General features: G+C 50.2%; 56 protein-coding genes, 2 pseudogenes and 1 other annotated feature (1 of these 59 only partly in view). Of the genes and pseudogenes, 47 read left to right on the top strand and 11 right to left on the bottom strand.

Going from position 1 to position 57,384, the window contains the following annotated elements:
• The 13 genes and pseudogenes from ABGT54_RS10300 to ABGT54_RS10240 form a co-directional block, all read left to right on the top strand.
• Positions 1-194 carry the final stretch of a putative toxin-antitoxin system toxin component, PIN family gene (locus tag ABGT54_RS10300; protein ID WP_346664025.1) on the top strand. Its footprint begins 223 nt before the window's first position, so 194 of the gene's 417 nt are visible here — the last part of the coding sequence; its start codon lies off the left edge, out of view; the stop codon is at positions 192-194.
• 154 nt (positions 195-348) lie between these two features.
• Positions 349-993, top strand: coding sequence for a PepSY domain-containing protein (locus ABGT54_RS10295; RefSeq protein WP_346664024.1), 645 nt, complete (start codon positions 349-351; stop codon positions 991-993).
• Between the two features lie 27 nt (positions 994-1,020).
• Positions 1,021-2,124 (top strand): DUF362 domain-containing protein, encoded by a 1,104-nt coding sequence (locus ABGT54_RS10290; protein ID WP_346664023.1) that lies wholly within the window; start codon positions 1,021-1,023, stop codon positions 2,122-2,124.
• Between the two features lie 23 nt (positions 2,125-2,147).
• Positions 2,148-2,696, top strand: coding sequence for a prolyl-tRNA synthetase associated domain-containing protein (locus tag ABGT54_RS10285; RefSeq protein ID WP_346664022.1), 549 nt, complete (start codon positions 2,148-2,150; stop codon positions 2,694-2,696).
• Between the two features lie 24 nt (positions 2,697-2,720).
• Entirely contained in the window at positions 2,721-3,362 is a 642-nt protein-coding gene (gene nth / locus ABGT54_RS10280; RefSeq protein WP_346664021.1) for an endonuclease III, read from the top strand.
• A 167-nt stretch (positions 3,363-3,529) separates the two neighbouring features.
• The gene (locus ABGT54_RS10275) at positions 3,530-4,063 is read left to right on the top strand and encodes an XRE family transcriptional regulator (protein ID WP_346664020.1); all 534 of its coding nucleotides are present in this window, start codon (positions 3,530-3,532) and stop codon (positions 4,061-4,063) included.
• A gap of 41 nt (positions 4,064-4,104) precedes the next feature.
• Positions 4,105-5,184: pseudogene (locus ABGT54_RS10270) on the top strand (ABC transporter ATP-binding protein); the annotation flags it as partial.
• Between the two features lie 501 nt (positions 5,185-5,685).
• Positions 5,686-6,522: an ABC transporter permease subunit gene (locus tag ABGT54_RS10265; protein ID WP_204909129.1), complete on the top strand. Its 837-nt coding sequence runs from the start codon at positions 5,686-5,688 to the stop codon at positions 6,520-6,522.
• A gap of 4 nt (positions 6,523-6,526) precedes the next feature.
• Entirely contained in the window at positions 6,527-8,422 is a 1,896-nt protein-coding gene (locus tag ABGT54_RS10260) for an extracellular solute-binding protein (protein WP_346664019.1), read from the top strand.
• A 229-nt stretch (positions 8,423-8,651) separates the two neighbouring features.
• Positions 8,652-8,792, top strand: a complete 141-nt coding sequence (locus ABGT54_RS10255) for a hypothetical protein (protein WP_346664018.1) — start codon at positions 8,652-8,654, stop codon at positions 8,790-8,792.
• A 185-nt stretch (positions 8,793-8,977) separates the two neighbouring features.
• The gene (gene metG, locus ABGT54_RS10250; RefSeq protein WP_346664047.1) at positions 8,978-10,981 is read left to right on the top strand and encodes a methionine--tRNA ligase; all 2,004 of its coding nucleotides are present in this window, start codon (positions 8,978-8,980) and stop codon (positions 10,979-10,981) included.
• A gap of 84 nt (positions 10,982-11,065) precedes the next feature.
• Entirely contained in the window at positions 11,066-12,052 is a 987-nt protein-coding gene (locus ABGT54_RS10245; RefSeq protein WP_346664017.1) for a diaminopimelate dehydrogenase, read from the top strand.
• Positions 12,049-12,810, top strand: a complete 762-nt coding sequence (locus ABGT54_RS10240) for a TatD family hydrolase (RefSeq protein WP_346664016.1) — start codon at positions 12,049-12,051, stop codon at positions 12,808-12,810. Before ABGT54_RS10245 ends, ABGT54_RS10240 begins: the two co-directional genes overlap by 4 nt.
• A 20-nt stretch (positions 12,811-12,830) precedes the next feature.
• Here ABGT54_RS10240 and ABGT54_RS10235 read toward each other — a convergent pair whose 3' ends face one another.
• Positions 12,831-13,175 (bottom strand): hypothetical protein, encoded by a 345-nt coding sequence (locus ABGT54_RS10235; protein ID WP_346664015.1) that lies wholly within the window; start codon positions 13,173-13,175, stop codon positions 12,831-12,833.
• Between the two features lie 125 nt (positions 13,176-13,300).
• Between ABGT54_RS10235 and ABGT54_RS10230 the strand changes: the two genes are divergently transcribed.
• From ABGT54_RS10230 to ABGT54_RS10215, 4 genes are all read left to right on the top strand, one after another.
• Positions 13,301-13,522: a helix-turn-helix transcriptional regulator gene (locus ABGT54_RS10230; RefSeq protein WP_346664014.1), complete on the top strand. Its 222-nt coding sequence runs from the start codon at positions 13,301-13,303 to the stop codon at positions 13,520-13,522.
• Positions 13,523-13,632: 110 nt separating this feature from the next.
• On the top strand, positions 13,633-14,529 hold the full coding sequence (gene rsmA, locus ABGT54_RS10225) for a 16S rRNA (adenine(1518)-N(6)/adenine(1519)-N(6))-dimethyltransferase RsmA (protein WP_346664013.1): 897 nt from the start codon (positions 13,633-13,635) through the stop codon (positions 14,527-14,529).
• A 28-nt stretch (positions 14,530-14,557) separates the two neighbouring features.
• On the top strand, positions 14,558-15,925 hold the full coding sequence (locus ABGT54_RS10220) for a citrate/2-methylcitrate synthase (RefSeq protein ID WP_346664012.1): 1,368 nt from the start codon (positions 14,558-14,560) through the stop codon (positions 15,923-15,925).
• On the top strand, positions 15,926-16,852 hold the full coding sequence (locus ABGT54_RS10215; RefSeq protein ID WP_346664011.1) for a lysophospholipase: 927 nt from the start codon (positions 15,926-15,928) through the stop codon (positions 16,850-16,852).
• 326 nt (positions 16,853-17,178) lie between these two features.
• Here the strand turns inward: ABGT54_RS10215 and ABGT54_RS10210 are convergent, their stop codons facing one another.
• The 3 genes from ABGT54_RS10210 to ABGT54_RS10200 form a co-directional block, all read right to left on the bottom strand.
• On the bottom strand, positions 17,179-17,505 hold the full coding sequence (locus ABGT54_RS10210) for a sporulation initiation factor Spo0A C-terminal domain-containing protein (protein ID WP_346664010.1): 327 nt from the start codon (positions 17,503-17,505) through the stop codon (positions 17,179-17,181).
• Positions 17,506-17,828: 323 nt separating this feature from the next.
• The gene (locus ABGT54_RS10205; protein ID WP_346664009.1) at positions 17,829-18,992 is read right to left on the bottom strand and encodes a tyrosine-type recombinase/integrase; all 1,164 of its coding nucleotides are present in this window, start codon (positions 18,990-18,992) and stop codon (positions 17,829-17,831) included.
• A 75-nt stretch (positions 18,993-19,067) separates the two neighbouring features.
• Positions 19,068-19,472: a helix-turn-helix transcriptional regulator gene (locus ABGT54_RS10200; RefSeq protein ID WP_346664008.1), complete on the bottom strand. Its 405-nt coding sequence runs from the start codon at positions 19,470-19,472 to the stop codon at positions 19,068-19,070.
• A gap of 144 nt (positions 19,473-19,616) precedes the next feature.
• On the opposite strand from ABGT54_RS10200, the gene ABGT54_RS10195 reads away from it, so the two are divergent.
• From ABGT54_RS10195 to ABGT54_RS10120, 16 genes and pseudogenes are all read left to right on the top strand, one after another.
• The gene (locus ABGT54_RS10195; RefSeq protein ID WP_346664007.1) at positions 19,617-19,811 is read left to right on the top strand and encodes a hypothetical protein; all 195 of its coding nucleotides are present in this window, start codon (positions 19,617-19,619) and stop codon (positions 19,809-19,811) included.
• A gap of 65 nt (positions 19,812-19,876) precedes the next feature.
• The gene (locus ABGT54_RS10190) at positions 19,877-20,107 is read left to right on the top strand and encodes a helix-turn-helix transcriptional regulator (RefSeq protein WP_346664006.1); all 231 of its coding nucleotides are present in this window, start codon (positions 19,877-19,879) and stop codon (positions 20,105-20,107) included.
• Positions 20,104-20,601 carry a hypothetical protein gene (locus ABGT54_RS10185; RefSeq protein WP_346664005.1) on the top strand — a complete coding sequence of 166 codons (498 nt, stop codon included), beginning with the start codon at positions 20,104-20,106 and terminating at the stop codon, positions 20,599-20,601. Before ABGT54_RS10190 ends, ABGT54_RS10185 begins: the two co-directional genes overlap by 4 nt.
• Positions 20,602-20,675: 74 nt before the next feature.
• Complete coding sequence (locus tag ABGT54_RS10180) at positions 20,676-21,734, top strand: AAA family ATPase (protein ID WP_346664046.1); 1,059 nt, start codon at positions 20,676-20,678, stop codon at positions 21,732-21,734.
• Between the two features lie 190 nt (positions 21,735-21,924).
• A complete protein-coding gene (locus ABGT54_RS10175; RefSeq protein ID WP_346664004.1) occupies positions 21,925-22,251 on the top strand; it encodes a hypothetical protein in 327 nt (108 codons plus the stop codon).
• A 120-nt stretch (positions 22,252-22,371) separates the two neighbouring features.
• Positions 22,372-22,578 carry a hypothetical protein gene (locus ABGT54_RS10170; protein WP_346664003.1) on the top strand — a complete coding sequence of 69 codons (207 nt, stop codon included), beginning with the start codon at positions 22,372-22,374 and terminating at the stop codon, positions 22,576-22,578.
• Positions 22,578-22,784: a hypothetical protein gene (locus ABGT54_RS10165; RefSeq protein WP_346664002.1), complete on the top strand. Its 207-nt coding sequence runs from the start codon at positions 22,578-22,580 to the stop codon at positions 22,782-22,784. The genes ABGT54_RS10170 and ABGT54_RS10165 overlap by 1 nt, the downstream gene beginning before the upstream one ends.
• On the top strand, positions 22,777-22,968 hold the full coding sequence (locus ABGT54_RS10160) for a hypothetical protein (protein ID WP_346664001.1): 192 nt from the start codon (positions 22,777-22,779) through the stop codon (positions 22,966-22,968). Before ABGT54_RS10165 ends, ABGT54_RS10160 begins: the two co-directional genes overlap by 8 nt.
• Before the next feature lie 69 nt (positions 22,969-23,037).
• On the top strand, positions 23,038-23,226 hold the full coding sequence (locus ABGT54_RS10155) for a hypothetical protein (protein WP_346664000.1): 189 nt from the start codon (positions 23,038-23,040) through the stop codon (positions 23,224-23,226).
• A 401-nt stretch (positions 23,227-23,627) separates the two neighbouring features.
• Positions 23,628-24,119, top strand: coding sequence for a DUF4355 domain-containing protein (locus ABGT54_RS10150; RefSeq protein WP_346663999.1), 492 nt, complete (start codon positions 23,628-23,630; stop codon positions 24,117-24,119).
• A gap of 9 nt (positions 24,120-24,128) precedes the next feature.
• The gene (locus ABGT54_RS10145; protein ID WP_346663998.1) at positions 24,129-25,019 is read left to right on the top strand and encodes a hypothetical protein; all 891 of its coding nucleotides are present in this window, start codon (positions 24,129-24,131) and stop codon (positions 25,017-25,019) included.
• Between the two features lie 83 nt (positions 25,020-25,102).
• Positions 25,103-25,972, top strand: a complete 870-nt coding sequence (locus ABGT54_RS10140; protein ID WP_346663997.1) for a sigma-70 family RNA polymerase sigma factor — start codon at positions 25,103-25,105, stop codon at positions 25,970-25,972.
• A gap of 295 nt (positions 25,973-26,267) precedes the next feature.
• On the top strand, positions 26,268-26,963 hold the full coding sequence (locus tag ABGT54_RS10135; RefSeq protein ID WP_346663996.1) for a response regulator transcription factor: 696 nt from the start codon (positions 26,268-26,270) through the stop codon (positions 26,961-26,963).
• 12 nt (positions 26,964-26,975) lie between these two features.
• Positions 26,976-29,540, top strand: a complete 2,565-nt coding sequence (locus ABGT54_RS10130) for a HAMP domain-containing sensor histidine kinase (RefSeq protein ID WP_346663995.1) — start codon at positions 26,976-26,978, stop codon at positions 29,538-29,540.
• Positions 29,541-29,662: 122 nt separating this feature from the next.
• Positions 29,663-30,822 (top strand): annotated as a pseudogene (locus ABGT54_RS10125) (SAM-dependent methyltransferase).
• Between the two features lie 3 nt (positions 30,823-30,825).
• On the top strand, positions 30,826-33,264 hold the full coding sequence (locus ABGT54_RS10120; RefSeq protein ID WP_346663994.1) for a hypothetical protein: 2,439 nt from the start codon (positions 30,826-30,828) through the stop codon (positions 33,262-33,264).
• A 124-nt stretch (positions 33,265-33,388) separates the two neighbouring features.
• On the opposite strand, the gene ABGT54_RS10115 is transcribed toward ABGT54_RS10120, so the two are convergent.
• Positions 33,389-33,886 (bottom strand): QueT transporter family protein, encoded by a 498-nt coding sequence (locus tag ABGT54_RS10115; RefSeq protein ID WP_346663993.1) that lies wholly within the window; start codon positions 33,884-33,886, stop codon positions 33,389-33,391.
• A 495-nt stretch (positions 33,887-34,381) separates the two neighbouring features.
• Here ABGT54_RS10115 and asnS point away from each other — a divergent pair, with 495 nt between their 5' ends.
• From asnS to ABGT54_RS10090, 5 genes are all read left to right on the top strand, one after another.
• On the top strand, positions 34,382-35,773 hold the full coding sequence (asnS, locus tag ABGT54_RS10110; protein ID WP_346663992.1) for an asparagine--tRNA ligase: 1,392 nt from the start codon (positions 34,382-34,384) through the stop codon (positions 35,771-35,773).
• A gap of 132 nt (positions 35,774-35,905) precedes the next feature.
• A complete protein-coding gene (vanR, locus tag ABGT54_RS10105; RefSeq protein WP_346664045.1) occupies positions 35,906-36,595 on the top strand; it encodes a VanR-ABDEGLN family response regulator transcription factor in 690 nt (229 codons plus the stop codon).
• Positions 36,585-37,808: a HAMP domain-containing sensor histidine kinase gene (locus ABGT54_RS10100; protein WP_346663991.1), complete on the top strand. Its 1,224-nt coding sequence runs from the start codon at positions 36,585-36,587 to the stop codon at positions 37,806-37,808. The genes vanR and ABGT54_RS10100 overlap by 11 nt, the downstream gene beginning before the upstream one ends.
• Positions 37,729-38,781 (top strand): DNA repair exonuclease, encoded by a 1,053-nt coding sequence (locus ABGT54_RS10095; RefSeq protein ID WP_346663990.1) that lies wholly within the window; start codon positions 37,729-37,731, stop codon positions 38,779-38,781. Before ABGT54_RS10100 ends, ABGT54_RS10095 begins: the two co-directional genes overlap by 80 nt.
• Before the next feature lie 24 nt (positions 38,782-38,805).
• The gene (locus tag ABGT54_RS10090) at positions 38,806-40,350 is read left to right on the top strand and encodes an AAA family ATPase (protein WP_346663989.1); all 1,545 of its coding nucleotides are present in this window, start codon (positions 38,806-38,808) and stop codon (positions 40,348-40,350) included.
• A gap of 86 nt (positions 40,351-40,436) precedes the next feature.
• Here the strand turns inward: ABGT54_RS10090 and ABGT54_RS10085 are convergent, their stop codons facing one another.
• The 4 genes from ABGT54_RS10085 to murC form a co-directional block, all read right to left on the bottom strand.
• Positions 40,437-41,621 carry a ribose-phosphate pyrophosphokinase gene (locus ABGT54_RS10085; protein ID WP_346663988.1) on the bottom strand — a complete coding sequence of 395 codons (1,185 nt, stop codon included), beginning with the start codon at positions 41,619-41,621 and terminating at the stop codon, positions 40,437-40,439.
• Positions 41,605-42,621, bottom strand: coding sequence for an ATP-binding protein (locus ABGT54_RS10080; RefSeq protein WP_346663987.1), 1,017 nt, complete (start codon positions 42,619-42,621; stop codon positions 41,605-41,607). Before ABGT54_RS10080 ends, ABGT54_RS10085 begins: the two co-directional genes overlap by 17 nt.
• Before the next feature lie 26 nt (positions 42,622-42,647).
• Positions 42,648-43,640 (bottom strand): DnaD domain protein, encoded by a 993-nt coding sequence (locus ABGT54_RS10075; RefSeq protein WP_346663986.1) that lies wholly within the window; start codon positions 43,638-43,640, stop codon positions 42,648-42,650.
• A gap of 128 nt (positions 43,641-43,768) precedes the next feature.
• Positions 43,769-45,148, bottom strand: coding sequence for a UDP-N-acetylmuramate--L-alanine ligase (gene murC / locus ABGT54_RS10070; protein ID WP_346663985.1), 1,380 nt, complete (start codon positions 45,146-45,148; stop codon positions 43,769-43,771).
• Between the two features lie 210 nt (positions 45,149-45,358).
• Between murC and ABGT54_RS10065 the strand changes: the two genes are divergently transcribed.
• The 7 genes from ABGT54_RS10065 to ABGT54_RS10035 all read left to right on the top strand — a co-directional run bounded on the left by ABGT54_RS10065 (position 45,359) and on the right by ABGT54_RS10035 (position 53,686).
• Positions 45,359-46,633 (top strand): glucose-1-phosphate adenylyltransferase, encoded by a 1,275-nt coding sequence (locus ABGT54_RS10065; protein WP_346663984.1) that lies wholly within the window; start codon positions 45,359-45,361, stop codon positions 46,631-46,633.
• On the top strand, positions 46,630-47,748 hold the full coding sequence (gene glgD, locus ABGT54_RS10060; protein WP_346663983.1) for a glucose-1-phosphate adenylyltransferase subunit GlgD: 1,119 nt from the start codon (positions 46,630-46,632) through the stop codon (positions 47,746-47,748). The genes ABGT54_RS10065 and glgD overlap by 4 nt, the downstream gene beginning before the upstream one ends.
• Positions 47,749-47,787: 39 nt before the next feature.
• Positions 47,788-48,063, top strand: coding sequence for a septation regulator SpoVG (spoVG, locus tag ABGT54_RS10055; protein ID WP_346663982.1), 276 nt, complete (start codon positions 47,788-47,790; stop codon positions 48,061-48,063).
• Positions 48,064-48,233: 170 nt separating this feature from the next.
• A complete protein-coding gene (locus ABGT54_RS10050; protein ID WP_346663981.1) occupies positions 48,234-50,906 on the top strand; it encodes a hypothetical protein in 2,673 nt (890 codons plus the stop codon).
• 53 nt (positions 50,907-50,959) lie between these two features.
• On the top strand, positions 50,960-51,751 hold the full coding sequence (locus ABGT54_RS10045; RefSeq protein WP_346664044.1) for an ABC transporter ATP-binding protein: 792 nt from the start codon (positions 50,960-50,962) through the stop codon (positions 51,749-51,751).
• A gap of 123 nt (positions 51,752-51,874) precedes the next feature.
• Complete coding sequence (locus tag ABGT54_RS10040; RefSeq protein WP_346663980.1) at positions 51,875-52,279, top strand: hypothetical protein; 405 nt, start codon at positions 51,875-51,877, stop codon at positions 52,277-52,279.
• A 171-nt stretch (positions 52,280-52,450) separates the two neighbouring features.
• Positions 52,451-53,686, top strand: coding sequence for a threonine/serine exporter family protein (locus ABGT54_RS10035; RefSeq protein WP_346663979.1), 1,236 nt, complete (start codon positions 52,451-52,453; stop codon positions 53,684-53,686).
• Between the two features lie 35 nt (positions 53,687-53,721).
• Here ABGT54_RS10035 and ABGT54_RS10030 read toward each other — a convergent pair whose 3' ends face one another.
• Positions 53,722-54,093, bottom strand: a complete 372-nt coding sequence (locus ABGT54_RS10030; protein WP_346663978.1) for a hypothetical protein — start codon at positions 54,091-54,093, stop codon at positions 53,722-53,724.
• A gap of 4 nt (positions 54,094-54,097) precedes the next feature.
• The gene (locus ABGT54_RS10025; RefSeq protein ID WP_346663977.1) at positions 54,098-54,541 is read right to left on the bottom strand and encodes a pseudouridine synthase; all 444 of its coding nucleotides are present in this window, start codon (positions 54,539-54,541) and stop codon (positions 54,098-54,100) included.
• A gap of 291 nt (positions 54,542-54,832) precedes the next feature.
• Positions 54,833-55,040, top strand: a binding site (T-box leader).
• 105 nt (positions 55,041-55,145) lie between these two features.
• Between ABGT54_RS10025 and proS the strand changes: the two genes are divergently transcribed.
• Both proS and ABGT54_RS10015 read left to right on the top strand, forming a co-directional pair.
• Complete coding sequence (proS, locus tag ABGT54_RS10020) at positions 55,146-56,585, top strand: proline--tRNA ligase (protein ID WP_346663976.1); 1,440 nt, start codon at positions 55,146-55,148, stop codon at positions 56,583-56,585.
• 95 nt (positions 56,586-56,680) lie between these two features.
• The gene (locus ABGT54_RS10015; RefSeq protein WP_346663975.1) at positions 56,681-57,256 is read left to right on the top strand and encodes a transposase; all 576 of its coding nucleotides are present in this window, start codon (positions 56,681-56,683) and stop codon (positions 57,254-57,256) included.
• Positions 57,257-57,384 lie beyond the last annotated feature (128 nt).

The raw sequence follows: 57,384 nt of genomic DNA, 5'->3' as shown, positions 1-57,384 counted from the left end.
AGTTAATCCCTGCGGTAGACCATGCGGAAAAGCTGATACGTGATGCAAAAGATCAGCCGATCTTAAATGCGGCCATTGTGTCGGATGTGGACATTATCCTCACTGGTGATAAAGATTTTTTGAGTATGGATATGGAACATCCAAAAAGCATGACTGTTACACAGTTCTTTGAAAGTGAAGGCGTGGAAGATTGACCGCTGTGCCTTAGCCTTATCTCCTGGCCTGTCGTATGATCAAAAAAGAAAAAATTAATTTTATTTTTAATCTTCCTTTAATCTTTGCAGGTTATAGTAACCTCAACAAGAACAAAATAACAGAAAAATAAAAGACAGAAAGGGAGAATAAACTATGAAAAAATTATTAGCAATCACTGTATTAACACTGGCGGCAGCAGGCATCGTGACAGGGTGCTCCGGCAAGGATATCGGAAGAGACGCGGCTCTGGAGGCAGCGTTCAACGATGCAGGAGTCAGCGAATCCGACACCACCAGGCTGAAGGTTTCGGAGGACCGGGACGACGGAAGAAAAGTCTATGAGATCCAGTTTGATGTGGATAATACCGAATATGATTACGAGATTCAGGCATCGGACGGATCGATCTTAAGCTCCGAGACAGAGAACCGGGGGGGATCCGGGGTGCAGAGCAACGGTCAGAGTGGAGCCGATGATACAACCAGTCAGAATGGACAGAACGCTCAGAACAATGTGCAGGATGACGGCCAGAACACTCAGAACAACGGACAAAACAGTAATCAGGGACAGACAAATCCCCAGACGGGAAATGCGAATGTAGCAGTCAGCCGGGAACAGGCAATCGAGACCGCGCTTTCCAGAGTATCCGGAGCCACCGAGCAGGATATCCGCATGGAGCTTGACCTGGACGACGGCGTATACAAATACGAAGGCGACATTATTTACAACGGTATGGAATATGACTTTGAGATCGACGCCAATTCCGGAACCATCCTGGAGTGGAGTGAAGAAAGATTCTAAAAATAGTTTCAGAAAGAAGGAATGAAAATGGAAAAATCAAAGGTATACTTTACGAACATGAGGGCTTCCTTTCAGGAAAATCTTCCTCAGAAAATGCGGCGGCTGATGAAAACAGCAGGAATTGCTGACATTGATTTTGAAAACAAGTATACTGCGATCAAGATGCATTTTGGAGAGCCGGGGAATCTTGCATTCCTCCGGCCCAACTATGCGGCGGTAATGGCAGACCTGGTAAAAGAGCTGGGCGGGAAACCGTTTCTTACCGACTGCAATACCCTGTATGTAGGCGGAAGAAAGAATGCCCTGGATCACCTGGACTCCGCGTATAAAAACGGGTTTTCCCCGTTTTCCACAGGCTGTCATGTGCTCATCGCGGACGGGCTGAAGGGAACGGATGAAGAACTGGTGCCTATTGACGGAGAATATATAAAGGAAGCAAAGATCGGACGCGCCGTTATGGACGCGGACGTATTTTTGACGTTGAACCATTTTAAAGGACATGAAGCCACGGGATTTGGCGGAGCGCTGAAAAATATCGGTATGGGCTGCGGATCCCGGGCAGGAAAGATGGAGATGCACAGCGCCGGCAAGCCGTATGTAAAGCAGGAAAACTGCATCGGCTGCGGCAACTGTATCAGGGTCTGTGCCCACGACGCGCCGTCCATTACGGACCGCAAAGCTTCCATTGACCATGATAAATGCGTAGGCTGCGGCCGCTGTATTGGCGTCTGTCCCAAAGACGCGGTGCGGCCGGCAAGCGACGAGTCCAATGATATCCTGAACTGCAAGATTGCGGAATACAGCCTGGCAGTTTTAAAAGACCGGCCGCATTTCCATGTCAGCCTGGTCATTGACGTATCCCCCAACTGCGACTGCCATGCAGAAAACGATATCCCCATCGTTCCGGATGTGGGAATGTTTGCTTCCTTTGATCCGGTGGCGCTGGACCGCGCCTGCGCGGATGCGGTAAACCGCCAGCCGGTGATTGCGGACAGTCAGCTGGATCGGATGCCCCATGTACATCATGATCATTTTACAGATTCTGCGCCGGAGACCAACTGGAAAAGCTGCCTGGAGCATGCAGAGAAGATCGGCATCGGCACCCAGGAATATGAGTTGATCGAAATCTAAGACATCAGGAGGCCGGACAGCGTATGAAAGTGTATCAGGGAAGGCCTGAGAGCCTGGAAGGTAGAGAGGAAAAAGAGCGGGGAGTCTATGATCTGTTAGACTCTCTTAAGATTGCGTACGACAGAGTGGATCATGAGCCGGTGATGACCATTGAAGCCTGTCAGGAAGTGGACGAATCGCTGGGGATCGAGATCTGCAAAAACCTCTTTTTGTGCAACCGGCAGAAGACCCGTTTCTATCTGCTGGTACTGCCGGGAGAGAAAGCGCTTAAGACCGGGGAGCTGTCGAAGCAGATCCCCTCGTCCCGTCTGTCCTTTGCTTCCGGTGAGGATATGGAACGGCTGTTAAACGTAACACCGGGATCGGCCACGATCATGGGGCTGATCTTTGATCCGGAGAATCAGGTGCAGCTTCTGGTGGACGAAGAGCTTCTTGGGAGGCCATGGTACGCTTGCCACCCCTGCGTCAACACCTCCAGCATCCGGCTGAAAACAGAAGACGTATTCGGAAAATATCTGGAAGCGGTGCATCATGATTACATCAAGGTGACGCTAAGCGACGGGAACAAATAAAGGGAGACAAAAGAGGAGAATCTTATGACACAAAAGGCAAAGAAGGCGCTGGCACTGGAGATCATCCAGCGTCTGAAAGAAGAATATCCGGACGCCGGATGCACCCTGGATTATGACCAGGCCTGGAAGCTTCTGGTCAGCGTCCGGCTGGCAGCCCAGTGCACGGACGCCAGAGTCAATGTAGTTGTGGAAGGACTTTATGAAAAATATCCGGACGTGGCCTCTCTGGCAGCGGCGGACGTTGGCGATATTGAAGAGATCGTAAGGCCCTGTGGTCTCGGAAGAAGCAAGGCCAGGGATATCAGCGCCTGCATGAAGATCCTCCATGAGGAATACGACGATCATGTGCCGGATGATTTCGACGCGCTGTTGAAGCTGCCCGGGGTGGGCAGGAAGAGCGCCAATCTGATCATGGGCGATGTGTTCGGGAAACCGGCGATCGTTACGGACACCCACTGCATCCGTCTGGTCAACCGGATGGGGCTGGTGGACGGCATCAAAGATCCGAAGAAGGTAGAGATGGAACTGTGGAAGATCATTCCCCCGGAAGAGGGAAGCGATTTCTGCCACCGGCTGGTGTATCACGGGCGGGACGTCTGTACGGCCCGGACAAAACCGCGTTGCGACCAGTGCTGTCTTGCCGATATCTGTAAAAAGAAGATATAAAAAGAAAAACCGGCGGCGGGAATGTAAAATCCCTGCCGCCGGTTTTTTGTGCTAAATAAAAGAAAAATTACGGAAACATCTTGCAATATTTTTCCGCCTGTGTATAATGTGATTAGTTCGCTAATTTTTAACTAAAAGTATAGTATTAGAAAACCGGAGGTGAAAGTGTGGATATCGGAAAAAAATTAAAAGAGCTGCGTCTGCAGAATGATCTGACACTGGGGGATCTTGCATCCAGGAGCGAACTTACCAAAGGCTTCCTTTCGCAGGTGGAGCGTAACCTGACTACGCCGAGTATTGCCACACTTCAGGATATCCTGGAGGCGCTGGGAAGCAACCTGTCAGAGTTCTTCCGGGAGGAGGAAGAATCACAGATCGTATTTCAGACACAGGACTTTTTTGTGGATGAGCAGGAGGACTACACCATCGAGTGGGTGGTGCCAAACGCACAGAAAAATGAGATGGAGCCCATTTTATTTACGCTGCATCCCCACAAAAAGAGCCAGATCATATCCGCCTACCAGGGGGAAGAATTTGGCTATGTCCTGAAAGGAGCGGTGACCATCGTGCAGGGCGGCAAAAAGTACAGGGTAAAGGCAAAGGAGACCTTTTACATAGATGGATCCAGAAGCCACTACCTGTACAATCACGGCAGTACGGAGGCAAAGATCCTCTGGATCACCACGCCGCCCATGTTCTGATCGTGAGGATAGAAACGAATGAGAGTGAGAGGAGATGTGAGATGGAAGAGAAGAAGCTGATCGAGTTTCGCAATATCGTAAAAAGCTTTGATGGCCAGATTGTCTTAAAAGGCGTGAATCTGGATATTTATGAAAATGAATTTGTAACCCTCTTAGGGCCCAGCGGGTGCGGTAAGACGACCCTTCTGCGGATCCTGGGGGGATTCCTGGACGCAGATGAGGGAAGCGTGATCTTTGACGGAGAAGAGATCAGTAAAAAGCCCCCTTATGAGCGGGAGTTAAACACGGTATTCCAGAAATATGCCCTGTTTCCCCATCTGAGTGTCTATGAAAATATTGCGTTCGGGCTGAAGATCAAGAAGATGAGTAAGGACATCATTGATCAGAAGGTCATGAAGATGCTGCGTCTCATCGGACTGGAAGGATTTGAAGATAAGAATACCACCCTTTTATCCGGCGGACAGCAGCAGCGGGTGGCGATTGCCAGAGCCCTGGTCAACGAGCCGAAGGTGCTGCTGCTGGACGAGCCGCTGGCTGCGCTGGACCTGAAGCTTCGAAAGGAAATGCAGTACGAGCTGAAGCGGATCCAGCAGGAGGTAGGCATTACCTTTATCTTTGTAACCCACGATCAGGAAGAGGCGCTTACCATGTCTGACAAGATCGTGGTAATGAATCACGGCGAGATCCAGCAGGTGGGCACTCCGGAGGACATTTACAATGAACCTTCCAACCGGTTTGTGGCAAACTTTATCGGCGAGAGCAACATCCTGAAGGGACTCATGCTGGAGGATTACAAGGTACAGTTTGACGACATTACCTTTGACTGTGTGGACTTTGGATTCAAAGAGAAAGAGCCGGTGGACGTGGTGATCCGTCCGGAGGATATTGATATTGTGGACGTCAAAGACGGCAAGATGACCGGAGAGGTGTTAAGCGTGCTGTTTAAGGGTGTGCATTATGAGATTATCGTGGAGACGGTTCCCGGAACCAGCGTGACGGTCAATATGCGTGTCATCCAGAATCATGACGTGGCCAGCGAGGACGGCAAGGAAATGATCAGCGCCAGCAACTTCTATGTGGATATCGACGATGTGGAAGAGCTGGACGATAAAGAAGTCATTGCCCGCGCCAATGCCCAGGCCTGGGATCCTGAGACAGACGAGTACATATCCATCGCAAAACTGGAGTACGAAGTGGCAAAAGAAGAAGGCCAGTATCCGGTAGTGTTTGCAACCGCAGGCGGCACCAAAGTAGAGCGGACCATCTTTGTAGTGGACCAGCCTTTCGTGAAAAATGAGAAGGCAAATGAAGCGGTCATGGCCTTTAACTTTATCAAGACTGTAGACGAGATTACAGAGTCTCAGGCTCTGGATACAGATCTTAAGACCTGGGCCAATGCCCAGGGATGGAAACTCAGTGATGAAGAGCAGAGTGTGGACATCAGTGTGGATTATGATTTTGATCCGGAGAACATGAAGGAGGGCATTTATCCGATTACCTTCTGGACCACCGGACGGGAGTTTAAGATCCATACCACGGATTATTCCGAAGTGGGTCAGGAGGTCGGCCTGACATTCTTCCCGGAAGACATCCATGTTATGTCCAGGACGGGGTATTAAAACGTGAAACGCTTTTCACAGCTGGCCTGGCCGTATCTTGTATGGGCGGCGCTGATGCTGGTGCTCCCCATGGCTCTGATCGCGCTGTATTCCGTGATGGAGCCCGGCAACAGCATCATCTCCTTTTCCTTTACACTGGAGCATTACGTCAAATTTTTTACCGACCAGGATTTCTTATTGATCCTCTGGCGTTCGCTCCTGATCGCGGTTAAGACCACCATTATCTGTCTGATCCTCGGCTATCCCGTGGCATATTTTATTGCCCGCAGCCGGGAAAAAGTGCAGAATATCCTGATCTTATGCATCACCATCCCCATGTGGATCAACATGCTGGTTCGCACCTATGCCTGGATCGGCCTGTTAAGCGAAGGCGGCCTGATCCAGAGGATCTTAAGCCTCTTCGGCCTGGGGGACGGGGAACTTTTATACACGGAAGGGGCCGTGCTTCTTGGCATGGTATATAACTTCCTGCCGTTTATGATCCTGCAGATCCAGACCTCTTTAAGCAAGATGGATCATTCGCTTCTGGAGGCCAGCGCGGATCTGGGAGCAGGGCCGGTGCAGACCTTCGGGCGGGTGACATTGCCTTTGTCCCTGCCGGGTGTGATCAATGGCATCACCCTGGTATTTCTGCCTGCAGTCAGCTCCTTCTTTATCCCCAAGCTTCTGGGCGGGGGACAGTATTTCCTCATCGGAAATATGATCGAAAACCAGTTTATCACGGTTGGCGAGTGGAACTTCGGCAGCGCCATCTCTATGATCATGGCTGTGATCATGATGCTTCTGATGATGGCGGTCCGCAAGATCGAGATCCGCAACCAGGGCGGAAAGGAGGAGTAATCGGATGAACAAAGGAAAACGGCCTTTTGGGAAGATTCTGATGATCCTGATGATCCTGTTTTTCTATCTTCCCATTGGATATATGATTATTTTCTCCTTCAATGACGGAAAATCCCTGACCAGCTTTACCGGATTTTCCCTGCGCTGGTACCGGCACATGCTGGAATCCCAGGATATGATGGAAGCGTTGTATACCACGTTCAGCATCGCCATCCTGGCCACGTTTATCTCTACGGTAGTGGGAACCATTTCCGCCATCGGGCTTAGCAAGTCTAAGAAGGTGATCCGGAATGTGATGGATCAGGTAAACAATCTGCCCATGATGAATCCGGAGATTGTAACAGCCATCGGTTTTATGCTGCTGTTTATCACATTTAAGATTGAAAAAGGCTACATGACCATGCTGCTGGCTCACATTGCCTTTTGTATCCCTTATGTGATCCTGTCGGTAATGCCAAAGATCCGCAGCCTGGATCCCAACCTGGCGGACGCAGCCATGGATCTTGGCGCGACGCCCTGGCAGGCGCTTACCAAGGTGATCGTTCCACAGATCACGCCGGGCATCGTGTCCGGGGCGCTGATCGCATTTACCATGTCAGTGGATGATTTTATCATTTCCTATTTTGTAACAGGAAGAGGCGTCAAGAACTTAAGTATCGTGGTCTACACCATGAGCAAGCGGGTCAACCCCAGCATCAACGCCATTTCCACCCTGGTGGTAGTGATCATCACCATTGTGCTTGTTCTGATCAACCTGGCGCCCATCCTTGCGGCGAAGAGCAGGAAGGCGGAGACTGTGGGAAAAAGAAGAAGACTTCTGCCTGCGGCGGCAGCTGTATTTGCGGCAGCGGCAGTGGGGATCTGCGCGGTGAACCTTGGAGGCGGCGGTTCCAACCGGCCCTTTGAAGGACAGACCCTGCACATCTACAACTGGGGTGAGTACACCGGCGAAAATATCATCGGCGACTTTGAGGAAGAGACCGGCGCATCTGTGGTCATGGAGAACTTTGATTCCAATGAGCAGATGTATATCAAGGTGGCAAACGGGGAGTCCTACGACATCCTGGTGCCCAGCGATTATATGATCCAGAGGCTCATTGAGGAAGATCTGCTTCAGAAGCTGGATCCGGAGAAGATCACCTGCATGGATCTTCTGGCAGACGCGGTGAAAGGCCTTCCCTATGATCCGGGAAATGAGTATTCTGTTCCTTATTTCTGGGGAACCGTGGGAATCGTCTATGACAAGAACAAGGTGGACTTAGAAGACCTGGAAAAAGAAGGATTCAACATTTTCCTGGATGAAAAGTATAAAGGGGATGTGTATCTCTATGATTCGGAGAGAGATTCCTTTATGATGGCGCTGAAAGCTCTGGGATATTCGATGAATACAGAGAATGAGCAGGAGCTTCAGGAGGCCTATGACTGGCTGGTACAGTGCGTGGAGACCATGGATACGGAGATCGTGACCGACGAGATCATTGACAACATGGCCCAGGGAAGAAAAGCGCTGGGACTGATCTATTCCGGAGATGCGTCTTATGTGATGGCGGAAAATCCGGACATGGGATACTATATGCCGGAGAGCGGGACCAACCTGTGGTCAGACGCCATGGTGATCCCGAAGAACGCCAAGAACCCGGAGCTGGCCCATGCATTTATCAATTATGCCAGCGAGTATGACGGGGCGTATGATAACTCCAGTTATGTGGGATATACTTCCGCAAACCAGGAGGTCATGGACGCATTGTCCGGCGAGGGCGGAGATTACGAGGGCATCAATGCTTACATTCCGCGGACTGACAATGAAAATGACGAGGTATTCGTCTATAATGAAGATACCAAAAAGATCATCAGCGATTTGTGGAGCCGGGTAAAGATCGCGGCCAGCAACGCAGGATAGAGGAAAAGGGGATTTTCCGGTGGAAAAGGCGCCGGCAAAATCCCCTTTTGCGTGGAAGAGCAGCAGATGGGAAGCAGGAATAGGGAAAGTCCTTGACATCCCGCCTTTTTTTATGCTACGATTTGAGACGTAGCAGGCGGCAGATGTCTGCGGCTTAGTATTATTAAAATCAGGAAACGCTGTGAAAAAGAGAGTATGCCGGCGAAGGATCTTACAGAGAAGTTCCGGAATGCTGAGAGGAACGGATGACGAAACCGGCGGAAGATGGCTTTTGAGCGGTGCGGGTGAGCCTTGCGGCGTCGTTGAAGAGGTGTGCGCGGCACAGTGTGCGGCATGCTTCGGGTACAGAGATTGTGCCTGGAACGGCTAAGCAGGTAAGCCGGCAAAGGGTCCGCCCTTTATCGCGGAAGGTGTCCTGGAAAATATTTTGAAAAATGTCTTGAAAAATGTTTTGAAAAATAGCAGGGCACTTGCCAAGGTCTTTCGGCCGCGAGGCGAAAGACGAACAGAAGTGGTACCACGGGAGAGATCCCGTCTTCTCTGATATTTCTACTAATATGGAAAGATCAGAGTTTTTTTATTTTGTGGAAAAGGAGAGAATGTGTTATGGAAAAGCAGAAGTATTATATTACGACTGCCATTGCGTATACCTCCGGGAAGCCGCACATCGGCAACACCTATGAGGCGGTTCTGGCGGATGCAATCGCAAGGTACAAAAGAAGCCGCGGCTTTGACGTGTTCTTCCAGACAGGAACCGATGAGCACGGACAGAAGATTGAGCTGAAGGCAGAAGAGGCGGGAGTCACTCCGCAGGAATTCGTGGACGGGGTGGCAGGCGAGATTCAAAATATCTGGGATCTTATGAACACCTCTTACGATAAATTTATCCGGACCACGGATAAGGATCATGAAAAACAGGTACAGAAGATTTTCAAAAAGCTGTATGAGCAGGGAGACATTTACAAAGGTTCTTATGAGGGACTTTACTGTACGCCCTGCGAGTCGTTCTGGACAGAGTCCCAGCTGGTGGACGGCAAATGTCCGGACTGCGGCCGTGAAGTGAAGCCTGCCAAAGAAGAGGCTTATTTCTTCCGTATGAGTAAATATGCGGACCGGCTGATCGATTATATCAACGAGCATCCGGAGTTTATCCAGCCCGTATCCCGGAAAAATGAGATGATGAATAACTTCCTGCTTCCGGGACTGCAGGATCTGTGCGTGTCCAGAACATCCTTTACCTGGGGCGTGCCGGTGGATTTTGATCCCAAGCATGTGGTTTACGTGTGGCTGGACGCCCTCACCAACTACATTACCGGCATCGGTTACGACTGCGACGGAGAAAGTTCCGAACTGTTCAAGAAAAACTGGCCTGCGGATCTCCATCTGATCGGAAAGGATATCATCCGGTTCCATACCATTTACTGGCCGATCTTCCTGATGGCGCTGGATCTGCCGCTGCCAAAACAGGTATTTGGACACCCATGGCTTCTGCAGGGGGACGGCAAGATGAGCAAGTCCAAGGGAAATGTGCTGTATGCCGACGAACTGGTGGATTTCTTTGGCGTAGACGCGGTGCGTTATTTTGTGCTGCATGAGATGCCATTTGACAATGACGGCGTGATCACCTGGGAACTGATGGTAGAGCGGATGAACGCAGACCTTGCCAATACGCTGGGCAACCTGGTGAACCGGACAATTTCCATGACCAACAAATATTTTGGCGGAGTGGTTACAGATAAAGGCGCGGCCGACGAGACGGAAAAAGGATTCGACAACGATCTGAAAGCCATGACCGAAGGGCTGGCCGGAAAAGTGGATGAAAAGATGGATAAGCTCCGGGTGGCAGACGCCATCACCGAGATCTTCAATCTCTTCAAACGGTGCAACAAATACATCGACGAGACCACGCCCTGGGTACTGGCAAAAGACGAGGCGAAAAAAGACCGGCTGGAAACCGTGCTGGCACATCTGATCGAAAGCATCAAAGTCGGCGCAAAAGAACTGGCGTCCTTCATGCCGGACACTTCCGTTAAGATCCTGGAGCAGCTGGGCGACGGAAAAGTCACAGAGAAACCGGAGATCCTGTTCGCAAGACTGGATCTTAATGAAGTTATGAAAAAAGTCGAAGAACTGCATCCCGCGGCAGATAGCGCAGACGACAGCGCGGCAGACGCAGACGGCGGGGCAGACGGCGCGGCGAAGGAAGAAGCCGTCATCGACATCGAGGCAAAGCCGGAGATCACTTTCGAAGACTTCGAGAAAATGCAGTTCCAGGTAGGCGAGATCATAGCCTGCGAAGAAGTAAAGAAGTCCAGAAAACTTCTCTGCTCCCAGGTTAAGATCGGCAGCCAGGTAAAACAGATCGTATCCGGCATCAAAGCCCACTACACCCCGGAAGAAATGGTGGGCAAAAAAGTCATGGTGCTGGTCAATTTAAAACCGGCCAAATTGGCAGGCGTACTGTCCGAAGGCATGCTTCTGTGCGCGGAAGACGCAGACGGCAGGCTGGCGTTGATGACACCAGAAAAAGAAATGCCCGCAGGGGCGCAGATCAGCTAATCATTGGGGACGGGGGATTTCCAGAAATCCCCCGTCCCCAATGAAAGGTGTTGTGGAAAATGTGGATTAAAGGAGGATAACATTGTGGATAAGATTAGAATTGGTATTGTAGGTTATGGTAATATTGGAAAAGGTGTGGAAAAGGCGATTGCCCGCAATGAGGATATGGAGCTGGCGGCTGTGTTTACCAGAAGAGATCCGGCGTCTGTGAAGATCGAGACAAAGACAGCGGCTGTGAAGTCCATGGATGATATGAAGGCGATGAAGGGCGAGGTGGATGTGATGATCCTCTGCGGCGGCTCTGCTACGGATCTTCCGGTGATGGGACCGCAGATCGCTGCGGATTTTAACACGATCGACAGTTTTGATACCCATGCAAGGATTCCGGAGTATTTTGCAAATGTGGATCAGGCTGCGAAGGCCGGGGAAAATGTGAGTATTATTTCTGTAGGCTGGGATCCGGGTATGTTTTCTCTGAACCGTCTGTATGCGGAGTCTATCCTGGTGCAGGGAAGCACTTACACCTTCTGGGGCAGGGGCGTCAGCCAGGGACATTCAGATGCGATCCGCCGGATCGAGGGTGTGAAGAATGCCATTCAGTATACGGTGCCGATCGAGGATGCGGTAAACCGTGTAAGAAGCGGAAGCGAACCGTCTCTTACGACCCGGGAGAAGCACCTGCGGGAATGCTATGTCGTGCCGGAGGAAGGCGCGGACTTAAAAGCCATCGAAGAGGCTATCAAGACCATGCCCAATTACTTTGACGAATATGATACGACTGTAACTTTTATCACTGAGGAGGAACTGAAGGAGCAGCACAGCCAGATGCCTCACGGCGGATTTGTGATCCGTACCGGCGAGACGGGAACTGAGGGCAGCAGACATGTGATCGAATATTCTCTGAAGCTGGATTCTAATCCGGAGTTTACGGCAAGCGTGCTGGTGGCTTATGCAAGAGCGGCGTACCGTCTGTCGAAAAAAGGCGAGAGCGGAGCCCGCACAGTATTTGACATCGCGCCGGCGCTTCTGTCTATGAAGACACCGGAAGAGCAGAGGGCAGAACTGTTATGATCTTTGACACCCATGCCCATTATGACGACGAGCAGTTTGACGGGGACAGGGAAGCGCTCCTTTCTTCCATGGAAAATGGAGGCGTCGGAGCCATTGTCAACGTCAGCGCTTCCTACGAGTCCTGCCGCCGGGTGATTGAGCTGGCCCGGGCGTATCCCTTCATGTACGCGGCGGTGGGCGTGCATCCGGACGAGGTGGGCGGCCTTAATGAAGCCAGGCTGGAGGAAATGAAAATCCTCTGTCAGGATCCGAAGGTGCTGGCGGTCGGCGAGATCGGCCTGGATTATTACTGGAACAAAGAATCGAGGGAACAGCAGATCTACTGGTTTGAGCGTCAGCTGGAACTGGCGCGGGAGGTGGATCTTCCGGTTCTCATCCACAGCCGGGAAGCGGCGGCGGACACCATGGAGATCATGAAAAAACACGCCGGCGATCTGACCGGCGTGATCCACTGCTATTCGTATTCCGCCGAGATGGCGAAAGAATATGTAAAAATGGGATTCTACATCGGAGTGGGAGGCGTTGTCACATTTAAAAACGCCAGAAAACTCAAAGAAACGGTAGAGGCGGTTCCCCTGTCGTCCATCGTACTGGAAACGGACTGCCCGTATCTGGCTCCTGTGCCTTTCCGGGGAAAACGCAACTCTTCGTTATACCTTTCTTACGTGGCGGAAGAGATCGCAAGGATCAAACAGGTTTCTCCGGAAGAAGTGACGGCGCAGACCTGGCAGAATGCAAAAGATCTGTACCGGCTGTAAAGGCAGGCGGCGCCGGGACTTCATAGAAGACGCCCGGACGCATCACAGCGTATGGTATCATACAAAATATGTAAATGATAATGCACCCCCGTGCGGTAGAGCTTTAGAGAATAGAAAGCCTGCCCGCGGGGGTTGTTGATATTTCGGTGCTTCTTGATCACCTCTCTGGCAATTTCCTCCTGGCGGACGGGGAGCAGCGTGTGCATCACCACCGTAAGGTCTGTTTCTGTAAGACCGGAGGAAGTAAATACGGAGGAAGCCATGACCTGGCAGGGAGCCGTTTCGATGGAGAGGAAGAGCGTAAGAGCGCAAAAAAGAAGGCCGGCGGTCAGATACAGTTTTCGGTAAAATTTCCAGCGGTTCATAAAAAATCCTTACGAAATCCTTTCATAGAAGATACAGTGTAATTACTTACAGTGTAGGTTAATATATCTATTTTTTCAATAAAATAATGGGTATACTTTAACAAAAGAAACGGTATGGTGAGAGTATGAGCACGATAAGGATTGATCTGGAGCAGGTACTGGCCAGCAAAGGCGTGAGCAAGACACAGTTATGCTATGCCTGCAGGCTGCAGAGAACACAGTTAAATAATTACTGCAAAAATAAGGTGGTAAGGGTGGATCTTCACACGCTTGCCAAGATCTGCGACTGCCTGGAATGTGGTATTGAAGACATCCTGAAGCTTGAAAATGACGGCCGGGATGACTGAAAGTTTCAAAAAGTTCATTTTTTCTTAATGATTATTTTTCTTTTTAGCTATATCCTTACGCCCCAAAATATTGTATAATGACACATATACTTGATAACTGGAGTGTAATGATGAGCGGTCCGACACTGGGAAATCCCAAAAATACAATAGAGATCCTGCAGAAATACAACTTCTCATTTCAAAAAAAATTCGGGCAGAATTTTCTGATTGATACCCATGTATTAGATAAAATCATAAAAGCGGCAGAGATTACCAAAGAGGATATGGTGCTGGAGATCGGCCCCGGCATCGGGACTATGACCCAATATCTGGCAGAGGCTGCCGGAAAAGTGATTGCCGTGGAGATTGACGCCAATCTGATCCCCATACTGGCGGATACCTTAAAAGAGTATGAGAATGTGCAGATCATCCATGAGGATGTTTTGAAACTGAATATCAGAGAACTTGCAGAGAAAGAAAATGGCGGAAGGCCGATCAAGATCGTGGCCAATCTTCCTTACTATATTACCACCCCGATTATCATGGGATTATTCGAGGGGCATGTCCCTGTGGACAGTATTACTGTTATGGTGCAAAAGGAAGTGGCGGAGCGGATGCAGAGTGGCCCGGGGAGCAAAGACTATGGCGCGCTGTCGCTGGCGGTCCAGTATTATGCAAGCCCCTATGTGGTGGCAAATGTACCGCCCAATTGTTTTATGCCCCGTCCGAAGGTGGGGTCGGCAGTGATACGTCTGACCCGGCACGAGCAGCCTCCGGTCGTGGTCAAAAATGAAGCTTTTTTCTTTCAGATCATACGGGCTTCCTTTAATCAGAGAAGGAAAACCCTGGTCAATGGCCTTTGCAACTCCGGTCAGATCCCGCTTTCCAGGGAAGCCATTGCCGAAGGGATCGAAAAGCTTGGAAAGGGAAGCAGCGTCCGGGGAGAGGCCCTGTCTTTAGAAGAATTTGCCGCTCTTGCGGATGATTTATGGGACCGGATCCCGTCTGACGGAGAGACTGGTTCTTAGAAAGAAACAGAAAGGAAGGGTGAAGCGCATGTCAACAAAGGAATACGCATTATTTGAAGTCACACCGGAAATCGAACAGTTTGCAAAGATCTGTGAGGAGAAAAATGCCATAGATAAAGAACTGTATGGGAAATATGAAGTCAAACGGGGACTCCGTGATTTAAACGGAAAAGGCGTTCTGGCCGGGCTTACGAATATTTCCGATGTTTGCGCCACCAAAGTGGTGGACGGCAAAGAGGTTCCCTGCGCGGGCAATCTTTATTACCGTGGTTATAATATCAAGGATCTGGTAAAGGGATTTCTGGAGGCAGATCATTACGGGTTTGAAGAAATTTCTTATCTGTTGCTTTTTGGAGAACTTCCCAGCCAGCAGGAGCTTGCTACTTTTCACAATACCCTGGTAGAGCGGAGAACCCTTCCCCCTACTTTTGTGCGGGACGTGATCATGAAAGCGCCCAGCCGGGATATGATGAACAGCCTGTCCAGGTCTATTTTAAGCCTGTATTCTTATGATGCCATGGCAGACGATACTTCAATCCCCAATGTGCTGCGTCAGTGTCTGAACCTGATCAGTCAGTTCCCCATGATGATGGTTTACGGTTATCACGCATATAACTACCGGATGGGAGACGATCTGTTTATTTACGCCCCTTCTCCGGAACTGTCCACAGCAGAAAACATCCTGATGATGTTAAGAGAAGACCGGCAGTATACCAAGCTGGAGGCAAGGATCCTTGATATGGCGCTGGTGCTCCATATGGATCACGGCGGAGGAAATAACTCTACCTTTACGACGCATGTGGTTACTTCTTCGGGAACAGATACTTACTCCACCATTGCGGCTGCCATGGCCTCGCTGAAAGGGCCAAAGCATGGCGGCGCCAACATTAAGGTCACTCAGATGTTTGAGGATATGAAGGAAAAAGTGCACGACTGGGAAGACCGGGACGAAGTGCGGGATTATCTGCTGAAACTATTGAATAAAGAAGCCTTTGACCGGAAGGGACTGATTTACGGAATGGGACACGCGATCTATTCTGTGTCCGACCCGAGAGCAGACATTTTCAAAGATTTTGTCAAGAAACTGGCCAAAGAAAAGGGATACGAAAAAGAGTACGCGCTTTATGAGATGGTAGAGCATATGGCGCCGGAAGTCATTGCAGAAAAGCGTAAGATTTACAAAGGCGTCAATGCAAATGTGGATTTCTACAGCGGACTGGTGTACAGTATGCTTGGCATCCCGTCGGCTCTTTACACGCCGATCTTCGCGGCGGCGCGTATCGTAGGCTGGAGCGCGCACAGACTGGAAGAGCTGATCAACGTGGATAAGATCATCCGTCCGGCGTATAAGCCGCTTGCGCCGTATCGGGATTATGTAAGAATGGAAGACCGTTAAATGAGACAGGAATTTTATTATCCTTCTTCTGACGGAGAGACCCAGATCCATGCCATCGAGTGGATCCCGCAGGGGGAAGTAAAAGGAGCCTTGCAGATTTGTCATGGGATGGTGGAATACATTGGCAGATATGATGATTTTGCTTCCTGGCTCTGCAAACAGGGATGGTATGTGACCGGCAATGACCATCTGGGACACGGCGGTTCTGTGACCACAGAGGAAAATTACGGGTATTTTCATGAACCGGACGGGAACCGGTGCGTGATCGAAGATATCCACACGTTACGAGAACGCACCAGGAAAACATATCCGGAGGTTCCGTTATATCTGTTGGGGCACAGTATGGGATCTTTCCTTCTGCGTCAGTATCTCTTAACTCATGGCAGAGGTCTTGCCGGAGCGGTGATCATGGGAACAGGCGAAAAGAGTATTCCGCTTTTGCAGGCAGGACAGATGCTCTGTCGTTTGATCGCGGCGTTCCGCGGATGGCATTTCCGAAGCCGGTTCATTGACCGGATGGGACTTGGCAGTTATAATAAGCGGTTTGAGCCCAGTGTGAGCAATAAAGAATGGGTCACTTCAGATCCCGTGATCCGGGCGGTATACGAGGCTGACCCACTGTGCAGCTTTACCTTTACGGTGAACGGCTATTATCAGATGTTTGAAGGAATGAAGAAGATTTCCGGGAGGAAGGGGGCTGTTCGGATCCCCAGAACACTTCCCATACTTCTGATATCCGGGCGTCAGGATCCGGTAGGGGATTTCGGAAAGGCTGTGGAAAAAATCTTTCGGGGATACCAGGAAGCAGGGATCAGAGACGTGACATTAAAGCTGTATGAGAATGACCGGCATGAGGTTCTCAATGAGCAGAATCGACAGCAGGTCTATGAAGATATTTTGCAGTGGATGAAAGAGCGGCTGGCCTGAACGGGCGGCCGCTTTTGATAAATGAAAAGAACAGACAAGACAGAGAGCAGAAAAGAGGATTTACAGCGAAACCCCGCAGGCACTATGCCTGCGGGGTTCGTTGTTGTTATAGCTATCTAAAGGAATGAGAGTAAAGTATATGCCGCTGAAAAAAATAATCTGCGGTAATGTACTTTAATGAGGGGGAGATAGTATTCTTAACTATCTGTGTTTTAGTATAAGGTACAAATATGTCTAAAATATGTTAAAACTATAAAAGAAAAAGAAAATTTCTTAAGAGTGGCTTAAGGAACAGAAAAAAACGGTCAAACCACAAAAATATCCGACTATTTTCGGAGATGTGCAGTCAGGATATCCAGAAATTCGCTGGAAGTAGGACGGATCCGGATAGGGTGAAGAGCGATTTCCTGAAGAAGAGAAACATTTCCACGTTCCCAGCAGACTTTGACCGCAGTACGGATATCACGCTCCACACTGCTGCTGGTAGTGTGAAAATACTTTGCGATCTGGGGATACAGAAGTTTGCTGACGGATAAGAGATAATCTTCATCAATCAGGCACAGGCGGATTCCGTAATTCAGATAGCGGTAACCCCGGTAAGTGGCGCCAATCCCCAAAGAGCGCAGCAGCCGTTCAATCTCTTTTTCGTTCATGTCACTTTCTCCTCAAAAACATAGTGGCATACCATTTTGTACATTATATCCAAAAAAGACAGATAAATAAGATTTTCAGACAAAAATAGAAATAATACGAAAAAATACGACCTTCTGCGACATTATTTCAGGTGGGTACAGGGTAAAACGCAATTTGGGACGTAGACCTTTGCAAAAAGTCTACGTCCCCATTCATAATTTCATAAGACGAAAAACGCCCGCAAACCACGCAAATCCGCGGCTTACGGGTATGGAAAGATACTAATAAAACACTATCAAAATACCCATGAGCGGACCCGGACAGATCGCACTCATGGGTAAAATTAAATTTTCTCTATTTCTTCTCGGAGCTGCTCCACGCTCATGTGGGAGTAGACTTTCTCATTGATATCCTTGCCAGCGTGCCCCATGATCTTGTATCTGGCCACCCGGTCAGCCTTCGCCGCGATCAGCAGCGAGTTGAAGGTGTGCCGGCAGTCGTGGGGTGTGTGCTTTTCGGTGATCCCGCAGGCTTTCAGTGCCTGGTCAAAGTATTCCCGGTATTTGTCCTCTGTGATGTCCTGCTGGCCATCGTGATAGATCAGGCTGCAGAAACGGGCGTCATACCGCGCGGCCACCATATCATAGATCTTGGAGTGGATCGGGACGGTTCTGCCGCGGCTGTAGCGGTTCTTTGACCCACCTGTGAACGTCCGGGCGTCCAGATCTATGTCTGAAAGGGGCATCCTGGCCAGTTCGTTGATACGCCACCCCGAATAACAGTAGATCAGGATGGTGTCCACAAAAGGCAGCTCCTTATGGTCCCAGAGACGCCAGAGATCTTCCTGGGTAAAGGGGACCCCTCTCTCTGTATCATCTTCCTTGCTGATCCGAACGAACTCGGCGCAGTTTTTGGTCACGATGTCAAACTGCAGGGCATAGCGGTATATCTGGTTAAGAAGAGTTTTCACATGCTCTAGTTTGGCGTAGGAATAATCTTCCCGGTCCAGGAGCTCCTGCAGCTCTATGGCCGTGATCTCGGACATCACAAGCCTGTGCAGCGGTTCGCAGTTCTTGAAAGCTGCTATCATGCAGTACTGGGAGCTGGTCCGGCCGGCCTTGTTGTCGGGATCCTTTCGGTATTTCCATTTATACCAGTCCCGGAACACCTGGGCAAAGGTCTTCCTGCGGCTGCCTATGCTGTACGGTTCTCGGTTGTACTCGGCCAGGGCGATGTCTGCAGAGACCCGATCCGGGAAGTTCCCCAGGACGTCATAGCGCGGATAGCCCCATTCATCAATACGGGTATTTACGCGCACCTGGAAGGGCCGCCGCCGGCTCCCTGATAGTTTCACTATGGTCCCGGTGCCGTTCCTGCGGCGCTTTCCCGGGCTTTTTGCCTTGCGGGGTACACTTGTCCCATCACGCAGGGGAAAACCGCAATGAGGGCAGGAATACGCCTTGTCAGACACCTTCCCGGAGCATTCCGGGCATGTGGTAAGTGCCATTGTATCATTCTCCTTTCTCGGCTGGGGCGGCTGGATCGGTGAATGATATGAGGTTTTACTCAATTTTGAGTAGATCTATTCGGTGTCTTTGCGCTTGCTCTTTACAAATTCCGCAAACTGCCGGATTTCTTCTAATTCTTCCTCTGTGTATTCGTCACCGTCAAAATGAGCGGCCAATGTAGTAGGAGCATTTTTCTTCTTAAAATATGCTTTTGTGGCTTCGGCATTTGCAACGGGGCCCGGCGGGATGTCCTTAAAGTCGTAATTTCCGACTTTTCCCCGTAGTATATCGGCCGTTGTGTCAAGTTGTTTCGCAATCTTGTCGTAAAGGTCGGCCGAGGGTTCTCTATTACCAGCACCTAAAGTTTCATATCTTCTAATACTCATCAGAGACACACCTACGGCGGTCGCAAGTTCGGCCTGTGTCATTCCTTTATTTTTTCTGTGCCATTTTATGCTTTGTGCAGTGAAATCACTCAAGTTACTCACCTCCAATTTAATATTAGCACATAGGAGACCCGAACGGAACTATTTTAAAAAAAAAAATATTGACAAAAGACCCGAACGGAACTATTATAACAATAGAATAGTTCCGAATGGAACCATAAGAAAGGCGGTGAAAGAATGAGGATTAGCAAAGAGAAGCTTGATCTTGCCAAAGCTAGAGCCTGCAAAGGAACAAAAGACCTTATTGCTGCTGGGATCCCGAGGGGAACAATGTGCAGGGTGTACCGAGACGATTTAAAGCCGGACACAGTCGGCAAGATCGCCAGGGCTCTCGGCGTAGACGTTACCGAGATCATCGAAACAGAAGACTGACAAGCTGGGGCGGCTGGATCAGTGAATGAAGTGTTGCGACGTCGCAACAGAAAGGAGAGGAAAGCATGGTATGCGGAAAAGTTGAAGTGATCATCAATGCTATGGTGGCGTCCTGCCTGTCTCCCCAGGAGATTGCAGAGAAAGCCGGGGTCTCCATTAATATCGTTTACCGGGTCCGCAAGGGATATATGGTGAAGATGGAGCGCTTCGGGAAGGTCTGCAAGGCTTTAGGGCTTTCACCAGAAGAGGCGATTGATTACGAAAGGATGAAGAAATTCAAGGATCGGCAGTCATGAGAGTGTCTAAAGATGAATTTGATCAACTGTGTGCTGCTTATGACGCTGCAGAACAGGCCGGGGAGTTTGACCAGCTCTTTAAAGGCGAGATCCATCCCAGGGAGGGGCCAAACAAAGAGGAGTTCCTGCACTCGTTCAGCACGGGGATGAAGCTATACAAGAGCACTTTCCTTAAGATCTACGGCTATGAGCTTTCATATCCGGGATATGCAGAGAAGGCTCTGGCGTGGCTGGAAATGCTCGGCTGCAGTAAGGCCAGGGCATATTATTCCGGCGTAGTGGTGGAGTTTGAGCACCAGCATGAGAAGGAGCTGAAGAGCGCGGCGCACTGGTATAAAGATCAGTGCGAGAACGAATGGGAAAATATGAAAAGGAAGGCGGTGAGGGAGTCACGGAAACAGCGAGAAGTGGAACATCTGAAAGCGGACTTACAACAGAAGAGCGACAGAGAGCTATTGATCTTATTGCAGATGTTGAAGCAGAGCGGCGCATAAGCGAAAAGGCAGTCTATGACAAAGGAAAATTCCGGCCTATAAAGCATAAGCGTGAAAAAGTTTCTCTTGTGTGTATGTCCGATGTAGAAGAGGAAGAAATAACATGGCTATATCAGCCTTATGTGCCCAGGGGTAAGGTGACAATCTGCGCTGCATACCCAGGAACAGGGAAAACGTATCTTCTTTGCTATATGGCGGCCTGTGTATCCACTGGAAGGAGTTTTTTTAATCAAGTACCTTTTAATGCTGATCCTGGTCGAGCGATCTATCTGACGGCGGAGGACGGCATAGGAGACACGATAAAGAAACGTCTAAGGATCTGCGGGGCTAATATGGATAATATTGCTACAGTAATAGAGCAGAAAACACAGCTTGCCTTTGACAGCCCGGAGATTGAGGAGTTCATGCGGGATTACAAGCCGGATCTGATGATTTTCGACCCTTTCCAGGCATACATAGGCGAAGAGGTGGACATGAATGCACCGAATAAGACCCGAGACAAGCTGGGCCTTATATCGTCCCTGGCTGAAAAATATGATGTGGCTGTGGTACTGATCTGTCACTTTAACAAGAACGGCAAAGGTGACGCGATCACCCGAGTTCTGGGATCTACTGACATTATGGGGATCTGCCGAAGCTATATCGCACTCGGGCCAGTCCCTGGAGAGGACGACATGAAATTCATGTCACATGAGAAGTCAAGTCTTGCGAAGAGAGGGAAAACTATCCTTTTTGAAATAGATCCTGACAAGGGCGGCGTGGTGTATCTGGGAGAAAATAGTCTGACTATGGACGATTATACAGCCATCAGAAACAAGAAGAGGGCTAGAGATGCCCCTGCTCTGGAGGCTGCAAAGCAGTTTATTGTGAACAATATGCCGGAAGGACGTAGGCTAGCAAAGGAGCTTAAGACCTTGGCAGAGGCTAACAAGATTTCTGAAAAGTCATTAAGGAACGCTAGGGAAGAACTCGGAATAATTATAAGAAAAACGAAAGAGTTTCCACCGAGAAGTATATGGATCCTTCCAGGGCATGAAGAAGATCAGACAGAAGAAACGGAACCAGTACCAGTACAGGGAGAACTCCCTATAGACAAACTTCTAAATGGGGCAAGTACGGAAGAAAGCCCATAAAATCAATATTTTTACGTACTTGTCAAAATGGGCAAGTACGACAGTACGGTTGAACACGTACGTGCCCTAGTACCTGCGTAGTTGTTCACTTGGTCAAGTACGGAGAAGGCCAGTAAAATCAAGGGTTTCACGCAGTTGTGCCATAGTAGTTTGGTTACCTATAAGAGAATATGAAAGGAGAGACAGAGTAATGAAGAAAACTGATTTATTAAAGGGCCTGCAGCTTTTCGCAGGCGGTGAGGACGTGGCAATAGACAGCATTCTGGATCTGCTGGGAGATCATGGGGATATGACGGCAAACATGTCTGATGAAGCCGTGGCCATGCTGGTGATTGCCAGCCGGTTTGAGAATATCGCCCGGGTCCTGGAGGACATCAACGGCACTCTGATCAGCATGAGTGCAGATATCCACGCCCTGGGCGAGTGTGTCGGCTATGAGCCGCCGCGCCAGGGATATGCACAGAGCAACGGACGTCACTTCCTGCAGATCGGCGGGAGCGTAGACACTGGGGTATAAAAAAATAAGCCCCATAGAGAGCGGCAACTCCCCACGGGGCAATGTATCTTTCACGGCTGGGCGGCTGGGAAAGGATACAGATACATAATAACACGGATTTCAAAGAAAGGGTAGATAGATATGAAGAGAAATATGTGGAAGGTCGCAAAGGAGACAAGGATCCCGATGGCTTACGATCTGACTTATGGCGAGGCGATCCAGATCAAAGAAAAGTATGAAAGCGGTGAAACAAATGCCAAGTTTGACGCTATCATTACCGCTTTTCGGTATGGCTTTGCACTGGCGCAGCGGATGGAGGCTAATAAGAGAAAGAGAGGTGCAGCGTAATGGCTAAGGTAACAGAAAAAAAGATGGATCAGATCTATAATGAGTATCAAGAAAATGTTAACTGGCCAGCGTCAGAACAGACAAGAAGCTGCTACAGCGAGTTCTGCCGGGTTCTTGATGACTATGTGGCGGCTGCCTGCGAGGATGCTTTTAAGAATGGCTATAAATATGCAATGATGCAGAATGGAGGAGCGGTCCATGAATAAAGATAAGGGATATGATCTTTACAGCCTGTCTGTAGAGATCAGCGGCATAGCGGCCATAGTGACAGGGCTGGGAAATACTCTTGATAAGGATTGTGACCGGCTGAATGACGAATACTTCCGACTTGCGCTCAACGGGGTATCAGACCATCTTGAGCGGATCGCGAAAGATCTGGAAGAACTGTAAAGCCCCTGCCCTCCCTGGGGAGCTGCGCCAACAGCAGAACCGGGGCGGCGGGAAGAAGGGAGGTAGATCATGAGTATAAGGATCAGGGTGTCATACACCAACGAGGAGGAGCTTGCCGGAGTGATCCGGCTGCTCGCCCCTATGGTGAAGTCCTGGAAGGTGGCAAAGAGGCAGGAGGGTGCACACAAAAACGCATACATATGCCTGCGGACAGAACAAACAAAGAACGGCGAGAGGGTGCAGGATCCAGGGAAGTAGAGGGCCGGAAAAGGAACGCCAAAACGAACGTTACCGTTCGCAACGGCCCTATTGCACCGTTCGGATTGTGTGCGGCGTACAAGAGAATAAAAGAGCCTTGCCGGTATCCTGTGAGTGTGATATACTTGATTTAGAGCATATAGATCAAGTACCGCACCGGGGATACCTCCACGGTGTAAGCCTTAGAGGGCGTGGGAAATGACTTAATTCCAGAAATGGAAGAAAGCCGTTTCCTGCGCCCTCTTTTTATATGCTCACCTGTATTTATTTCCGTAGTGCGGCATCACGTTAAACTGCCAGACATCCGGCGGGGCAGTAGGTTTTTCTTAATTTCCCCTGCTGCCATGCCGGTATCACGCCTAACCTAAATTAGTCTACTGGACGTTAAACAGGAGGATGTTATGGAAGATAACACAAGGCAGGGAACCGTTACCGAAGAGCAGAAGACGGGACAGCAGCAGGGAGCCGATCATCAGCACGAGGATCCCCAGGAAGGGCATCAGAGGCAGCCGAGGACCTTCACAGAGGAAGAGGTCAACGACATTGTGAGAAAGCGCCTGAACCGGGAAAGAGAGAAGCTGACGAAGGCTTTCGAAGAAGGGACCAGAGAGAGCGACCTTGACGAAAGGGAACGCAAGATTTTAAAGCGAGAGCTAAGGGCCGACACGCTGGAGAAGCTGGCTGAAAACGGCATGCCCGCCGGCCTGGCTGATCTGGTGAACTATGACAGCGCGGAAGAGTGCGAGAAGAGCCTGGCAACTGTTTCTGCAGTGTTTAACCAGGCTGTGAATGAAGCCGTTAGAGGAAAAGCCAGACAGTCCACGCCCAGGGACGGCGGCGGCTATACCGGCCGGCCGGATCCACTTGCCGGAGCCTTTGGCCTTAAGAGGTGATAATAGAAAATGGCAATGGATTTAACAACAAAATATCAGCCCTATGTGGATGAGGTATTCACCACAGAGAGCAAGAAGTCCCTGCTGACCAACAATGATTTTAGTTGGACAGGGGCGCACACGATCAAGGTGTATAAAGTAACAACCGGCCAGATGAACGACTACGACCGGCCGGGCGAGAACATGGGTAAGGTGGTTGTGGATGAGGACTCTGAAACACAGACTGTCATGTTATCCAGGTATGGGGCTATTGAGTCCCTGGACGCAACTACAGAAGAAATGACCTTGAAAAAGGATCGTTCCTTTACCTTTGCGATCGACAAGCTGGACGCGGACGAGACACAGCAGCAGTTGTCTGGGGCGTCTGCTCTGGCCAGACAGCAGAGAGAGGTCGTGATCCCGGAGGTAGATGCTTATACCTATGGCGTAATGGCCACAGGAGCAGGAACCAAGCCCGCAGCGATTACGCTGACGGAGACCAACATCTATACCGAGATCATTAAGGCGAATACCGTGTTAGATGATGCGGAAGTCCCGGATGACGGAAACAGATCTATTGTGGTAACGCCTGCAGTCCTGGAACTGATGAAAAAGTGTGATGACATCACGCTGAACAGCGACATCGGGGCAGAGCTCCGGCTGAAGGGTGTAGTAGCCGATCTGGATGGCCTGCATGTGATCAAAATACCGAAGAAACGTCTCCCGGCTAACTTCGGATTTATGGTGGCCCATCCGTGTGCTACAGTGGCGCCGACCAAGCTGGAGGAGTACAAGCTGCATTCCAGTCCGCCGTTTATCAGCGGTGATCTGGTGGAGGGCCGTATTGTCTATGACGCTTTTGTCCTGGACAATAAGAAGATGGCGATCTACTACCAGGAGAACAAGGCAGCTACGGGCTAAGAGACAAGTACAATAATTTGATAAAAGCACCCTGGGCGGGTTCCTCTCCTTACCGCCTGGGGTGTTTTTGAAAGGCGGCGCATATGATGGACAATGAACAGCTTGTAGCCCGGATCCAGTCCGGGGAGAATGAAGCGGAGAACATGCTGCAGCTCTGGAAGCAGAACAAGGGCTTTATCGCAACGATCGCCCGGAAGTATTCTGCAGTGGTGGAGATGGAAGATCTGGAACAGGAGGGTTATATAGGTCTGTGTGAGGCTGTAAGGCGCTATGAGCCAGACAAAGGGACTCCGTTCATCAATTACGCAGCTTTCTGGATCCGGCAGGCTATGAGGCGGTATGTAGATAACTGCGGGGCCGTGGTGCGGCTTCCCTCCAATATGGTTGACTGGATCAGAGCGTATAAAAGGGCGGCGGGCCAGTACAAGCAGGCCTATGGAGAATGGCCCTCAGATGCGGCCATGTGCTGGCTTTTGGACATCAGCCATAAGAAGCTCCGGGAAATCCGGCAGGCGGCCAGGATGGGCGATATTGGGAGCCTGGACGCTCCTCTGGAAACGGAGGACGGAGATCTGACTGTGATGGATATGGTCTCTTCCGGGGAAGAGCTGGAAGAAGACGCCTGCAGGAGGCTGGACAGGGAGAGGCTGGAGAGTACGGTCTGGGACGTAGTGGATCAGCTCCCGGGAGATCAACCGGCTATACTACACATGGTCTATCAAAAAGGCATGACCCGGATCCAGGCTGGTGAAGCCCTGGGATATGGGAACGGGAAAGTTCACCTTGAAGAAAACAAGGCTCTGCGGACGCTTCGGAACACACGCAAGGGGCGAGAGCTGCGGGCTTATTATGAGGAGCATCTGGCGGTGGCGCCAGTTCGTCACAGGGGCCTGCAGACGTTCCTGACAACATGGGAGAGCGAGGTTGAAAGGGATGTGCTACGGAGAATATAGGAACCCAGATCGGGGAGCTGCCGGGGTTCCCGGTGATACTAGTAAAATGATACTAGTAAAAGCGTAGGTCAGTGATACTAGTAAAACACTAATAAAAAATAATGGCCGTATTGAAGAAATTGCAAGAAATCAGAAAATCGCGTAAAACTGCCATTTCTGACAATATGAGATAATGCAGTTATCTGTAAAATCTTAGGTGGTTTCATAATTTCTTAATAATTTTCGTGAATGGCTCTTAAAAATTTCCTGTTATTCTTGTATAGTAAACAAGGAAACAATGTGGGAGGTGGAGAAGATGGCGAAGATCTTAGTATGTGATGATGATAAGGAGATTGTGGAGGCGATTGATATTTATCTGTCCCAGGAAGGCTATGAGGTCTATAAAGCTTATGACGGGGAGGAGGCGATAAAGGCTTTGAAGTCGGGAGGTGTCGATCTTTTGGTGATCGATGTGATGATGCCCCGGCTTGACGGGATCCGCGCGACTTTGAAGATCCGGGAAAATATGAATATTCCGATTATTATTTTGTCGGCAAAGTCTGAGGATGCGGATAAGATCCTGGGATTAAATGTGGGAGCGGACGATTATGTGACAAAGCCTTTTAATCCGCTGGAGTTGGTGGCAAGGGTGAAGTCCCAGCTGCGTAGGTATACTCAGCTTGGCAGTACGGCCGCGGATACCGGAAGTGCGGTCTACACCACAGGTGGTCTTGCAATCAATGACGATCTGAAAGAGGTGACGGTAGACGGAGAACCGGTAAAGCTGACGCCCATCGAATATAACATATTGTTGTTCTTAGTAAAAAATCAGGGAAAAGTGTTCTCTATTGATCAGATTTATGAAAGGATCTGGAATGAGGATGCGATCGGAGTGGATAATACGGTTGCAGTGCATATCCGCCATATCCGGGAAAAAATCGAGATTAATCCGAAAGAGCCCAGGTATCTGAAGGTGGTCTGGGGCGTAGGATACAAGGTAGAGAAGCTTTAGAAAGGAGCAGATATGAGTCAGAAATGGTATCGGAAAAATGTTGTGAAGGCCATTGTCATTTTTGCAGAGCATGCGCTGCTTCTGGTAATGGTGGCTTGTGTGTTGTGGCTGATGTCTTATCCGGTGTTAAGGAGTGAGATCTTTCGGGGAACGCACGCTGAAAAATATGAGGATACCAGTGCGTTTGCGGAGCAGGTGCTGCACACAGGTATCGGGATCAGCAACGCGCTTGGCAGAAGAGATGTGTTTGAAACGGATGGAGTGTATGATCCGGATAAGATCATAGATGTGGTCAGATATAATCAGGGAAAGACTGCGGACGTGGAAGATCACGGAAGTCTCTCTTACCGTCTGGGAGATATGGTGGACTGGGGAAAGACCATCAATCAGGGGGCCGGAGAGACCGGGGAGGATGAGAATACTATCATCGTGTGCCGCAGGGCGGATGATACCTATCATTACTATTATTATAACGAATTCCGGGATTTGATCCTGAGCGGAGAGCTTTCCTTTATTACCGCAGGTGGAGAAGGAGAAATGAGTCAGGAGGACATTCTTCTGTCTTTGCGGGACCAGACGTTTTCTGCCGGAGGCGCGGAGTTTGCAGTACAGGGAATCCGTGACAAGGATGACCGGGTCCTGTATGTGGACTGTTGGAACTATGACGGATACTGGTGCAGCGAAGAGTACCAGACGGCAGAAGGAAAGACGATCCTGGAAGTTGCCAATGAGGATGAAACATGGAACGGGCGGTTAAGTCAGGCTTTTGATGAGGTAGAAACAGCAGTAATGGCCGTGAGCTGGGAGGTAGAGGATTATCAGAATGTTCTGGATGCTTATCAGGAAGGAGATACCAACCTTGCTTATTTCTATGTGGATCAGACGGCAAAGGAAATTTTTTCCAACCGGCAGGAATACCAGGAGGGGAAGGATCTGGAGACGACTCTTGAAAAGATAAAAGAGAATGGCAAATATGTCATTGTTTATCCCAGGCTTGCTGATTTTGAAACCAATATGAAATCGGTTGATGCCGCGAACTGGCGGGACGCTCTGCAGGTGCAGGATGAGAGCTATGTGTTTGCTTTAAGTGTGGACACCAGCTACCCGGTACAGGATAGTTTTTACACGGAGAGCCGGATGTATGAACAACATGGCGGCACAGCAATCCGGGTCTTTGCAGCGGGTGTGGCTGCGGCCGTCTTATTTGCCATGGGGCTGATCTGGCTGACCCTCGCGGCGGGCCGGCGTCCGGAGGACGAGGAGCTGCATCTGAGCGGATTTGATCGCTGGAAAACAGAGCTGGCGGCAGTTCTTATCTTTGTCCTGTGGATCGTCCCGGTATTGTTGATTGGCGACATGGTTACGCTAACGGCGGGCGTGGTCTATGATGAATATGGAAATATAATCCATGCCAATGCATTTGAGAACAGCATATTTTCTTCGGCAGAAAATACAGTGGCGCTGACCTTGATCGTCTGGTATACCTGTGCGATGTTCCTTGCGGGGTACTTAAGTCTGGTACGCAGGATCAAAGCAAAGACGCTGTGGAAGGACAGTCTGCTGCGGAGCATTCTGCATTTTGTGAAAACCATATTCCAGCATCTCCCGGTGCTCTGGCAGATGCTCCTGGCTTTTGGCGTGCTCGTGCTGTTTCACTGGATCGCATTTTTCAGCTATGGAAGCTTTTTCTTCTTCGGGATCATGGTGCTGGCTGAGGCAGGAGCATTTGTATATCTGGTCCGGGATGGTATCGGAAAGCAGCGGATCAAAAAGGGGATCGAGAAGATTGCAGGAGGCCAGGTGGATTACAAGATCAACCGGGCCGGACTTTCCAGAGAACAGCAGGACATTGCCGATAAGATCAACTCCATCGGCGAAGGGCTTGACCGGGCGCTGGCGGAGAGCATCAAGAGCGAGCGACTGAAGACAGACCTGATCACCAATGTGTCTCATGATATTAAGACACCGCTGACCTCCATCATCAATTATGTGGAGCTTTTGAAGCAGGAAAATTTCCAGGATCCCAGGATCCGCAGATATATAGAGGTGCTGGAGCAAAAATCACAGCGGCTGAAGACACTGACCGAAGATGTCGTAGAGGCATCCAAGGTAAGTTCAGGAAATATTACTTTGGAATATATGGATCTGAACTTTGTCGAAATGATCCAGCAGACCAGCGGCGAATTTGAAGAAAAGTTCAAGGCCAGAAACCTTACAGAGGTACTGAATCTTCCAAATGAAGAAGTAGTGATCCGCGCCGACGGCCGCAGGATGTGGCGGGTGTTGGGGAATATTTACAACAACGCAGCCAAGTATGCGCTGGAAGGAACCAGGATCTACGCAGATCTGAAAGTAATAGACGGCCACGCCGTGTTCAGCCTGAAAAACATATCGCAGCAGCCACTGAACATATCAGCCGATGAACTGACCGAACGCTTCATCCGGGGCGATATCTCCAGAAGCACAGAAGGCAGCGGTCTGGGGCTGTCTATCGCCAAGACACTGACAGAAATGCAGGGCGGCAGCTTCGAGCTATATCTGGACGGAGATTTGTTCCGCGTAACCATCACGTTTTAATTTGGGACGTAGACCTTTTGCAAAGGTCTACGTCCCAAATTGCGTTTTGCCCTGTCACTTTTTGCATTTTACCCTGTACCCTATTGCGGTTATCGTCAAAAAACATTACAATATAGGGTACTATGGATGAATTAAGAATTTTATTACAGGAAAATCTAAATACAGAGTTTCTGTCGGCGGTGCTTAGTAATCCCCGGGAGAAGGAAGAGGTGCAGAAGGTGAAGGTGCGTCCGCTTCTGCACAAGGGGGAGCTTCTTTTTCAGCTGGAGTCTTTCAGGAACCGGCAGGCGTTTCATGAGAACCTGCCGCCTGTTAAGGCGGCGGATGCGCTGCTTGCTTATATGGAAAATATGAGGCAGATGCAGTTTGAGACGGTGCGGTATGTCTATACGGTGCTGGTGAGTAAAAAGGGAAAGGTCACGATTAAGCGCAAGGCGCAAAAGCCAGACTCTGACGAAGCGCCCAGGACGGCGGATCTTTCGCACAACCGGCGCAAGCGTTATATCCTGGAAGAAGGCCGTCCGGTGCCGTTCCTGAAGGATCTTGGCGTGATGACCGGCGAAGGGAAAATCGTGCAGGCAAAATATGATAAATTCCGTCAGATTAACCGATTCCTGGAGTTTGTCGAAGATATCCTTCCGCGGCTTAATAAGGACAGGGAGCTTACGATCCTGGACTTTGGCTGCGGAAAATCCTACCTGACGTTTGCTGTGTATTACTATCTCCATGAGCTGAAGGGGTACCGCGTCCGGATCATCGGTCTGGATCTGAAGGAGGATGTGATCGCCCGGTGCAGGGAACTGGCGGAGAAGTATGGCTATGAGAAGCTTACGTTTCTTAAGGGAGATATCGCGGATTACACCGGCGTGGACCGGGTGGACATGGTGATCACCCTGCATGCCTGTGATACGGCCACCGACTATGCTCTGGCAAAGGCAGTGGCATGGAAGGCGGAAATCATCCTGTCGGTTCCCTGTTGTCAGCATGAGCTGAACGGACAGATCGCAAACGAGGTGCTAAGACCGGTATTAAAATATGGCCTGGTCAAAGAGCGGATGGCTGCGCTGATCACCGATGCCCTTCGGGGAAACTATCTGGAGCGGGAGGCTATGACGTCCAGCTCCTGGAATTTATTGATATGGAGCATACACCTAAAAATATACTTATCCGGGCAGTGCGGAATGGAAAACAGGGGGAGAATCAGGATTCCATTAGAAAATGCGAAGAATTTCTGCAGGTTTCACCTACGCTGGGCCGGCTTCTGGATCACAAAGGGGAATAATAAATGAAGTGGAAAAAACGACTGATACACGCAGGGATACTGGCCGCTGTTTTTGTGGCGGCCGTGGCAGTGTTTGCGTATTTTACCAATAGAGGAAACGATAGTATGACAGCGGATATGGGGGCGGCCAGGTTCCCACAGATATCCTTTGCCTATCAGGGCTACAGTCTGAACACCCTGCCGGGTTACGCAAAGCAAATGGACATCCCCTCCATGCGGGACACTATTACGCCGGTCGAGAACGGCAGGTTGGACGTGTCTGTCCAGTCTCACGGGAATAAGATCAGGCAACTTTCCTGGACGATTTATACGCCGGACGGGGAGACCCGGCTGGGGAAAGGAAAAGAAAAAAATCCGGCGGAAACCGTTTCTCTGGAGATTTCGCCAAAAGAACTGGAAGGCAGGGAGAACGTGCTGGAGATCGTGCTCTCGACGGAAGAAGAGGATGCGATCTACTACTATACCCGTATAACGGACGCTGCGGGGAAAAATGTTCTGGAAAATCTCAATTATATCAAGAGTTTTCACGACGGGGCGCTTGCCAAAGACAGTGAGTCCGGCGTAGAAGCGGCCCTGGAGCCGGAGGAAGAGGGGGGAAGCTCCTCATTTTGGCGCGTCACTATTCATTCGGATTATGAGCACGTTTCCTGGGGGAATCTTAATCCCCAGGTGGAGAAGGGCGAGCGGTGGATGATCAAAGAGATCAACGATGTGTCCATTTCAGCAGAGATCCAGTTCCTGGTAAGATGTGCAGGTGATGAGAATGAGACCGATCTGTACCAGACCAGAGAATATTTTCGCGTCAGACATGCGGCGGATGCGGGAACCACTTATCTTCTGGATTATGACCGGACTATGGAACAGTTCTTTGATCCGACCCGGCATGTGTTAAGTGAAAACGGCATCCTGCTCGGGGTGACGGATCCGGATGTTTCCTATCTGGTAAATGGCGACGGCTCCATTGTGTCTTTCGTGACGGCAGACGAGCTGTGGAATTATAATAAAAATACCGACGAGGCATCTCTGGTGTTCAGTTTTATGAGCACGGAGAATACAGATGAGAGAAATCTGGTACGCCAGCATAAGATCAGGCTGCTGGAAATGGACGATGACGGGAATACGACCTTTGCGGTCTACGGCTATATGAACCGGGGAGAGCATGAAGGAAAGGTGGGCGCCGCGGTCTATACCTATGATATCGCACAGAACTCTGTGGAAGAAAAGGTGTTTGTCTCCATTGACCAGTCCGGCGGACACGCCTTAAATGAGCTGGGGAAGGTAATGTATTACAGCGCTTCCCGTGAGATCCTTTATACAATGGTAGGCGGAGAGCTGTATGAATATACGCTGGAGAAAGGCCTTAGCCGGACTGTGACAGAGGGACTGAAAGAAGGGCAGTATGCCGTATCGGCAGACGGCAGTATGGTGGGATATCAGACAGGCGGAGACCTGGATGCGGCAGATACCATGAAAGTGATGAATCTGAAAACCGGCAAAGAGTGGGGAACCTCCTGTGCAGAAGGAGAATGTATCCGGCCGCTCGGGTTTATTAACCAGGATGCAGTCTGCGGCGTGGCCCGTATAAGCGACGCCGGCAGAACCGTGGCGGGAGAGACCGTGCTTCCCTTCTATAAAATTGAGATCCGGGGCGCCAACGGGAAGGTCAAAGAAACCTATCAGGCGGACGGGATGTATGTGCTGGACGTACAGATCAGTGATAATATGATCACTCTGGAGCGGGCGGTGAAGGATGGAGCAGTATTTACCGGCACAGCGCCGGATTATATTACCAATAATGCCGCGCGCACGGAAAGCAACATTTCTCTGGAATCTTACAGTACAGAGTTAAAAGGAACGCAGATGCGCCTGACCTATGAGGACGGCATTTCTGACAAAGAGCCAAAGGTGCTTAAGCCCAAGCAGGTGCTGTTTGAAAATACACAGGAATTGTCTTTTGACACAGAGGAGCGAAAAGATCGTTATGATGTGTTTGGATATGGGGAACTGGTGAAAAGTTATGAGAATGCAGGGGAAGCCATCCGTCATGCCGATGAGATCAGCGGCGTGGTGGTGTCCGCGTCCCAGGACTATATCTGGGAGCGGGGCAACCGGAATCTGCAGTACAACATCACAGGAAAAGATGCCCTGATCGAAGAGATCCGAAGTCGTCTGACGGCTGGAGAAGCACCGGTGACAGTGATGAAAGAAGTGAATAGCGAGTGCCTGGATCTTACCGGCTGCACGACAGAGCAGATCCTGTATGTGATCAATACCGGCCGGCCGGTCATTGCCATGCTTGATCCCGAACAAGCGGTAATCCTGGTGGGTTACACCGAAAGCAGCGTGATCTATGTCCATCCGGACAGCGGCGAGCGCAGCAGCGCAAGCTATGGAGAAATGGATCAGATGACGGCGGGAAGCGGCAATACCTATATTGGATAGCATTTCCGGATACGCTGCAGAAAACAGAAAAAAGAGAAGAAAAAAGAGCGGAGCTCCTGTGACAAGAAGATCACAGAGCATCCGCTCTTTTAGCGTCTTTTCGACATTTTTGATTTCGTAAAAATTATTTTCTGCCCGCAGGAACGAACAGCCGTCCCCGATATCTCTTCAGAGCAGTGTACAGCAGGAAGCCCAGTACGCCGCAGGAAACCACTTCGCCGATCCCCACGGTCAGCATCATAAACGGAATGGGCAGCGCGACGCCATAGGCGTACCGCAGCACAAACGGCACAATCACGATGTTGGAAATAACCGGTGGCAGCGCCAGCAGCGGAAAAGCCTGATTTTTTAATTTGCAGGTGAAAAAAGCGCCGATCAGAGTGGCCAGACTTCCGCAGATGATGTCCGGAAGGATGGCTCCGCCCAGGGTATTGCCGATCAGACAGCCGACAAACAGTCCAGGGATCGCGGCCGGAGTAAAGGCCGGCAGGATCGTGAGAGCTTCAGCGATGCGAACCTGTACCTCGCCGAAAGAGAAGGGTGCAAAGACATAAGTAAGCACCACGTAGATGGCAGCGATCATAGCTGCCTGGGTCAGAAACGTAACATTCTGCTTTTTCATTTTTTTGTCTCCTTTAGTTTTGTTTTACGAGTGGAAGGTCTCGAACACTCGGCACATTTTACGGCGGTGACCGCCGGCAGACCTTGAAAGACCTTGGTTTAGACGGGTCTGCGATGAAAGTTAGTATAGCATGGCGGCAGCAGGAAATCAAGAAAAAGGTGGCTGGCATTGCTGACATTCGTATTTACGTTTATCAGATAATGTAATAAGCATAGAAAAACCACCCTTTAAACTTTGGCGAGTTGGGGTGGTAATTCTATTATCATTCAACGAGGCCAACCACTTTGTGGCGGTTGTTCTTTTTGTGTCTTTAATATAGCATATCTGGTTGAAGAGTGAAAGGGCGGTTCGGGTTTCCGGGGCGGGGATTTTGCGTTTACCCGCCCTGTGTTTTTTGGCTCTCCCGATGGCCAAGCTTTAAAAATCACGAACAATGTGTTATAATGGGCGAAAAGTATTTTGAGAAATAGCAGAGTAAAGGAGCAATAGGATACCATGAATTTGACACAGATCAGAGATTTATTTAAGAACAGGGAAGCTTACCTGGATCAGAAGGTCACAGTAGGCGGCTGGATCCGCAGTATTCGCGACTCCAAAACCTTTGGTTTTATCGTACTGAATGACGGCACTTTTTTTGAACCGCTGCAGGTGGTTTATCATGATAAGATGGACAATTTTGCCCAGGTTTGCAAATTAAATGTAGGGACAGCGGTAATCGTGACCGGTACACTGGTGGCGACTCCGCAGGCCAAGCAGCCGTTTGAGATCCAGGCGGACAGCGTGGAGGTGGAGGGAGCCTCTTCTCCGGATTATCCGCTGCAGAAGAAGCGTCACAGCTTTGAGTATCTGCGGACGATCTCTCATCTGCGTCCAAGGACCAATACTTTCCAGGCGGTATTCCGCGTGCGGTCTTTGACAGCTTATGCGCTGCACAAGTTTTTCCAGGAGCGGGGATTTGTCTATGTGCATACACCGCTGATCACAGGTAGCGACTGTGAGGGCGCGGGGGAAATGTTCCGTGTAACCACGCTGGATATGGAAAATGTTCCGAAGACTGAGGAAGGCCATGTGGATTACAGCAAGGACTTTTTCGGAAAAGAAACCAGTCTGACGGTCAGCGGTCAGTTAAATGCGGAAGCCTACGCGCAGGCGTTCCGCAATGTCTATACCTTCGGGCCGACCTTCCGGGCGGAAAATTCCAACACGACCCGGCATGCGGCCGAGTTCTGGATGCTGGAGCCGGAGATGGCCTTCGCGGATCTGGAGGATGATATGATGCTGGCGGAGGCAATGCTGAAGTATGTGATCAATTATGTGCTGGAGCATGCGCCGGAAGAGATGAACTTCTTTAACTCTTTTGTAGATAAGGGTCTGCTGGACCGTCTCCACAATGTTGTTTCTTCTGAATTTGCGAAGATTACCTACACAGAGGCGATCGAACTTCTGGAAAAGGAGAACGACCGGTTTGAGTATCAGGTTTCCTGGGGAACAGATCTGCAGACAGAGCATGAGCGCTATCTGACAGAAGAGGTGTTCAAGCGGCCTGTATTTGTAACAGATTATCCGAAAGAAATTAAAGCGTTTTATATGAAACAAAATGATGACGGAAAAACAGTGGCAGCAGTGGACTGCCTGGTTCCGGGTATCGGTGAGATCATCGGCGGAAGCCAAAGAGAGGATGATTACGAGAAGCTTCTTGCCCGTATGAAAGAGCTTGGCATGAAAGAAGAGGAGTACGGCTTCTATCTGGATCTTCGCAAGTACGGCTCCACCAGACACGCGGGATTCGGGCTGGGATTTGAGCGCTGCATCATGTATCTGACCGGTATGAGCAATATCCGGGATGTAATACCCTTCCCGCGTACCGTGAACAACTGCGAGCTGTAGGCGTTTGGGATCTTTTGCGACGGTCCGCATTGCGGCGGCCAGAGAGGACTCGGTGAGGGAGACAGCCGAAGTGTGGAAAAGAGCAGGGATGAGAGACAGATACGGGGGAGAAATAAGGAGGTTTCCATGAGCATGAATATTTTGGTGGTGGATGATGAAAAGGAAATTGCAGATGTGATTGAACTGTATCTGCAAAGCGACCAGTACAGCGTTGTGAAGTGCTATACCGGCCAGGAGGCGCTGGAGTGCATCGGCAGCCGCAGGATTGATCTGGCGATCCTGGACATCATGCTTCCGGATATCGATGGATTTCAGATCCTGAAGCAGATCCGGGAAAAGTATAAGTTTCCGGTGATCATGCTGACGGCAAAGACCGAGTACATGGATAAAATCACCGGGCTTACCCTGGGGGCGGATGATTATATTCCCAAGCCATTTAATCCGCTGGAGCTGGTTGCCAGAGTCAAAGCGCAGCTGCGCCGCTACACCCAGTACAACGACGGAGGAAAGGAAGAGGGAGAGATCATCGATTTCGGCGGCATGTTCTTAAATAAGACTTCACATGAATGTGTCTACAATGAAGTGCCGCTGACCCTGACCCCGATTGAATTTGATATTCTCTGGCTTCTGTGCGAGAACCGGGGAAGGGTGCTTAGCTCCGAGGAGCTGTTTGAGAAAGTGTGGAACGAAAAATATTATAAAAACAGCAACAATACGGTGATGGTGCACATCCGGCATCTGCGGGAAAAGATGAGCGCACCCACCGGAAAATCGGACTTTATCAAGACCGTTTGGGGAGTGGGTTATAAAGTTGAAGAATAATTATCGCAAACTGAAGTTCAGCGTACTTTTGCAGACGCTTCTGATCACGGCGTTTACCGTGCTTGTGGGAGGCTTTTTGCTGAACTATGTGATCGACGGGATTTATAATGACAGCTTTGCCAATATATTTGTGGAGATCCTGATGAATTTTCATGTGGACGAGCAGACCGCCATTGACTGGTACTGGAAGCTGATCGGCGACAATAAAACTTTCTATATGATCGTCGGCTTTCTGCTTCTTTTTGGCGTGTTCTTTTATATTGCGCTGTCCAGAATGACCAGATATGTAGACCAGATCGGGGACGGTATCGAGAATATCGTCTCCGATTCTAATGAGCCGATCCATCTGATCACGGAGCTGAAGCCGATCGAGATCCGGTTAAACGAGATCAAGGCTACGATCCGGCGCCAGGAACTTCTGGCTGCAGAAGGAGAAAAGAAGAAAAATGATCTGGTTATTTTTCTTGCCCATGACCTGAAAACGCCGCTGACATCCATCGTGGCATATCTGACGATGCTGGAAAGCCACCCGGAGATGTCCGGGGAGGAGAGGGCAAAATATACCCATATTGCCCTGGACAAATCTATCCGTCTGGGAGAGCTGATCAATGAATTTTTTGATATTACCAGATATAACCTGCAGCAGATCGAGCTGGAGCCGATTGAGATCAATCTGTCTTTCATGCTGGAGCAGCTGGCGGACGAGCTTTACGGGGTGCTCCAGGAAAAGCATTTAAGTTGTCAGGTAGAGGTGGAGGAAAATCTGGTGGTCTATGGAGATCCGGACAAGCTGGCCAGGGTATTTGACAATATCCTCCGCAACGCGATTGCTTATTGTTATGAAGGCACCAGCATCCAGATCGAGGCGGCGGAAACCGGGGATCATGTGGAGATCATCTTTACCAATGAGGGGGATCGTATTCCCGGGGATATGCTGCAGACGATCTTTGAAAAATTTTATCGGGTGGACGGCGCCCGATCCAGCGGAACCGGCGGCGCGGGGCTTGGACTTGCGATCGCAAAAGAGATCGTAGAGCTTCACGGAGGCAGGATCCTGGCAAAAAGCGACGATCTGAAGACCCGGTTTATCGTAACTTTGCCAAGAAAGACCCGGGAGGAAGAAGAGGTGACAGATGAAGTTCATACACATCGCAGACGTACATTTGGGGGCAGATCCGGACGCAGGAAGCGCCCGCAGACAAAAGAGAAATAGAGAGCTGTGGGATACGTTCGAGAAGGTGATCGGGATCTGCAGGCGGGAGAAGACGGACCTGCTTCTGATCGCGGGAGATCTTTTTCACAGGCAGCCGCTTCTTAGAGAATTAAAAGAGGTAAACGCCATGTTTGCCTCGCTGGATGCCACAAGGGTGGTTCTGATCGCCGGTAATCACGACTACATTCGCCGGGATTCTTATTACCGGACTTTTTCCTGGAGCGGGAACGTTGCTTTTCTGGGAGAGGAACAGTTAAGTAAAGTGGAATATCCGGAATTATCCCTGGCTGTATACGGCCTTAGTTATCACAGCAGAGAGATCCGGGAGGCGCTCTATGAGGAGACGGAGCCCTCGGATCGTCAGAGATACCGGATCCTGCTGGCTCACGGCGGCGATGAGGAGCATATTCCCATTCATAAGAAGGAACTGCTGTCCATGGGTTATGATTATATCGCCCTTGGACATATCCACAAGCCGGGCGCACCGGACGCCCGGATGATTTATGCAGGCGCCCTGGAGCCCATTGACAGCGGCGATACCGGACCACACGGATATGTGGAGGGGGAACTTTCAGAAAACGGACTTAAGACCCGGTTTGTGCCTGCAGCCACAAGAGAATACCGGAAGCTTCAGATTCCGGTGACAGAGGAAACTACCGGGTATGCGCTCTCGGAAAAGATCCGCTCAGCCATAGAGGCGGAGGGCGTAGAAGATATCTACCGGATCCGGGTGACCGGGCAAAGGGATCCAGACATCCGTTTTGATCTCCGTGCCATGGATCCTTTTGGAAATATTGTGGAGCTGACAGACGAGACCCGGCCGGCTTATGATTTTGAGCGGCTGATGGCGCAGAATAAAGGGAATTTTCTGGGAGATTATATCCGGAGTTTTCAGGGGGCAAAAAAAGACAGTCTGGAATATCAGGCGCTGTGCGATGGTGTGCAGGCGCTTCTGGAAACCGGGAATCAATAAGGCGAAGATGGAAAGAGGACAGGTATGAAGATCCTGGAAGTATTGCTTGTGCATTTTGGAAAATTTCAGAATAAGAGGATCCGGCTGGAGGACGGGATCAACATTATCTACGGGGAAAATGAATCCGGCAAATCTACGATCCACACCTTTATCCGGGGCATGCTTTTTGGCATGGAGCGGAAACGGGGAAGAGGCTCTGCTTATGACGCCTACAGCATCTATGAACCCTGGGACGGCCCGGGACAGTATGCGGGTGTCTTAAGATTTGAAAGCGGGGGAAAAACGTTTCGTATCGAACGAAGCTTTGATAAGGCGAATAAGAAGGCAGGGCTGGTCTGCGAGGACGACGGCGAAAAACTGAGCCTGGAAGACGGGGATCTGGACGCTTTGCTGGACGGGCTGACTGCCGCGGGGTATGAGAATACCATTTCTCTTGGACAGATGAAGGCGCGTCCGGATCAGTCGCTGGGAGAGGCGCTTAAGGAGTACGCCACCAGCTGTTATGCGGCAGAGGATGGAAGTTTAAAGCCGGAACAGGCCATTCGTTTTTTGCTGGAGCAAAAAAAAGAAGTAGAAAAGGAAATCCGAACGGAGCTTGGCAGGCGGCAGCAGGAGCGGGAGGCAGTGGAACAGGAAGCCTCTTACGTCTGGCGGGAGCTCCACCGGTTCCTGGAAGAAGAAGAAGAGATCCGGGATCGTCTGCGGGACGAAGAACTTAGGGAAGAGAAAAGAGAGGAAGAGCACCGGCGGCTGGTAGACGAACTGCGTCCGCCCAGATGGCGGATCCATCCGCTGGAGATCCTGGTACTGTTGGCGGTGATGGTGGCGGCATTTTTCCTTCTTCCGGGTCCGATCAACTACCTGGTAGTCATTGTGATCTTCTTTGCCAGCAGCGTCTATGTGTGGAACCGCATAAAGGTTGGAAAAGGGAAGAAGGATCCTTCCACAGAACTGATCGAAGAGCTTCTGCCGGAGGAAGAGCGGGTATCCGGGGAAAAGCTTTCCTGGGAGCTGGAACGGGTGCTGCGGGAGAAAAAAGAGAAAGAGATCCAGTATGAAAATCTAAAGGAGCAGCTGGCGGAGATGAGTGTGGCAGGGGCATCTGATCAGGCTCTGGAGAAGAGGAGCCGGGCATTAAGTCTGGCGGTTGACCGGATGAATGAATTGTCGGAAGACTTTCGCGACCGGCTGTCCCGGCAGCTCAACGAAGAGGCCTCGGCTATTATCTGCAGCATTACCGGCGGGATCTATCAGAAGATGCGGGTGGAAGAGGGGCTTCGCATGGTGCTCGTAAAGGATGGAAAACGGATCGCAACGGAACAGGTAAGCTGCGGCACAGCAGAGCAGATCTGTTTTGCGCTTAGGATGGCTGCGGCAAAGATCCTGCAGGAGGAGGCACAGCCTGTGATCCTGGATGATGCGTTTGGCAATTACGATGATCAAAGATTAAAAGCCACTCTTCGGTGGCTGTTTGAGGAGAAAAGGCAGGTGCTGATCTTTACCTGTCAAAAGAGGGAGATCAGAGCGCTGCAGGAGATGGGGATTCCCTGCAATGTGATAGAAATTTGACGGGACACGATAACCGCATAAGAAAAAAGACAGGCCAACCGTCTGACGGGCAGCTTTGCAGCTGCGCCAGGCAGTTGGCCTGTCTTTTAGATTTCCTCGCCCCGGTTGTAGCTTGCAACAGCTTCCTGGATCCGTTCGCTGGGAGTCAGAATACTGCTGATGGATCCGTCGTGGTTCAGGGTATCGATCATCAGAGCGATGTATTTGCTCATATCGCAGTTGATATAGTAGGGTCTGGAAAGCAGCTCCGGCGTCTGGTAGATCAGGTTCGTGGTCAGGATCGCGTCGATGATGCCTTCCTCGTAGGCTTTGTCAAACTTTTCCATGCCGTTGGTAAAGAGGCCGAAGGTGGCTGCGGCAAAGATCCGTTTTGCCTTGCGGCGTTTCAGCTGGCGGGCGACATCCAGGATGCTGTCTCCGGAGGAGATCATGTCGTCCAGGATGATCACATCTTTTCCTTCCACCGAAGAGCCCAGGAATTCATGAGCTACGATGGGATTGCGTCCGTCCACGACCCGGGTGTAATCCCGGCGTTTATAGAACATACCCATATCCAGATTCAGTACATTGGCAAGATAAACGGCCCGTTCAGTGGCGCCCTCATCCGGGCTGATGGCCATCATGTGCTGGCTGTCGATCTTCAGATCGTCAAACCGGCGAAGGAGTCCCTTTACAAACTGATAGGTGGGACGTACAGTTTCAAATCCATTCAGAGGAATGGCATTTTGTACCCGTGGATCATGGGCGTCAAAGGTTATGATATTGTCTACGCCCATGCGGACCAGCTCCTGCAGGGCAAGGGCGCAGTCCAGAGATTCCCGGCTGGTACGACGGTGCTGCCGGCTCTCATAAAGGAAAGGCATGATCACATTGATCCGCCGGCCCTTTCCGCCGACTGCGGCGATCACGCGCTTTAAATTCTGATAATGGTCGTCCGGGGACATGTGGTTGATGTGCCCGGTCAGAGAATAAGTCAGGCTGTAATTGCAGACATCTACCATAATGTAGATGTCCATGCCCCTTACAGACTCTTTGATGATCCCCTTGGCTTCCCCAGAGCCAAAGCGGGGGACATTGGCGTTCACAAGGTAAGTGTCTCTTTCATATCCGCTGAAAGCCACGTCATTTTTGTGGATATGTCCGTCCTCTCTTCTCCATTTTACGAGATAGTCGTTGACCTTCTGGCCCATCTCTTCGCAGCCTTCCAGCGCGATGAGTCCCAGAGCTCCGATGGGTATATTGTCCAGATTTCGATCAGTGCGTCGCAGCATCCTTAGTACCTCCCAGATTTAATAATTTTTTTTGGATCCGTATATCATCCCCCGTCAGACGCAGCAGGATATAATTGCTGCTGATGCGGGAAAAGGTCCGTTCAGAATAGATTTCCTGAATATCCTCCAGCGCGAGATTGGTGGATATAATGGTTGATTTCTTTCTTAATATGCGTTCGTTCAGGCAGACAAACAGCTGGGACACGGTAAAAGAGTTGGAAAGCTCCGTGCCCAGATCGTCGATGATGAGAAGATCACAGTTGTAAATGTGATCCAGAGTTTCTTCGTCTTCTTCTGACCGCCGGCCAAACACACACTTTGCAAATATATCAAATAATCCGGCAGCTGTAAAGTAGATGACCGAAAAACCTGCGTTCATCACTTCTCTGGCAATGCAGTGGGAGAGGAAGGTCTTTCCCACGCCGGTGTCTCCGTAGAGCAGAAGATTCTCAAAGCGTTCAGAGAAATGATCTGCAAATGCCCGGCAGGTCTTTAACGCCGTCTGCATCGCTTCCTTTGCAGATCGGCCGGTAACCGGATCTATGTGGTTTGCGGAATAATAGTCTGTGGAAAAAGTAGAAAAATTCTCCTGCTCCAGGATCTCCTGCAGATTGGACTGAAGATAGAGAAGATCCGTTACTGCTTTCCGGAAACAGTGGCATTTTTCCGTGCCGATGTAACCGGTGTCCCGGCAGTCGGGGCAGGTGTAGGAGCGCTCCAGGTAATCTGCGGGGAAACCAGCGTCTGTAAGAAGGCGTTGCTTTTTTGCGGTAAGGCGGGCAAGCTCCTGTTTCAGAGACGCAAGGGCGTCGAGGTCTCCTTCCAGGAGACGTCTGGCCTTGTCCATGCCAAGAGAAGAAATAGACTGGTCCACTTCTTTAAGGGAAGGGATCCTTGCATAAGCCTCCCGATAATGTTCCCGGAGCCGGTGCTCGTTGTCGATCTGCCGTTGTTCATAAATACGCATGATTTGGTCGTACTGCGAATTGGTTAATGACATACCAGAAAGGGTCTCCTTTTCTGCATTTATTGCTGGATCAGTTTGCGTTCCAGGTCGTCCATGTTGTAGGAACGGCCTTCAAAGTTGTTGAATTTATTGATCTTATTGGGTTTGGCCGGTTTTTTCTCCCGGGAAACCATACGTTTTTCCTTTTCTTTCTGAAAATCAGCGTCCACTGTGCGGATGTCCGACAGCTGCCGGACATTTTTGGACTGCCAGTTTTTCAGGATGGAATCAGTGTATTCAAAATTAGGCTGATGGATGGCGCTCATGGTACGCCCGCAGGCTTCCAGGATGACCTCCAGGGAAAAGCCGTACTCTTCCTGCCATCTGCGTATGTAGGCAATCTCGGAAGGCGCGGGAGAGCGGCCTCCGATGCCGTAAGCTTTCAGCACCGAGTAAAAATTCTTGTGGTACTGCATGGTATTGGCTTTGGCCTCTTCCACGGTGCGGATATTCTGGGAATCCCAGGACAGAGCCACAGCCCGGATGTAGTGCATGCTCTTGTGGTTGTTTTCTACACAGTACTCGATCAGATATTCGATCAGATCCGCGGACATGCCCAGCACATCAAAGAAATAGACAATGGTGTCGATATCTGAGGCGGACAGGGTCTTGCCCAGATACTGTTCGGCCACAAAGAGGAGTTCTTTAAATTCCTTATCGCTTCTGGAAGGCGCAGCAACAGCCGGAGCAGAAGCCTCGCGTGCCGGGACGGCGGAAGATCCGCAGGAAGTCTGCGTAGATGCCTCGCCGGCCTCGCTGTATTCGGTGTAGTCCAGGATCCCCTGCTTTTTCCAGTACCGCAGGGCCCGGCGCACATCTTTTTCTGTACATTCCAGCACATCGGCCATCTCCGGGATGGACAGCACGCCGGAGGAGTCTCCCAGATGGCGCAGGACCAGAAGGTATACCTTTACATATTCTCCGTTGGCCTGGGGCATATACCGGTCAATAAAATCATTTTCCAGCACAGTGATATTATCCTGCGCGCAATTTCTAAGAGTTAACTTCGTCATAGTGCTTTCTGCCGCTCCTTCTAAATCTTGTGCTGTTTATTATAGCATCGGCTGTCCGGAGGATAAAGAAATTTCTGACGCAAAAATCAACTTTTTTGTGGATAAAATCCTGTGGAAAATGTGGATAACTAGTCCTTTAACAGCGCTTCCCCAATGTTTACAACGTCTCCCGCTCCCATAGTTATCAACAGGTCCCCTTTTTGACAGTGTTCCTGACAGAAATTCTCAATTTCTTCAAAGGAAGGGAAGTAGCAGGCGTCGCGGCCTTCTTCCTGCAGAGCCCTGGCGATGTCCTGTGAAGAGATGCCCAGGGTATCGGTCTCCCGGGCCGCATAGATATCTGCCAGGATCACATGGTCCGCCAGAGTAAGGGCAGACACAAAATCCGGAAAGAGGGCTTTGGTCCGGGTGTAGGTGTGGGGCTGGAAGATGCACCAGAGCTTCCTGTGGGGATAGTGAGCGGCTGCCGTAAGGGCCGCCCGGATCTCCGTGGGATGATGGGCGTAGTCGTCGATAACGGTGACGCCGTTAAATTCCCCTTTGTATTCAAAACGCCGGTTGGTGCCGGTAAATTCTTTTAATCCCTTTTTCATAACATCCACAGGTACACCCAGGATATCGCAGGCAGCGATGGCGGCCAGAGCATTGGATACATTGTGGTCTCCGTTGACCGCAAGGTGGATCCGGTCCGCAAAGGCGCCGGAGCGCATCAGGTCAAAAGAGGCGTCTCCCAGCTCGTCGTGGGTGATGTTGGCGGCGCTGTAGTCCAAAGAATCGTCCATGCCGTAGCGAACGACTCTGCAGCGCAGTCCCCGGGTGAAGGAGTCCAGATCCGGAATCTCGCTATTTACGATCAGCGTACCGTCCTCCGGCAGAAGTTCGGCAAACTTCCGGAAGGAACGGCGGATGTCGTCTAAATCTTTAAAGAAATCCAGATGATCTGCGTCAATGTTCAAAATGATGCCGATTTTCGGGAAAAAGTGAAGAAAACTGTTGGTATACTCACAGGCCTCCGTTACAAACAGGCCGGAATCTCCCACCCGGATATTGCCGCCGATAGTTTTTAAGATGCCGCCCACAGAGATGGTGGGATCCATGTTCCCGGAAAGCAGGATGTGGGAGAGCATGGAGGTTGTAGTTGTCTTTCCGTGGGTGCCGGCCACGGCGATGGGCGTCTCGTAATTTTTCATCAGCTGCCCGAGAAGCTCGGCCCGGCTTAACATGGGCAGTTCTTTTGCTGCAGCCGCCTGATATTCTTCGTTGTCTTCATGGATGGCGGCGGTGTAGACTACCACGTCGATGCCGGGGATGATGTTGGAGGCCTTCTGTCCGTAGAAGACCGTTGCGCCCAGGCTTTCCAGCCGGTCGGTAAGGGGCGACTCTTTGCTGTCGGAGCCGGATACGGTAAATCCTTCTTTTAAAAGGATCTCAGCCAGTCCGCTCATGCTGATGCCGCCGATGCCGATGAAATGTATGTGTACAGGTTTACTGAAATTAATCTGATACATATGCGCTCATACCTTTCCGAATTCAAAGTCATAAATGATAAATTCTTTCCATATTATTATATACAGATATGGGGAAAAAACCAAGCTGTAAGTTTTTGTGATATTTCCATAAAAAGTAAACAAAAATTGGAATTAATTTGTAAATTTTGTTCACGAATATATATTTGTATGATATAATGTATAATAATTTACTTATAAAGGGGTGATGACATGCGAAAGAAAGAGATGATTGCAATGCTGCTTGCGGGAGGACAGGGCAGCAGACTTGGAGTCCTCACGGCAAAAGTTGCAAAACCGGCGGTGGCCTTTGGCGGAAAATACCGCATCATAGATTTCCCTTTGAGCAATTGTATCAACTCCGGGATCGACACGGTGGGCGTTCTGACACAGTATCAGCCGCTGCGTCTGAATACGCATATCGGCATAGGGATCTCCTGGGATCTGGACCGCAATTTCGGCGGGGTTACGATCCTGCCGCCTTATGAAAAGAGCAGCAACAGCGAGTGGTATACCGGAACTGCCAATGCAATCTATCAGAATCTGGATTATATTGAGACCTATCATCCGGATTATGTGCTGATCCTGTCGGGAGATCATATCTACAAGATGGATTATGAGATTATGCTGGATTATCACAAAGAGCATAAGGCTGACGTCACGATCGCGGCCATGCCTGTGCCGATAGAAGAAGCCAGTCGATTTGGAGTTGTGGTGGCGGGAGAAGACGGACAGATTTCTGAATTTCAGGAAAAGCCGCCAGAGCCAAAAAGCAACCTGGCCTCTATGGGGATCTACATATTCAGCTGGCCGGTATTAAAGGAAGCGCTGCTGGCGCTCCGCAATGAACCCGGATGTGATTTTGGAAAACATATTATCCCGTACTGCCACGAAAAGGGACTTCGGCTTTTTGCCTATGAATACAACGGCTACTGGAAGGATGTGGGGACCCTCGGCTCATACTGGGAGGCCAATATGGAGCTGATCGACATTGTGCCGGAGTTCAATCTTTATGAAGAATACTGGAAAATCTATACCAATAGCGGGATCCTGCCGCCGCAGTACATATCCGGACAGGCAGTGATCGAAAGAAGTATCATTGGAAATGGATCCGAAATATACGGGGAAGTCAGAAACTGCGTGATCGGTTCCGGCGTGATCGTCGGCGAGGGCGCGGTAGTCCGGGACTCTATTATTATGAAGGATACCGTGATCGGAAAGGGATGTGTGGTGGATAAGGCGATCATTGCCGAGGACTGCCAGATCGGGGAAAATGTAACCCTTGGTATTGGCAGCGACGTTCCGAACAGGCTGAAGCCGGCCATCTATTCCTTTGGACTTGTGACCATCGGAGAAAACACCACAGTGCCGCCGGGGGTACAGATCGGAAAGAATACCGCGCTTAGCGGCTATACCGTGAAGGAGGACTATCCGAACGGAGTGCTGGAAAGCGGCGAGACTTTGATAAAGGCAGGTGAGCGCGTATGAAAGCAGTAGGGATCATACTGGCGGGCGGCAACAACCACAGAATGAGGGAACTGACTACCAAGAGGGCCGTTGCGGCGATGCCTATCGCCGGCAGCTACCGGGCCATAGATTTTACCCTGAGTAATATGAGTAATTCCCATATCCAGAAGGTGGCGGTACTGACACAGTACAACGCGCGTTCCCTGAACGAGCACCTGAATTCATCAAAATGGTGGGATTTCGGAAGAAAGCAGGGCGGTCTCTATGTATTTACCCCGACCATCACCGCCGATAATGGCTACTGGTACCGGGGAACTGCCGATGCGATCTACCAGAATCTGGATTTCTTAAGAAGATGCCATGAACCCTATGTGATCATCACATCCGGGGATGCCGTCTACAAAATGGACTACAATAAAGTACTGGAATATCACATTGCAAAGAAGGCGGACATTACCGTGGTCTGCAAAGAGCTGGATTCTCTGGAGGATGCCAGCCGTTTCGGTACCATTCGGATGGACGACACCATGCGGGTTACTGAATTTGAGGAGAAGCCTATGGTGGCAAACTCCAGCACAGTTTCCACAGGAATCTACATCGTCAGGAGACGCCTCCTGATCGACCTGATCGAGCACTGTGCGGAGGAAGACAGGTATGATTTTGTAACCGATATCCTGATCAGATATAAAAATCTGAAAAAGATATATGGTTATAAAATAAAAGATTACTGGAGCAACATATCAACGGTGGATGCGTACTATCGGACAAACATGGATTTTCTAAGACCCGAAGTCAGGGAATATTTCTTCAAAAAGCGTCCGGAGATTTATTCCAAAGTCAGCGATCTGCCTCCCGCAAAATACAATCCGGGCTCAGTTGTGAAAAACAGCCTGGTGGCCAGCGGAAGCATCATCAATGGAACCGTGGAAAATTCGATTCTTTTCAAGAAAACATTTGTCGGGAATAATTGTGTGATCAAGAATTCTATTATTCTAAATGACGTCTACCTTGGCGACAATACTTATATTGAGAATTGCATCGTCGAGAGCAGAGACACGATCAGAGCAAATACACGCTATGTTGGGGAAAATGGTGTGAAGGTAGTTGTAGAAAAGAACGAAAGGTATGCGCTGTAAAAGAAATATCCGCAGCGCATGGAGAAAGGGGCAGCAAGGATGCAGATTACAGATGTACGAGTAAGAAAAGTAGCAAAAGAAGGGAAACTGAAAGCAGTGGTTTCCATCACCATGGATGAGGAGTTTGTGGTACATGACATCAAGGTAATTGAAGGCGAGAAGGGACTTTTCATTGCCATGCCGAGCAAGAAGGCATTGGACGGTGAGTACCGGGACATTGCACACCCGATCAACTCCGCGACAAGAGAGCGGATCCAGACCATGATCCTGGAAAAATACCAGGAAGCCATGGAAAATGACGACAACGAAGAATAGGCACCAGGGACATAAAAAGCGGCGGCTTCTGTAAAAAGAGCCGCCGCTTATTTTAGGATGAAAGATGTCAGGACACTTGTCTCTTTCCGGCTCCGGTGTTATGATTTTGGTAAATACGCCGGATCCTTTGGGGAAAAGCGACCCGGACAGGAAAATTGAGAGGACATGTTATGAAGTGGGAAACAAAATCCGGATTTCGGTGGATCCTGCTGGCTACAGGGCTCCTGGTACAGGTGTACTATCTCTGGCCCTGGATCCGGGGAGAGGAGCATACTTATAACAGTATTACTTATCTGATGGCGGTGATCCGCAAGGGCGGCGCGGCGGTTCTTATGCAGGAGGAATTTCCGCTAAGCCTGGAGCTTGGCGGGAATCTTCCGGCGTTTGCCGGTCAGTTTGTATTGGTGGCTGTGCTGCTGACGCTTTCGCAGGCTCTTTGTATCATTGCTGTGATCGGTGGGATGAACGGCTTTCGGTATAAGTTTTGCTCAGCAGCTGCGGCCGTGATCGGATGTGCTTTGATGTACATTGCCGAAGTCATTGTATCGCCCGGGGATGTAATGGTCGGGAAGAAGGAAATTCTCGGGACATTTACTTATTTTTACCCTTATTGCGGGGTTATTGCGGCCGGATTATTGTATACAGTCGTTCGGCTCCTGGAAGCATGGGACGAGGCGGACAGACGCCATCGAAAGGAGCAGGAGGCAAAGCGGTTTTACCGGCAGGAGAGGAAGAGAAGGCTCCGGTTTCCCGGGCATTATTGCAGACTGCTTTACCGGGTTCTGTGGAAGGACATGAGATATCGCCGGAAGGATATTTCCTATCTTTTTTTGTCTGCGTTTTTGTCCGCGCTTTTTCTTTTTCTTGGACTTGGGATCTATCAGAATTTTTCCGGCAGCTATGGAGAGGACGGCGGCATGCTGGGGCTGGGTCTGGTGGAGATTGTGAGGGATTTTTTGGTGGCGATCCTGTTTATCGGCCTTTTTCTCGTCTCTTCTGCCATGTCGTTTTATCAGAAGCGAAGGATGGCGGGCATGGGGCTGATTGAAACACTGGGGATCCGAAGCGGTACGCTGTTTGCGACCTGGGTTGGTGAGATCATTGCCTGTCTGGCGGCAGCTGTGGCTCTGTCCTGGGGGATTGGCAGCCTGGGGTTGTATCTGCTCTGTAAGGGGATCGAAAGGTGGATGCCCGGATATGAAAGCACGGGTACAGCAGGCGTGGGCGTATATATCTGGACACTGGCGGGTACGGCGCTCCTTGGTCTGTGTGGGTATGCCGCGTCTTATGAGATGCAGCGGGGATCCGCCTCCACAGATACCAGAAATGCAGCGGCGAAATGGGAGCCTGTGACCGGACGGTTTACAATAGCTTCGGCTGTGGCGGCAGGTATTCTGGGAATTCTTTGTCTGTCCTTTTACGGACAGAGAAGAATGGCGGAAAGTCTTGTGCTTGCCTGCGGATTTTTGTTGTGCGCGGCGATCGTGTTCCGTTCCCTGTGGGGACTTTGGATGAAAAGAGGACTGAAAGATCCGGAAAAGACTCTGCCGGCGCTGCCGAAGATCTGCCGGACGCGCTGCCGGTTTCGGACGGTGACCAGATACCTTTCCCTGCTGACGGTGGTACATGTGTTGTGCTTAAGCGTATTTTCTGTAAAGTTTCTTTCTGCCCGGATCGCAGACGACCCGGAGGATCTGTATCCTTACGATTATGTCTATCTGGCCAACGGAGAGGATGACAGATATTTTAAACAGCTGGAGGAAGAATGCGGGGCGGAGGTTTATCAATTTCCTATGGTAAGGGCCACCACCCTGGACAATACAGAGATGCCCAACCAATTTACAGAGATTGTAGTACAGCAGGGACAAAATATCGGCATTTCAGAAACGACTTACCGGGCGCTGAAGGAACTGGCAGGAGAGACGTGGGAAGATCTTTTGCTGGATGATGCGGGCAGGCGGATCCATGTGGTCTACCAACAAGATCAGGCCGCCAGGGCAAAACCGCTGGACTGGTTCCAGTGGACCGGCAAACCCTATGTCCATATCGGCCAGGCATTGATGGGCCATGATATTTATACACGGGCAAAGACTTATCCGCCAAGAGAGATTATAAGCGAGGAGCGGGGCTCTTTGATCGGCGCCTTCAGGCAGGGAAAGTATGAGAATCTGATCGTGTTTTCAGATGCCTATTTTGAAGCGGTAAAAGACTCCTGGAGAACCACGGATCTTCTGACCGGAGAACCGGTGAGCGAAAAGGATGCAGTGCCGGACGTGACGATCCATGAGTGGCCTACCCGGCTGTGTCTGGTCAATGTGCCAGAGGAATACCGGGCGCAGGCGGACGAGATCCTGGAGGAATTTAGAACGGCGCATGCCTTTGATGAACAATTTGACCCGCTGGTAAAAAGCGCCTATATCGGCAGCGAAGGGCGGCACCAGAGACAGATGGAGCAGCAGATGGAAATGCTGGTGAATGGTATTGTATTACTGATGCTGTTGGCGGTGGGGATGTTTGTGCTTCGTATGAGGATGAAGATGGATCTGCCGGAGCTGAAACAAGATTACCGTTTTTTTGTAACCTTTGGAATGGAGGAAAAAGAAAGGATTCGTCTTATGAAACGGGAGGTGTCACGGTATGTGTGGGTGCCGCTTGCGCTTGCCTGTGGGATATCCCTCCTGCTGACGGGAATCCTGTGGAAGCTTCGGCTGTATCAGGCGGCAGATATGGCCGCTTATCTGAAATGGGGGCTTCCGGTATGGGGCGTCTATGTTCTGGCGCAGGTTCTGAATATGAAGCTGCTTCAGAAGAATGTGAACCGGGAGCTGGAAGGAGAAGAATGAGGATGGAAAAGATGACAGATCAGAGGGCAGAAAAACAGATGGAAGATCAGCGGATGCAGAAGAGGACCGGGGCAGGAGATACGGCTAAGAGTTGTCCGGTTCTGGAGGCAAGGGATCTGGTGCGGAATTATACAGGGACCGGGGAACCGAAGGAAAAGCATGAGATCCGGGTGCTGAAGGGATTGAATTTTCAGGTGGAACGTCAGGAGTTTGTGGGAATTATGGGACGTTCCGGCTGCGGAAAGACGACGCTTCTTAAGATCCTTGGTATGATTGACCGGCAGACCGGGGGCAGTCTGTATTTTAAAGGCAGTGATACGCAGGAGCTGTGGAAAGATGAGTTGGCGGACATTCGCCGCAGGGACATCGGGTTTGTCTTTCAGGATTTTTATCTGATGGACAGCCTGACGGTGAAGGAGAATATTATGCTGCCTAAGATTCTGGATAAAGGCGTTGCCCGGGAATGTATCGCGAAGGCGGAAGAACTGGCGGAACAGTTTGGGATTCGCGGGCTGCTGGAGAAGAAGCCATATGAGCTCTCCGGCGGGGAAAAGCAAAGAGTGGCCATCTGCCGGGCGCTGATCAATGACCCGGAGCTGATCCTGGCGGATGAGCCTACCGGAAATCTGGATTCCAAGTCCGGGGATGTGGTGATTTCTACCATGTCCCGGATCAATCAGGAACTTGGCAAGACCATCGTCATGGTGACTCACGATCCCAAGATGGCCAGTTATTGCAGCCGCCTCATTCTTCTGAAGGACGGCGTGATCCTGGAGGATCTATTCAGGGGGGAGGATCAGGAGAGTTTTTATCAGGAAATTCTGGTGAAGATGAAGGAGTTGTAAGGGCATCGTTTTCTTCCCGGAAATTCACTGCCTGGGAAGGAAATGCCGCCTGCGGCGTCGCTTCCTTGCGGCAGTGGTATATTATGTGTGGTGCCGGGCATAGACTGTATTGGAAGAAGAGGGATGACGGTACGGGGAGATGCAGGACCGGTATGCAAAAAGAGGCGGGAGACGGTCCTTCCCCGGCCGGAAAAGGAAGGGGGAGAATCAGTGGAGAGTCCGGAAAAACGCAGGCAAAGACTTTTGAAGGAGACCCGTTCCCTTTACCGCGACCACGGGGGCGCTCCGGTGGTGCATCCAAGATATGGAGCAGTCTGCCACGGATTGTATGAGGGAGAGGGGCACGACCTTCCGAGAGGAACGTTCGGGGTCCGCTTTCTTTTGTGCTGTTTTTTATTTACCTTGTTTGTGACAATGGACCGCCGGGAGATGAAGGTGCTGGATGTGGACAGTGACAGGATCGAGGAGGTGATTTCCCGGGATGTGGTCCTGCCGGATACGGAGGAATGGATATCCCGGATTTTTTAAGACAGATTGTGTATTTTTTAACTTTTGGAAAAAGCATTGCATTTTTCCGGGTTATTTTCTACAATGGGGGCTGTATGTGAAAGAGAAGCGGAGCGGGACTCTAAAGGCAGGTTTTCGTGCGCTCTTTTGATGCAGGATGAGGGATTAGGAAAATAACTGGAGGAATGGAGAATGGATTACAAACGGATTTTGGAAGGGATCCTGGATATCGGAGAGGCCATGCTGTGCAGCGGGGCGGAGAATTTCCGCCTGGATGATACGCTGTACCGGATGTGCAGAAGCTATGGATTTGTGCGGTATGATGTATTTGCAATTCCCAGTAATATCCAGATTACCGTGGAGACGCCGGAGGGGGAGATCCTGACGCAGATCCGGCATATTGAGTCTACCGGGATCAATTATGACCGGCTGGATTATCTGAATAATCTGGCCAGATATGTCTGTGCCCATACGCCGGACGCGAAGGAGCTGCACGAAAGATATCTGGAAGTTATGGCGCGCAAAGAGCCGTCGCTTCCGGTGACCTATCTGGCGGGCATTATGGGCGGCGCAGGCTTTGCCGTGTTCTTTGGCTGCGGGCTTGTAGACGGGATTGTGGCGGGGCTGGTGTCTGCGCTGATCGTGTTTGCCGGAAACTGGCTGGGAAAACGGGAAAGCAATCTTTTGATCTACAATCTGATCCTGGCATTTCTGGCGGAAATGGTGATCATCGCCATGTCTTTCCTGGGGATCGGAACTCATCCGGACCGGATTATGATTGGGATCGTCATGCTCCTGATCAGTGCCCTTAGCACGACAAATGGCATCCGGGAAATCCTGCAGAGAGACTTTATTTCCGGACTGATCAATATTATGAATTCGATCCTGGGTGCGGCAGGGATCGCATTTGGGATCGCCATTGCCATGTGGCTGCTGGGCGGCGGACATTCCGATGGATTTACCCTGAATTCCAATCCGGTGATCCAGCTGATCTCCTGTACGGTGGCCTGCGTGGGATTTGCCCTGTGGTTTAAGATCAAAGGCGTGCAGGTGATGTATTCCGGGATCGGAGCGTTTTTTACCTGGCTGATCTATATGGTGGTGTTTGCGATCTGGCCAAGCAACTTTGGGGCGACCATGGCGGGCGCGGTGTTTGTGGCGGCCTATGCCTTTATTATGTCCAGGATCAATAAGGCGCCGGCTACGATTTTTCTGACTGCCTCTGCCTTTCCGCTGATCCCCGGACCAAATCTCTACTATATGATGTATGGCTGGGTCAGCGCAGATTCGGCTATGGCCCGCAGTGAGACCGGAGTGCTCCTGGAAACCTGTCTTGCCATCGCGCTGGGCTTCTTGATCGTAGATGTAGTGTCACGGTGCATCCTGTATGCAAAGAAGCAGGAGATCCAGATCGGCAAACGCGCATAAGGAGTGCAGAATAAGGAATGCCAGAATAAGGAGTGTCAGAACCCATAGTCTTCCAGATTGCTGATCTGGAAGGCCATGGGTTTTTTTGTCGTCGGATGGAAGAACGTAAGCCGGCAGGCGCACAGACAGATCTGTTGCCAGGGCCGGGCGGTGGGCCGGACGTCTGACTGGCCGCGGAGAGTATCAGGATGACCGGAAGGAGCGGAAGTTATCCCCGTTATCCCCGCAATTTCCCGGGAATGTGGATTATATTTGGTGTCGCCCACAATCGGACAGCCCATATGAGCCAGTTGTACCCGGATCTGGTGATGGCGTCCGGTGAAAATGTGGATAAATAGGGTGGTGCCTTCGGATGGGGACGGGGGATTTCTGGAAATCCCCCGTCCCCATCCGAAGGAGTTTTCCACAACTTCATACTCTAATCGGGCAAGTTTTGCATTTTTTTCTCCGGGATCGCATATTCTGGAAGTGTTGGTGAGGGGATCCCGGCACATATAGTTTTCCAGGATGCCGGAAGGTTTTGGAGGGCGGGCCCTCCACCAGGGCGCAATAATATTTGCCGAAAGAAGTTTTGTCTGGATTTTGCAGCTGGCGGTTTAATTCTCTGGCCGCTGCCGGGGTTTTGGCGAATACCAGGAGACCGGATACCGGCTGATCCAGCCGGTGGATGACTGCCAGATAAGGCTCGCCGGAAGCAGGATTTATCTGGTACAGATGTTGTTTCAGCAGGCGTACCATATCCGGAGCTCCCGTGGATCGAGTCTGGGTGGCGATTCCGGGCGGCTTGACACAGACGATGATCTGTGTGTCTTCATATAAAATATGTAACGGTGTTTTTGATGATAAATGGTACATGGGCTCCTCCGATTACAGTGTGCTGTTTTTCTTTCTTAAATTCTATTTAAGCACAGCCGGAGGAAATATGCAAATATCCGGCATTTTGTGATGGCGATGTCTGCGGCCTTGATAATGAGAGGATTTCATTTTCGAGAATGAAGGGTATTTTTATTGATGAAAGGGAAATATCTATAGTTTAAAAGGGAGGAATTTTGAAGCGTACAGAGGGGACATTTCCTGTAGATAAGGGGGAGTTCGCCCTTGACAAATGGGGAGGGATGGATTAGAATTACGGATAACTCAAGATTTTTATGGGCTGCGAAGGGGATTAGTACATGAGAGCAGGCACAGAGAGGGAATCAGCGGGTGTGAGATTCCTGCCGGGAGTTCTTGTGGAACCGGCCCTGGAGCCCCTGCATGAAAATGCAGCGTGTTGCCAGCGTTAATGGTAAATGAGCGAACTGCCGGAAGAAGGCAGTTAACTAGGGTGGTACCGCCGAGCTTTTCGGTCCCTTTTTTGGGGAGCGCGAAGATCGGCGTTTTTATTTGCCGGGGACAGCGCTTCTGCAGCAAAAATGTGCCGGAGGTTTCCGGCTGTCAGAGAAAAGGAGAGAAGAAAGTCATGGCAAAGGAAAAATTAGTCAAAAATATCACACCTCGTGATGAGAATTTTGCACAGTGGTATACAGATGTAGTCCGCGAAGCAAATCTGTGTGATTATTCCAGTGTAAAAGGTTGTCTGAATTATCTGCCCAACGGATATGCGATCTGGGAGCTGATCCAGGCTGATCTGGACAGACGGTTTAAAGAAACCGGCGTAGAAAATGTTTATCTGCCGGTATTGATCCCGGAGAGTCTTCTGGAAAAAGAGGCGGATCATGTGGAAGGATTTGCGCCTGAGGTCGCGTGGGTTACTCACGGTGGTATGGAGAGACTGCAGGAGCGGATGTGCATCCGCCCGACGTCTGAGACATTGTTCTGTGATCTGTGGGCAAAGACAGTCCGTTCTTACCGGGATCTTCCGAAGGTATGGAACCAGTGGAACTCTGTACTTCGCTGGGAAAAAACTACCAGACCTTTCCTTCGTTCCAGGGAGTTTTTGTGGCAGGAAGGCCACACCCTTCATGCAACTTATGAAGAAGCAGAGGCAAGAACGATCCAGATGTGGGAAGTTTACAAAGATTGTTACAGAGAGACCATGGCGATTCCGTTTGTAGCCGGAAGAAAGGCAGAGAATGAGAAGTTTGCCGGAGCACAGGATACTTATACCATCGAGGCGTTGATGCACGATGGCAAGGCTCTGCAGTCTGCCACCAGCCATTTCTTCGGAAGCGGATTCCCGGACGCCTTCGGCATTAAGTATGTGGATAAAAATAACCAGCTTCAGAGCGCTTACGAGACTTCCTGGGGATGGTCCACCAGAAGTATCGGAGCTCTGATCATGGTACACGGAGATGATGACGGACTGGTGCTGCCGCCTCATGTGGCTCCGGTAGAGTGCCGGATTATTCCGATCGCACAGCATAAGGAAGGCGTGCTGGAAAGCTCCTATGCACTTTACGAAGAACTGAAGAAAGCAGGATATAGAGTAAAAATAGACGACTCCGACAAGAGTACCGGATGGAAATTCTCTGAGCAGGAGATTCTTGGAATCCCCACCCGTATCGAGATCGGACCAAAAGATCTGGAGAAAAAACAGGTTGTTGTAGTACGCCGTGACAACCGCGAGAAGATTGTAGTTTCTCTGGATGAAATTGCGGTAAAACTGCGTGAGATCCTGGAACAGGAGCAGCAGGATATGTACGACAGAGCCAACAAATTCCTGCAGGATCATATTGATACCGCAGTGACTCTGGATGAGATGGTAGAGAAATTCAAAGAAAACCGTGGTTTTGTAAAAGCATGCTGGTGCGGCGATCCCGAATGCGAGGGCGAAGTAAAATACGCAACCGGCGGAGCAGCAACCCGCTGTCTGATTGAAGACGAAGAAATGATTTCCGATAAATGTATCTGGTGTGGAAAACCCGCAAAACACATGGTATATTGGGGAAAATCTTATTAAAACTCTTCATTGGGGACGGGGGATTTCTGGAAATCCCCCGTCCCCAATGAGACATCCCGTCTCTTATCCACAGAATCTGGATAAGGAGGGATTATATGGCGCGACAACCTAGAAGAGAAAGTAGAACGAAAATATATCATCTCGTTAACCGTGGGATTGATCGAAAAGCTATATTTGGAGAAAAGCGTGAGCGTTCCAGAATGCTTAATATTATTCGTGAATTCTACAAAAAATATCAGGTTAATTTCTATGCATATTGCATCATGCCAAATCATTTTCATTTGCTGGTGCAGGGAGAATTAGAGACCCTGGCACTTTTCATGGCTGTAATCTCAGCAAGATACGCACTTTACTATAACTATAAACATCAACGAACTGGATATGTGTTTCAAAATCGTTACCGAAGTCAATGTATAGAAGATGAGTCATATTTTTGGAATTGTCTTCGGTATATTCATCTAAATCCGATAAAAGCCGGACTGGTCCGTGAGCTCGTCGGCTATCCCTACGGAAGCATGAAAGAATTCTGCACAATGAATGATGAAGAAGATCAGATTCTATGTGCAGATTCTTATAAAAAAATCAAGGAACATTTTGGAAATAGTCGGGAATTTTTGGCTTTTCACGAACAAAAATGCCTGGAATTATTCATTGATGAAAAAAGAGGATGAGCTGGATCAGAAAGTAGAGGCTGCAAGAATAATTCTTGAGAAATTTGCAGCAAATCTGAATATTTCTTTGCTGGAAGTGATACAATATGCAGAATTACGAGCGGCATACGAAACACGCGATCTAGTGT

The sequence above is a fragment of the uncultured Merdimonas sp. genome (assembly GCF_963929015.1).
GTDB lineage: Bacteria > Bacillota > Clostridia > Lachnospirales > Lachnospiraceae > Merdimonas.
Note: the sequence above shows the minus strand (reverse complement) of the source record. Positions and strands in the feature narration are given on the sequence as shown.

Excerpts from the sequence above, each read along its gene's own strand:
- ABGT54_RS10295 (WP_346664024.1), top strand. The coding sequence starts at position 349 with ATGAAAAAATTATTAGCAATCACTGTATTAACACTGGCGGCAGCAGGC.
- ABGT54_RS10290 (WP_346664023.1), top strand. The coding sequence starts at position 1,021 with ATGGAAAAATCAAAGGTATACTTTACGAACATGAGGGCTTCCTTTCAG.
- ABGT54_RS10285 (WP_346664022.1), top strand. The coding sequence starts at position 2,148 with ATGAAAGTGTATCAGGGAAGGCCTGAGAGCCTGGAAGGTAGAGAGGAA.
- nth (WP_346664021.1), top strand. The coding sequence starts at position 2,721 with ATGACACAAAAGGCAAAGAAGGCGCTGGCACTGGAGATCATCCAGCGT.
- ABGT54_RS10260 (WP_346664019.1), top strand. The coding sequence starts at position 6,527 with ATGAACAAAGGAAAACGGCCTTTTGGGAAGATTCTGATGATCCTGATG.
- ABGT54_RS10255 (WP_346664018.1), top strand. The coding sequence starts at position 8,652 with ATGCTGAGAGGAACGGATGACGAAACCGGCGGAAGATGGCTTTTGAGC.
- ABGT54_RS10240 (WP_346664016.1), top strand. The coding sequence starts at position 12,049 with ATGATCTTTGACACCCATGCCCATTATGACGACGAGCAGTTTGACGGG.
- ABGT54_RS10235 (WP_346664015.1), bottom strand. The coding sequence starts at position 13,175 with ATGAACCGCTGGAAATTTTACCGAAAACTGTATCTGACCGCCGGCCTT.
- ABGT54_RS10230 (WP_346664014.1), top strand. The coding sequence starts at position 13,301 with ATGAGCACGATAAGGATTGATCTGGAGCAGGTACTGGCCAGCAAAGGC.
- rsmA (WP_346664013.1), top strand. The coding sequence starts at position 13,633 with ATGAGCGGTCCGACACTGGGAAATCCCAAAAATACAATAGAGATCCTG.
- ABGT54_RS10220 (WP_346664012.1), top strand. The coding sequence starts at position 14,558 with ATGTCAACAAAGGAATACGCATTATTTGAAGTCACACCGGAAATCGAA.
- ABGT54_RS10215 (WP_346664011.1), top strand. The coding sequence starts at position 15,926 with ATGAGACAGGAATTTTATTATCCTTCTTCTGACGGAGAGACCCAGATC.
- ABGT54_RS10210 (WP_346664010.1), bottom strand. The coding sequence starts at position 17,505 with ATGAACGAAAAAGAGATTGAACGGCTGCTGCGCTCTTTGGGGATTGGC.
- ABGT54_RS10205 (WP_346664009.1), bottom strand. The coding sequence starts at position 18,992 with ATGGCACTTACCACATGCCCGGAATGCTCCGGGAAGGTGTCTGACAAG.
- ABGT54_RS10195 (WP_346664007.1), top strand. The coding sequence starts at position 19,617 with ATGAGGATTAGCAAAGAGAAGCTTGATCTTGCCAAAGCTAGAGCCTGC.
- ABGT54_RS10190 (WP_346664006.1), top strand. The coding sequence starts at position 19,877 with ATGGTATGCGGAAAAGTTGAAGTGATCATCAATGCTATGGTGGCGTCC.
- ABGT54_RS10185 (WP_346664005.1), top strand. The coding sequence starts at position 20,104 with ATGAGAGTGTCTAAAGATGAATTTGATCAACTGTGTGCTGCTTATGAC.
- ABGT54_RS10180 (WP_346664046.1), top strand. The coding sequence starts at position 20,676 with ATGTCCGATGTAGAAGAGGAAGAAATAACATGGCTATATCAGCCTTAT.
- ABGT54_RS10175 (WP_346664004.1), top strand. The coding sequence starts at position 21,925 with ATGAAGAAAACTGATTTATTAAAGGGCCTGCAGCTTTTCGCAGGCGGT.
- ABGT54_RS10170 (WP_346664003.1), top strand. The coding sequence starts at position 22,372 with ATGAAGAGAAATATGTGGAAGGTCGCAAAGGAGACAAGGATCCCGATG.
- ABGT54_RS10165 (WP_346664002.1), top strand. The coding sequence starts at position 22,578 with ATGGCTAAGGTAACAGAAAAAAAGATGGATCAGATCTATAATGAGTAT.
- ABGT54_RS10160 (WP_346664001.1), top strand. The coding sequence starts at position 22,777 with ATGAATAAAGATAAGGGATATGATCTTTACAGCCTGTCTGTAGAGATC.
- ABGT54_RS10155 (WP_346664000.1), top strand. The coding sequence starts at position 23,038 with ATGAGTATAAGGATCAGGGTGTCATACACCAACGAGGAGGAGCTTGCC.
- ABGT54_RS10150 (WP_346663999.1), top strand. The coding sequence starts at position 23,628 with ATGGAAGATAACACAAGGCAGGGAACCGTTACCGAAGAGCAGAAGACG.
- ABGT54_RS10145 (WP_346663998.1), top strand. The coding sequence starts at position 24,129 with ATGGCAATGGATTTAACAACAAAATATCAGCCCTATGTGGATGAGGTA.
- ABGT54_RS10140 (WP_346663997.1), top strand. The coding sequence starts at position 25,103 with ATGATGGACAATGAACAGCTTGTAGCCCGGATCCAGTCCGGGGAGAAT.
- ABGT54_RS10135 (WP_346663996.1), top strand. The coding sequence starts at position 26,268 with ATGGCGAAGATCTTAGTATGTGATGATGATAAGGAGATTGTGGAGGCG.
- ABGT54_RS10130 (WP_346663995.1), top strand. The coding sequence starts at position 26,976 with ATGAGTCAGAAATGGTATCGGAAAAATGTTGTGAAGGCCATTGTCATT.
- ABGT54_RS10120 (WP_346663994.1), top strand. The coding sequence starts at position 30,826 with ATGAAGTGGAAAAAACGACTGATACACGCAGGGATACTGGCCGCTGTT.
- ABGT54_RS10115 (WP_346663993.1), bottom strand. The coding sequence starts at position 33,886 with ATGAAAAAGCAGAATGTTACGTTTCTGACCCAGGCAGCTATGATCGCT.
- asnS (WP_346663992.1), top strand. The coding sequence starts at position 34,382 with ATGAATTTGACACAGATCAGAGATTTATTTAAGAACAGGGAAGCTTAC.
- vanR (WP_346664045.1), top strand. The coding sequence starts at position 35,906 with ATGAATATTTTGGTGGTGGATGATGAAAAGGAAATTGCAGATGTGATT.
- ABGT54_RS10095 (WP_346663990.1), top strand. The coding sequence starts at position 37,729 with ATGAAGTTCATACACATCGCAGACGTACATTTGGGGGCAGATCCGGAC.
- ABGT54_RS10090 (WP_346663989.1), top strand. The coding sequence starts at position 38,806 with ATGAAGATCCTGGAAGTATTGCTTGTGCATTTTGGAAAATTTCAGAAT.
- ABGT54_RS10085 (WP_346663988.1), bottom strand. The coding sequence starts at position 41,621 with ATGCTGCGACGCACTGATCGAAATCTGGACAATATACCCATCGGAGCT.
- ABGT54_RS10080 (WP_346663987.1), bottom strand. The coding sequence starts at position 42,621 with ATGTCATTAACCAATTCGCAGTACGACCAAATCATGCGTATTTATGAA.
- ABGT54_RS10075 (WP_346663986.1), bottom strand. The coding sequence starts at position 43,640 with ATGACGAAGTTAACTCTTAGAAATTGCGCGCAGGATAATATCACTGTG.
- murC (WP_346663985.1), bottom strand. The coding sequence starts at position 45,148 with ATGTATCAGATTAATTTCAGTAAACCTGTACACATACATTTCATCGGC.
- ABGT54_RS10065 (WP_346663984.1), top strand. The coding sequence starts at position 45,359 with ATGCGAAAGAAAGAGATGATTGCAATGCTGCTTGCGGGAGGACAGGGC.
- glgD (WP_346663983.1), top strand. The coding sequence starts at position 46,630 with ATGAAAGCAGTAGGGATCATACTGGCGGGCGGCAACAACCACAGAATG.
- spoVG (WP_346663982.1), top strand. The coding sequence starts at position 47,788 with ATGCAGATTACAGATGTACGAGTAAGAAAAGTAGCAAAAGAAGGGAAA.
- ABGT54_RS10050 (WP_346663981.1), top strand. The coding sequence starts at position 48,234 with ATGAAGTGGGAAACAAAATCCGGATTTCGGTGGATCCTGCTGGCTACA.
- ABGT54_RS10045 (WP_346664044.1), top strand. The coding sequence starts at position 50,960 with ATGCAGAAGAGGACCGGGGCAGGAGATACGGCTAAGAGTTGTCCGGTT.
- ABGT54_RS10040 (WP_346663980.1), top strand. The coding sequence starts at position 51,875 with ATGACGGTACGGGGAGATGCAGGACCGGTATGCAAAAAGAGGCGGGAG.
- ABGT54_RS10035 (WP_346663979.1), top strand. The coding sequence starts at position 52,451 with ATGGATTACAAACGGATTTTGGAAGGGATCCTGGATATCGGAGAGGCC.
- ABGT54_RS10025 (WP_346663977.1), bottom strand. The coding sequence starts at position 54,541 with ATGTACCATTTATCATCAAAAACACCGTTACATATTTTATATGAAGAC.
- proS (WP_346663976.1), top strand. The coding sequence starts at position 55,146 with ATGGCAAAGGAAAAATTAGTCAAAAATATCACACCTCGTGATGAGAAT.
- ABGT54_RS10015 (WP_346663975.1), top strand. The coding sequence starts at position 56,681 with ATGGCGCGACAACCTAGAAGAGAAAGTAGAACGAAAATATATCATCTC.